This is a genomic window from Paraburkholderia phytofirmans PsJN, assembly GCF_000020125.1.
In the GTDB taxonomy this organism is placed as follows: domain Bacteria; phylum Pseudomonadota; class Gammaproteobacteria; order Burkholderiales; family Burkholderiaceae; genus Paraburkholderia; species Paraburkholderia phytofirmans.
Genome location: NC_010676.1, coordinates 1206536 through 1264206, shown reverse-complemented (window position 1 = coordinate 1264206; position 57671 = coordinate 1206536). Strand labels below are relative to the sequence as shown.

The 57671-nt window shown below is 62.4% G+C and carries 49 protein-coding genes and 1 pseudogene (2 of these 50 running past the window's edge); 24 read left to right on the top strand and 26 right to left on the bottom strand.

The genetic code is table 11. From position 1 onward, the window contains the following. A protein-coding gene (locus BPHYT_RS25350) for an AMP-binding protein (RefSeq protein WP_012426972.1) crosses the window boundary here: on the bottom strand, nt 1–1675 show its 5' portion. The gene continues 26 nt to the left of window position 1, outside the view; only the first 1675 of its 1701 coding nucleotides appear in the window; its start codon is at nt 1673–1675; the stop codon falls past the left edge of the window. Between the two features lie 374 nt (nt 1676–2049). Here BPHYT_RS25350 and BPHYT_RS25345 point away from each other — a divergent pair, with 374 nt between their 5' ends. Both BPHYT_RS25345 and BPHYT_RS25340 read left to right on the top strand, forming a co-directional pair. Further along, the gene (locus tag BPHYT_RS25345; protein ID WP_012426971.1) at nt 2050–3702 is read left to right on the top strand and encodes a sulfatase-like hydrolase/transferase; all 1653 of its coding nucleotides are present in this window, start codon (nt 2050–2052) and stop codon (nt 3700–3702) included. A gap of 56 nt (nt 3703–3758) precedes the next feature. Then, nucleotides 3759–4886, top strand: a complete 1128-nt coding sequence (locus tag BPHYT_RS25340; protein WP_012426970.1) for a formylglycine-generating enzyme family protein — start codon at nt 3759–3761, stop codon at nt 4884–4886. A gap of 124 nt (nt 4887–5010) precedes the next feature. Here BPHYT_RS25340 and BPHYT_RS25335 read toward each other — a convergent pair whose 3' ends face one another. Next, nucleotides 5011–5325: a DUF3303 domain-containing protein gene (locus tag BPHYT_RS25335; protein WP_012426969.1), complete on the bottom strand. Its 315-nt coding sequence runs from the start codon at nt 5323–5325 to the stop codon at nt 5011–5013. A gap of 284 nt (nt 5326–5609) precedes the next feature. After that, entirely contained in the window at nt 5610–6992 is a 1383-nt protein-coding gene (locus BPHYT_RS25330) for an NAD(P)/FAD-dependent oxidoreductase (protein ID WP_012426968.1), read from the bottom strand. A 118-nt stretch (nt 6993–7110) separates the two neighbouring features. On the opposite strand from BPHYT_RS25330, the gene BPHYT_RS25325 reads away from it, so the two are divergent. The 9 genes from BPHYT_RS25325 (at nt 7111) to BPHYT_RS25285 (ending at nt 14640) form a co-directional block, all read left to right on the top strand. Further along, nucleotides 7111–8661 (top strand): alpha/beta hydrolase, encoded by a 1551-nt coding sequence (locus BPHYT_RS25325; protein ID WP_012426967.1) that lies wholly within the window; start codon nt 7111–7113, stop codon nt 8659–8661. Nucleotides 8662–9084: 423 nt separating this feature from the next. Beyond that, the gene (locus BPHYT_RS25320) at nt 9085–10068 is read left to right on the top strand and encodes a CobW family GTP-binding protein (RefSeq protein WP_012426966.1); all 984 of its coding nucleotides are present in this window, start codon (nt 9085–9087) and stop codon (nt 10066–10068) included. Between the two features lie 68 nt (nt 10069–10136). Continuing rightward, nucleotides 10137–10640: a DUF1097 domain-containing protein gene (locus tag BPHYT_RS25315; protein WP_012426965.1), complete on the top strand. Its 504-nt coding sequence runs from the start codon at nt 10137–10139 to the stop codon at nt 10638–10640. 30 nt (nt 10641–10670) lie between these two features. After that, a complete protein-coding gene (gene nthB / locus BPHYT_RS25310) occupies nt 10671–11414 on the top strand; it encodes a nitrile hydratase subunit beta (RefSeq protein WP_012426964.1) in 744 nt (247 codons plus the stop codon). Nucleotides 11415–11457: 43 nt separating this feature from the next. Next, nucleotides 11458–12081, top strand: coding sequence for a nitrile hydratase subunit alpha (gene nthA / locus BPHYT_RS25305; protein ID WP_012426963.1), 624 nt, complete (start codon nt 11458–11460; stop codon nt 12079–12081). A gap of 12 nt (nt 12082–12093) precedes the next feature. Beyond that, nucleotides 12094–12474 carry a nitrile hydratase accessory protein gene (locus BPHYT_RS25300; RefSeq protein ID WP_012426962.1) on the top strand — a complete coding sequence of 127 codons (381 nt, stop codon included), beginning with the start codon at nt 12094–12096 and terminating at the stop codon, nt 12472–12474. A gap of 57 nt (nt 12475–12531) precedes the next feature. Beyond that, nucleotides 12532–12741 (top strand): CbtB domain-containing protein, encoded by a 210-nt coding sequence (locus tag BPHYT_RS25295; protein ID WP_012426961.1) that lies wholly within the window; start codon nt 12532–12534, stop codon nt 12739–12741. Between the two features lie 14 nt (nt 12742–12755). Continuing rightward, nucleotides 12756–13523, top strand: coding sequence for a CbtA family protein (locus BPHYT_RS25290; RefSeq protein WP_012426960.1), 768 nt, complete (start codon nt 12756–12758; stop codon nt 13521–13523). A gap of 40 nt (nt 13524–13563) precedes the next feature. Then, on the top strand, nt 13564–14640 hold the full coding sequence (locus tag BPHYT_RS25285) for a GlxA family transcriptional regulator (RefSeq protein WP_012426959.1): 1077 nt from the start codon (nt 13564–13566) through the stop codon (nt 14638–14640). Between the two features lie 244 nt (nt 14641–14884). Here BPHYT_RS25285 and BPHYT_RS25280 read toward each other — a convergent pair whose 3' ends face one another. Together BPHYT_RS25280 and BPHYT_RS25275 are read right to left on the bottom strand one after the other, a co-directional pair. Continuing rightward, nucleotides 14885–16396: a sensor domain-containing diguanylate cyclase gene (locus tag BPHYT_RS25280; protein ID WP_012426958.1), complete on the bottom strand. Its 1512-nt coding sequence runs from the start codon at nt 16394–16396 to the stop codon at nt 14885–14887. A 355-nt stretch (nt 16397–16751) separates the two neighbouring features. Next, nucleotides 16752–17636 carry a bifunctional helix-turn-helix transcriptional regulator/GNAT family N-acetyltransferase gene (locus BPHYT_RS25275; RefSeq protein ID WP_012426957.1) on the bottom strand — a complete coding sequence of 295 codons (885 nt, stop codon included), beginning with the start codon at nt 17634–17636 and terminating at the stop codon, nt 16752–16754. Between the two features lie 116 nt (nt 17637–17752). Here BPHYT_RS25275 and BPHYT_RS37490 point away from each other — a divergent pair. Next, nucleotides 17753–18022: pseudogene (locus BPHYT_RS37490) on the top strand (Lrp/AsnC ligand binding domain-containing protein); the annotation flags it as partial. 320 nt (nt 18023–18342) lie between these two features. After that, on the top strand, nt 18343–19698 hold the full coding sequence (locus BPHYT_RS25270) for an epoxide hydrolase family protein (protein WP_012426956.1): 1356 nt from the start codon (nt 18343–18345) through the stop codon (nt 19696–19698). A gap of 169 nt (nt 19699–19867) precedes the next feature. Here the strand turns inward: BPHYT_RS25270 and BPHYT_RS25265 are convergent, their stop codons facing one another. Beyond that, nucleotides 19868–21916: a pyridoxamine 5'-phosphate oxidase family protein gene (locus tag BPHYT_RS25265; protein WP_012426955.1), complete on the bottom strand. Its 2049-nt coding sequence runs from the start codon at nt 21914–21916 to the stop codon at nt 19868–19870. 33 nt (nt 21917–21949) lie between these two features. Further along, nucleotides 21950–22591: a glutathione S-transferase family protein gene (locus BPHYT_RS25260; protein WP_012426954.1), complete on the bottom strand. Its 642-nt coding sequence runs from the start codon at nt 22589–22591 to the stop codon at nt 21950–21952. Nucleotides 22592–22701: 110 nt separating this feature from the next. On the opposite strand from BPHYT_RS25260, the gene BPHYT_RS25255 reads away from it, so the two are divergent. Then, nucleotides 22702–23622, top strand: coding sequence for a LysR family transcriptional regulator (locus BPHYT_RS25255; protein WP_012426953.1), 921 nt, complete (start codon nt 22702–22704; stop codon nt 23620–23622). A gap of 57 nt (nt 23623–23679) precedes the next feature. Here BPHYT_RS25255 and BPHYT_RS25250 read toward each other — a convergent pair whose 3' ends face one another. The 3 genes from BPHYT_RS25250 to betC all read right to left on the bottom strand — a co-directional run bounded on the left by BPHYT_RS25250 (nt 23680) and on the right by betC (nt 27638). Continuing rightward, a complete protein-coding gene (locus tag BPHYT_RS25250; protein ID WP_012426952.1) occupies nt 23680–24828 on the bottom strand; it encodes a porin in 1149 nt (382 codons plus the stop codon). Nucleotides 24829–25097: 269 nt separating this feature from the next. Beyond that, nucleotides 25098–26048, bottom strand: a complete 951-nt coding sequence (locus BPHYT_RS25245) for a choline ABC transporter substrate-binding protein (protein WP_012426951.1) — start codon at nt 26046–26048, stop codon at nt 25098–25100. Between the two features lie 51 nt (nt 26049–26099). Further along, nucleotides 26100–27638 (bottom strand): choline-sulfatase, encoded by a 1539-nt coding sequence (gene betC / locus BPHYT_RS25240; RefSeq protein ID WP_012426950.1) that lies wholly within the window; start codon nt 27636–27638, stop codon nt 26100–26102. Between the two features lie 163 nt (nt 27639–27801). On the opposite strand from betC, the gene BPHYT_RS25235 reads away from it, so the two are divergent. Together BPHYT_RS25235 and purU are read left to right on the top strand one after the other, a co-directional pair. After that, nucleotides 27802–28716: a choline sulfate utilization transcriptional regulator gene (locus BPHYT_RS25235; protein ID WP_012426949.1), complete on the top strand. Its 915-nt coding sequence runs from the start codon at nt 27802–27804 to the stop codon at nt 28714–28716. Nucleotides 28717–28854: 138 nt separating this feature from the next. Next, nucleotides 28855–29730, top strand: coding sequence for a formyltetrahydrofolate deformylase (purU, locus tag BPHYT_RS25230; RefSeq protein WP_012426948.1), 876 nt, complete (start codon nt 28855–28857; stop codon nt 29728–29730). A gap of 96 nt (nt 29731–29826) precedes the next feature. Here purU and BPHYT_RS25225 read toward each other — a convergent pair whose 3' ends face one another. The 10 genes from BPHYT_RS25225 to BPHYT_RS25180 all read right to left on the bottom strand — a co-directional run bounded on the left by BPHYT_RS25225 (nt 29827) and on the right by BPHYT_RS25180 (nt 42331). Then, nucleotides 29827–30684 (bottom strand): glycine betaine ABC transporter substrate-binding protein, encoded by an 858-nt coding sequence (locus tag BPHYT_RS25225; protein WP_012426947.1) that lies wholly within the window; start codon nt 30682–30684, stop codon nt 29827–29829. Between the two features lie 136 nt (nt 30685–30820). Then, nucleotides 30821–32068 carry a hybrid-cluster NAD(P)-dependent oxidoreductase gene (locus BPHYT_RS25220; RefSeq protein WP_041759127.1) on the bottom strand — a complete coding sequence of 416 codons (1248 nt, stop codon included), beginning with the start codon at nt 32066–32068 and terminating at the stop codon, nt 30821–30823. A gap of 33 nt (nt 32069–32101) precedes the next feature. Further along, the gene (locus BPHYT_RS25215) at nt 32102–33415 is read right to left on the bottom strand and encodes an aromatic ring-hydroxylating oxygenase subunit alpha (protein WP_012426945.1); all 1314 of its coding nucleotides are present in this window, start codon (nt 33413–33415) and stop codon (nt 32102–32104) included. A gap of 73 nt (nt 33416–33488) precedes the next feature. Next, nucleotides 33489–34265, bottom strand: a complete 777-nt coding sequence (locus BPHYT_RS25210) for a drug:proton antiporter (protein WP_012426944.1) — start codon at nt 34263–34265, stop codon at nt 33489–33491. Beyond that, complete coding sequence (locus BPHYT_RS25205) at nt 34262–35443, bottom strand: electron transfer flavoprotein subunit alpha/FixB family protein (protein ID WP_012426943.1); 1182 nt, start codon at nt 35441–35443, stop codon at nt 34262–34264. Before BPHYT_RS25205 ends, BPHYT_RS25210 begins: the two co-directional genes overlap by 4 nt. Nucleotides 35444–35447: 4 nt before the next feature. Next, nucleotides 35448–37361, bottom strand: a complete 1914-nt coding sequence (locus BPHYT_RS25200) for a (Fe-S)-binding protein (protein WP_012426942.1) — start codon at nt 37359–37361, stop codon at nt 35448–35450. Between the two features lie 2 nt (nt 37362–37363). Next, on the bottom strand, nt 37364–39427 hold the full coding sequence (locus BPHYT_RS25195; protein WP_012426941.1) for an NADH:flavin oxidoreductase: 2064 nt from the start codon (nt 39425–39427) through the stop codon (nt 37364–37366). A gap of 49 nt (nt 39428–39476) precedes the next feature. After that, nucleotides 39477–40013 (bottom strand): DUF5943 domain-containing protein, encoded by a 537-nt coding sequence (locus tag BPHYT_RS25190; protein ID WP_012426940.1) that lies wholly within the window; start codon nt 40011–40013, stop codon nt 39477–39479. Nucleotides 40014–40066: 53 nt separating this feature from the next. Further along, complete coding sequence (locus BPHYT_RS25185) at nt 40067–41038, bottom strand: dipeptidase (RefSeq protein WP_012426939.1); 972 nt, start codon at nt 41036–41038, stop codon at nt 40067–40069. Between the two features lie 18 nt (nt 41039–41056). Continuing rightward, on the bottom strand, nt 41057–42331 hold the full coding sequence (locus tag BPHYT_RS25180; protein WP_012426938.1) for a serine hydroxymethyltransferase: 1275 nt from the start codon (nt 42329–42331) through the stop codon (nt 41057–41059). Between the two features lie 442 nt (nt 42332–42773). On the opposite strand from BPHYT_RS25180, the gene BPHYT_RS25175 reads away from it, so the two are divergent. After that, nucleotides 42774–43769, top strand: a complete 996-nt coding sequence (locus BPHYT_RS25175; protein ID WP_012426937.1) for a GlxA family transcriptional regulator — start codon at nt 42774–42776, stop codon at nt 43767–43769. Between the two features lie 133 nt (nt 43770–43902). On the opposite strand, the gene fdhA is transcribed toward BPHYT_RS25175, so the two are convergent. Then, nucleotides 43903–45102, bottom strand: a complete 1200-nt coding sequence (gene fdhA, locus BPHYT_RS25170) for a formaldehyde dehydrogenase, glutathione-independent (protein ID WP_012426936.1) — start codon at nt 45100–45102, stop codon at nt 43903–43905. A gap of 283 nt (nt 45103–45385) precedes the next feature. Between fdhA and betI the strand changes: the two genes are divergently transcribed. From betI to BPHYT_RS25135, 7 genes are all read left to right on the top strand, one after another. Next, complete coding sequence (betI, locus tag BPHYT_RS25165) at nt 45386–45973, top strand: transcriptional regulator BetI (RefSeq protein WP_012426935.1); 588 nt, start codon at nt 45386–45388, stop codon at nt 45971–45973. A 42-nt stretch (nt 45974–46015) separates the two neighbouring features. Continuing rightward, entirely contained in the window at nt 46016–47485 is a 1470-nt protein-coding gene (gene betB / locus BPHYT_RS25160) for a betaine-aldehyde dehydrogenase (RefSeq protein WP_012426934.1), read from the top strand. Between the two features lie 11 nt (nt 47486–47496). Then, nucleotides 47497–49182, top strand: a complete 1686-nt coding sequence (gene betA / locus BPHYT_RS25155) for a choline dehydrogenase (protein ID WP_012426933.1) — start codon at nt 47497–47499, stop codon at nt 49180–49182. A gap of 154 nt (nt 49183–49336) precedes the next feature. Continuing rightward, nucleotides 49337–50503: a class C beta-lactamase gene (ampC, locus tag BPHYT_RS25150; protein WP_012426932.1), complete on the top strand. Its 1167-nt coding sequence runs from the start codon at nt 49337–49339 to the stop codon at nt 50501–50503. A gap of 35 nt (nt 50504–50538) precedes the next feature. Continuing rightward, nucleotides 50539–50922, top strand: coding sequence for a cupin domain-containing protein (locus tag BPHYT_RS25145; protein ID WP_238535746.1), 384 nt, complete (start codon nt 50539–50541; stop codon nt 50920–50922). A 120-nt stretch (nt 50923–51042) separates the two neighbouring features. Then, entirely contained in the window at nt 51043–51552 is a 510-nt protein-coding gene (locus tag BPHYT_RS39705; RefSeq protein ID WP_012426930.1) for a lysozyme, read from the top strand. Beyond that, nucleotides 51549–51992, top strand: coding sequence for a hypothetical protein (locus tag BPHYT_RS25135; RefSeq protein ID WP_012426929.1), 444 nt, complete (start codon nt 51549–51551; stop codon nt 51990–51992). Before BPHYT_RS39705 ends, BPHYT_RS25135 begins: the two co-directional genes overlap by 4 nt. Nucleotides 51993–51995: 3 nt before the next feature. On the opposite strand, the gene BPHYT_RS25130 is transcribed toward BPHYT_RS25135, so the two are convergent. From BPHYT_RS25130 to BPHYT_RS25110, 5 genes are all read right to left on the bottom strand, one after another. After that, nucleotides 51996–53414: an MFS transporter gene (locus tag BPHYT_RS25130; protein WP_012426928.1), complete on the bottom strand. Its 1419-nt coding sequence runs from the start codon at nt 53412–53414 to the stop codon at nt 51996–51998. A gap of 142 nt (nt 53415–53556) precedes the next feature. Further along, nucleotides 53557–53820 (bottom strand): hypothetical protein, encoded by a 264-nt coding sequence (locus tag BPHYT_RS25125; protein WP_012426927.1) that lies wholly within the window; start codon nt 53818–53820, stop codon nt 53557–53559. A gap of 57 nt (nt 53821–53877) precedes the next feature. After that, on the bottom strand, nt 53878–54534 hold the full coding sequence (locus BPHYT_RS25120; RefSeq protein WP_012426926.1) for a sarcosine oxidase subunit gamma: 657 nt from the start codon (nt 54532–54534) through the stop codon (nt 53878–53880). After that, the gene (locus BPHYT_RS25115; protein ID WP_012426925.1) at nt 54524–57526 is read right to left on the bottom strand and encodes a sarcosine oxidase subunit alpha family protein; all 3003 of its coding nucleotides are present in this window, start codon (nt 57524–57526) and stop codon (nt 54524–54526) included. The genes BPHYT_RS25120 and BPHYT_RS25115 overlap by 11 nt, the downstream gene beginning before the upstream one ends. Then, nucleotides 57523–57671, bottom strand: partial view of a sarcosine oxidase subunit delta gene (locus tag BPHYT_RS25110; protein ID WP_012426924.1) — the end only. It continues 190 nt past the right edge of the window; 149 of the gene's 339 nt are visible here — the last part of the coding sequence; its start codon lies off the right edge, out of view; the stop codon is at nt 57523–57525. Before BPHYT_RS25110 ends, BPHYT_RS25115 begins: the two co-directional genes overlap by 4 nt.

Below are 57671 nucleotides of genomic sequence, written 5' to 3'. Positions count from 1 at the left end.
CGAATATGACGGGTTGTCCGAGTTCAGCCCACGCCTGGGCCATCGGCAGATAACGTTTCTCGATTGCGCCGCGCCTGATCTTCATGGTTGGCGTGAGCAAGCCATTGTCGGACGTCCAGGCATCCGCGACGACCACGGCGAAGGCGAGCTTCTCGTGATCTTCAAGCGTGTCGTTGACCTTGTCGAGCATGCCGCGCAGCTCGGCACGCAAGGCATCATACGCAGGCGTGCCCTGGAGTTCTCCGCGCGCGGCGGCCGACAGCATCAACAGCGCGAACGGCTGGGCGAGCCCCGGCCCCGTCGCGCACACGGCTTCAACTTTTGCATGACTCAGCTTGTTCTCGATGGGCGCGGGAGCCACATATTTTCCCTTGCTGGTCTTGAAGTTTTCTTTCACCCGCCCTGTGATTTTCAAACGGCCGAGTTCGTCGAGTTCGCCGCAATCGCCGGTTTTGAAGAAGCCGTCCTCGGTCATGCTTTGCGCGGTCAAGTCCGGCTGCCTGTAGTAGCCGAGCATCATGGTCGGCGCTTTGAGCAGAATCTCGCCATTCCCGGCAATCCGGCATTCGACGCCCGGCATGGCCTGGCCGCAATAGCCGGGCCGCACGAGCCCTGGGCGGCTGTAATGCGAGTACGAGAAGTTCTCCGTCATGCCGTACACGTCCAGTAACTCGAGGCCGAGCATGCGATACCAGTTCGTGATTTCCTCAGGCAGCGGCGCCGAGCCGGTAAAGGCGATTCTTGTCGCGTCGAGCCCGAGCATCGTGAGGATCTGCTGTTTAATGACCGCGGCTTCGGGGCTCGCCGTCTCAAGCAAGGCTTGCTGGCTCGCGGGAAGTTTCGCGCAGACGCCCTGATAGAACTTGGTCCACAGTCGCGGCATCGAAATGAATACAGTCGGTCGCGCGCGATGCAAGTCCTGAACGAAAGTAGCAAGACTATCGTTGAAGAAAACCTGGAAACCGTGGCAAAGCGAATTCGATTCGACGAAGGAGCGCTCGGCCGTGTGTGCGAGCGGCAGATAGGACAGAACGCGGTCCGCCGGAGTGAAGCCGCAGAATTCACCTGCCTGCGCCGCATAGGCAAAGATCGTCCCGAAGCTGTGCAGGACGCCCTTGGGACGGCCGGTGGTGCCCGATGTATAGATGATCGTAGCCAGTTCGCCTGGAGCCGGCAGGTGAACGTCCCGTAATGGCGCCTGGCTCGCGACGATATCGTCCCATTGGAGGGCCTCCGGCACGGGTGACATGGGCAAGCCGATCAACCGCGCATGCGGCGGCACTGCTTTGCGAATTTCATTCCAGCCGTCAGTCTTGCCGTCAAGCTTGCCGACGAACAGCAAACGAACGTCGCAGTGCTCGAAGATGTACTGCGCAGTGTCCGCGTTGATGGTTGTGTAGAGCGGTACCGAGAAGTGACCGGCCATCCAGATCGCCAGATCCGCGATGATCCAGTGGGCGCTATTTTTGCCGACGATCGAGATCGCACTGCGCGGCGGCAGTTGCAACGACTGCAAATAGCCAGCCATGCGCCGGGCCTGATCGCCGACCTCCTGCCAGGTGTACTCCACGACCTGTCCGTCCGGCATCGACTCGGTGAGGTACGGTGTATCAGGCTGCACACGCTCCCAGTGCACAAAGCGATGAACCAGTGTGTCCGAATTCGTACCGCTCATTTCAGTCTCCATATATTTTTCTGCGGTCCGGCGCCATACCGGCAGCTGCATCCGTTATGGGCCGCCGGTTGCCGCCGCCGTCTGTTCCGCCGCGAACCACCGCCGTGTACCAGCGCCTTGTCTCTATGCAACATTCAGATGCAGGGTAAGGCACGGTAAGCGATCGGGGCAACAAATTCTCCCCCCCGTAATTAGGGGTGACTGCGCGGCACGCCGACACGAATATTGCGCCCATGATGGACCGGCGCGTTCGAGGCAATGTTGGCATCTATCGTGCGAACCCGACGGCAGCTCGAGCGGTGTTCAGACCATGATTCGTCCTGCGGCCGTCAACCGTACCGTCGCCGCCCATCTCCACCATGGAAGGAGACGACATGAAACGTATCATCCCAGCCTTGCTTCTGGCGGCAGGAGCGGCGCTGGCCATCTCGCACCTGGCCGGCGCGCAGACGATCACCGAACCCACGAAGCAGCCGGGGCTGGCGGGTTATGACCAGCCCAATCAGTATCTGGCGGCCCGCACGGTCAAGCTCGCGGACAACATGGAACCGGCCATCGCGCACGGCGACCAGCAGCAGGAGGCCGTTCGCAAGCTGGAAGCCCTGCAGAAAAAAACCGGCAAACGCCCCAACGTCGTGATCTTCCTGCTCGACGACGTCGGCTATAGTGATTTCGGCTTCAACGGCGGCGGCGAGGCGGTGGGCAACGCCACGCCCGACATCGACCGCATCGCGAATCAAAGCCTTATCCTGAGTTCGGCGTATTCGCAGCCGAGCTGTTCGCCGACCCGCGCCACCATCATGACCGGCCAGAACATGGCCCACCATGGCATCCAGATCCCACCCATGTACGGCCAGCCGGGTGGTCTCGAAGGATTGACGACGTTGCCGCAGTTGCTCTCGCGCGCCGGCTACACGACGCAGGCCGTCGGCAAGTGGCACATGGGCGAAAACGCCGGCTCGCAGCCGCAGAACGTCGGCTTTGACGACTTCCGCGGCTTCCTCTCGGTGTCGGACATGTACACCGAGTGGCGCGACCCGCAATACAACCCGGAGATCGCGCTGAGCCCGCAGCGTTATCGCTACATCCTCAATCTGCCGTTCAACAAGAGCGACGTACACGCCGTCAAGGGCGGCCAGATCGAAAGCCTGTATGAGATCAACACCGACACCATCAAGGATCTCGATACCAAGTGGCTCGACTACACGGTCGGCTTCCTCGACCGGCAGAAGAACGCCACCAAGCCGTTCTTCCTGTACTACGCTCCGCGTGCCTGCCACTTCGACAACTATCCGAACGAGTACTACAGCGGGCGTTCGGCGGCGCGCACGAATTATGGCGACTGCATCGTGCAGGTCAACGACATGTTCAAAAAGCTGATCGACACGCTGCAGGCGAACGGCGAACTGGATAACACGATCGTCTTTTTCGCATCGGATAACGGCCCGGAACAGGAGGTGCAGCCGGCCGCCCGCTCGATGTTCCGCGGCGGCAAGGGCTCGACCTGGGAAGGCGCGGTGCGCTCGCCTTTCTTCGTCTACTGGAAGGGGATGATCGAACCGGGCCGCTCGGACGGCCTGTTCGACTTCGCCGACATGTTCAACACGTCGGTGGCGCTGTCCGGTACGCCGGGTGCGGGCGTCTCAAAGCTGGTCCCGGCAACGACCTATCTCGACGGCATCGACCAGACCTCGTTCCTGCTCGCCGACAAAGGCGTCTCAAACCGGCGCAGCGTTTTTTACTTCTGGAACGATGAGCTTTCGGCTGTGCGCGTCGACGAGTTCAAGCTGATGAAGAAATTCCAGCTTCCCGACGCCGTCACGCAGAAAGGCTACAACGGCGGTTTCTCGGGAATGCTCGGCAATGCATGGACCGCGCTGGTCTTCAACCTCTACACGGATCCCAAGGAAGAGGAGTCGATCGCGATCCGCCATATCCCGGTCAGCGTGCCGCTCGTGATGGAGTTCGCCCGCTATCAGCAGGTGCTCAAGAAATATCCCCCGAAAACCCAGGCCTCGCTGAAGTAGGCTTGACCGCGCCGACGTCCCGTCCGATGTCGGCGCTTCTGGCATTGGAAACTGCAATGAAGTTAGCGAACAAGCATGGGTACGGGGCGGCCGCCGTCGCGATCGCTTTTGTCATCGCCGGCACCGCCGTCGCCGCGTATGAGCACGTCAAGGGCCCCGCGCCGCTTGCCGTCGGCGACGGCGTGGCCGGACCGAAAGACATGGTGTGGATCGCGGGCGGCAATTTCATGATGGGCAGCGAGCACCCACGCGCGCTGCCCAACGAGCGGCCCGCGCACGAGGTGAAGGTCCATGGCTACTGGATCGACCGCTACGATGTCACCAACATGCAATTCGCCCGGTTCGTCGCCGCGACCGGCTATGTCACGACAGCCGAACGCAAGCCGCGCTGGGAAGATCTGGCGGTTCAGTTGCCGCCTGGCACACCGCGCCCCGCGGACGATACGCTCGTCCCCGGCGGCCTCGTCTTCACCGGCAGCGACGCGCCCATCGCGCTGAACGACTACTCGCGCTGGTGGAAATTTGTGCCCGGTGCCAATTGGCGGCATCCGGGCGGACCGGGCAGCAGCATCGCCGGCATGGACCATCATCCCGTCGTGCAGGTCTCTTACGAGGATGCGCTCGCTTATGCGCGCTGGGCACACAAGCGGCTGCCGACCGAAGCCGAATGGGAGTACGCGGCACGCGGCGGCCTTGAGCAGGCCGATTATGCGTGGGGCAACGAGTTCGCGCCGGCCGGCAAAAAGATGGCGAACACCTGGGACGATGCGGCCCGCCCGTTCCCCGTCACCGCAGACCGTGGCAGCCACGAGAAGGTTCAAGTGGGGACGAGCGTGGTGGGCAGCTTCGCGCCGAACGGCTATGGTCTCTACGACATGGCCGGCAACGTCTGGCAGTGGGTCGCCGACTGGTATCGCGCGGACGCGTTTCGCGTCGAGGCGGCGTCCGGGCATGTGGTTAGCGATCCTCACGGCCCGGTCTCGAGCTACGATCCCGGCAACGGTCCGACCGCCGCGGCCCCGGAACGCGTGACGCGCGGCGGTTCGTTCCTGTGCAGTGAAACTTACTGCATCAGCTACCGAACCAGCGCGCGCCGCGGCACGGACCCGATGAATGGCATGTCGCATCTTGGCTTCCGGCTGGCCATGGACGAAGACGAGTGGAAGCGGGAGTCGCGCCATTGAGGTGACGCTGATGCCCGGATGCTGGCCACCTCAAAAAAGAGGACGGTGTCTCGGTTTGACTTGCAGTGAAGTTCACTGGCGGTGAAGTTCACTGGCGGTGAAGCCGACAAGGTCCTCCCGGATCTCATTTACTTTTCAAACCGTCTCGCCAGGCAATCGCTTCGAGTTCGACCCGGACTGCGTCCTCGACGGCAACAACGGGGTGCGCCCGAAATTCAAATGCGGGGAATGTCGAGCAAACTTTGTGAACCGCTAACGGATCGTCGCAGTCGACCAGCATGTGCCCACCCCACTCCCCGACACGCACCACGAAAAATTCGATCTTGAAGTTCTCTGGCGCTTTCCACTGACCAAAGACGTCAAGGATTCGCTTCTGGGCATTCTCGTACTCCAGAGGCGAACCTTGTGTGCGTTCAAACCAGCTAATGATGTACTTCATGGCCATCCTCCTTCTACACATCAATGTCGCCAGAACGCTCGCCGTTTGGACGGGCTAGCGAATCAGCAAGCTACAACTGGAGCAGCGGCGACGAATGCCCACTGCTGTTGCCCGTCTTGTGCACCGCTTCGAAGCGGTCAGTGAGGGTCGCTTTACGTGTTTAAAGTAGCTTAGCTCACGGCAAGAGACATTCGATGGAGATGTCACTGCGAACGGCGGTTCATGGCAAATTGCCTGCTATTCACCCCTACTATCGATCAGGCACGCAACGCACCGGCGTCCACTCAAGACGACACGCTATTGCGCCGCGCCGCTTCGATGGCAGGCGAGGCAACCGGTAGCGCGGCCCGCCGGTTGCCCTGCCAGACCCGCCAGGCGATCGCAGGGCTGAGCAGCGACGCCGGCGGCATCATCAGATTGACGACCTTCAGAAACGCAATCGCCAGCGTGCTGTCGCGCGTAGCGGCACGGTGAAGCTTGCCGATATACCAGTTGATGAAACGCAGCATCGGCGAGCGCGCGCCTTTGACTTGTGGATGGCGGAGGTCGTTGCCCACCGCGATGTCCCACGGAATATCGACGATCTTCGCGGCCGCCCTGAAGAATCGGCGCGCAAGATCGCGCGGACCCGTGCGCAGGCAGCGCTGCAGCGTCAGTGCTTCCTCCGCCGCGACCGTCATGCCCTGCCCGTAGACAGGATTGAAGCTGCAGATGGCATCGCCGAAAACCAGATAATTTTTGGGGAAGCGCGCAAGCTTCTCGTACCGCCGACGCAGGTTGGAGACGTAGCGATAGCGTCTGTAGTCGGTGAGCGGCTCCGCTCTTGCGACCAGGTCGTGAATTTCCATGGTCGGCAGCGTCGCCAGATAGGCGAGAAAGCCCTGGTCGTCGCCGGGTGCGTCGTCGCCGAGAAAACCGCCGGCGCTGACGATCCAGCTATCGTTTTCCTGCGCAAGCACGACGCCGTTGCGCCAGTTCGGCGCACTCCCGGCGACAACGATACCGTGCTTACCGTCGAGATCAGTCGGCCGGCGTCGATAGGTACGGGTCATATAGCAAATGCCGATCTCGACCTCCTCTTTGGCGGGCGACGAGTAGCCGAGCTCCTCGAGCCACGCCGCACTGGATGAGCCGCGGCCAGTCGCATCGACGACAAGGTCCGCTTCAATGGTCTCTTCCGGGTTGCCCTCGACACAGGCGCGCACACCTGTCACGCACCTGCGAGCGGGGTCGGCGGCAAGACCTCGCACAGCGCAATTTTCCACGACGCGCACGTTCGTCAACCCCAGCAGCCGCCGGCGCAAATGACCTTCGAGCACGGGGCGGCTCGCAAGCAGACCGGTCAGGTCGCTCGCGCCGTTGGCGAGCCTGACGTTGCGGCCTATCCAGATCACGTCGTTCGCTACATCGCCGATCAACCCGTTGCTTTGCGCGACAACCTCATGGTTATATCCGGGGAAGAATTCGTCGAGTATCGCGCTGCCGCGCGCAAGAAGCCCATGGGTATGACGGCCCTGCGGCACGCCCTTGCGCGGCAGGTCAGCTGCTGCAAACGCATCGCGTTCCAGCACGGTGACGGTGGTGAAGAAATCCGCCAACACGCGGGCGGCGAGGAGCCCGCCCATGCTGGCGCCGATCACGATTGCATGTTCTCCCACGTTCTTCATGGCAATTCTCCAGTTCAATCCAAGGCGATGCGTCCGGTGACCATCGCTTGCACGGAATGGTAGGATTGCCTCGTCCCCTGGGCGTCCCCCGGACGCCATCATCGAGAGTCGACTCGCCATGGCTCTGTTCAGCGTGCGGACGCTTGGATTTCCGGAGATCCGTCAGGACGACCGGCTCTGCCAGTTGCCCTTGCGCAAAGGCCTGGCCCTGCTGGTCTATCTGGCCGAAGCGAATGGCCCGGTCGCGCGCGATGCCGTCGCTGCAATGTTGTGGCCGGATGGCGGCGAAGAGGTTGTGCGGGCGCGGCTGCGGCGTCTGTTGCATCGCCTCCAGCACACGCTCGGCGACGACGTTCTCGCGACAGACCGGTCAACCGTCCGATGGTCGGCGGCGATCGGTCTGCAAGTGGATTCCCAACTGTTCGAGCAAGCCTGCGATAGTGGCGACTTTGAGCGGGCGTGCCGCCATTATTCCGGCGACTTTCTCGACGGTTTTTCGCCCGGCGACTGCCCGCAGTTCGATGAGTGGGCTTTTTTTCGCCGCGAGGCTCTGCGAAGCCGGGCGATCCAGGCGCTCGAGCGAGTGGTGCACGACAGGAACGCAGCCGGCGACTACGCGGCCGCAGCCGCGCACGCCGGCCGTCTTGTCGAGCTCGATCCGTTCAGCGAAGTGTACGGGCGGCACCTCATCCGCAATCTTATGCTCGCCGGAGACCAGGCCACGGCCCAGCGGCACCTCGCGGCCCTGACCCAACGGCTTCGCGACGAGCTCGATGTGGCGCCCGAATCCGAGACCCTCGCCCTGCTCGATGCCGGTGCGGCGTTGCCCTTCGAGGACCCGCCGTCGACGCGCTACGTCAGCGGTAACGGCGTCCATCTCGCCTACCAGACCTACGGCGCCGGCCGCATCGATGTGCTGGTGCTGCCAGGTTTCGTGTCTCACGTCGAACGGCTGTGGGAGGAGCCTCGCTGCCGGGCGTTCCTGTCCTCCCTTGCCGGGATGGGCCGCCTCATCCTGCTCGATCGACGCGGCGTCGGGCTGTCCGACCGGGTCGGGTTCAATCCGGGCGTCGACGCGACCGCGCAGGACATCGGCACCGTGCTCGATGCCGCCGGCAGCCGGAGGGTCGTGCTGTTCGGTGCGTCAGAAGGCGGACCGGCATGCATCAGGTTTGCCGTCGATCACCCCGCTCGCGTCGCCGGCCTCATTCTGTTTGCTTCGTTGGCGAAAGGAACCGCGACGAGCGACTATCCCCACGCGCTTCACACCGGTCAGTACGACATGTGGCTGCAGCAGCTCGTCGCAGCCTGGGGCGGCCCCACGGGCATCGAGACATTCGCGCCGAGCCTGTCCGTCGACCCACAGGCGAGAGCCTGGTGGGCAGGCTTGCTGCGGGCCGCGTCGAGCCCGGGCGCCATCAAAGGTGTGCTCGAGGCTTTGCGCGACATGGATGTGCGGCATCTGCTGGGCCGAATTTCCGTGCCTACGCTGGTGCTGCATCGCCACGACGATCGCGCCGTTCGCATCGGCGCGGGCCGGCATCTCGCCAGCCACATCGCGCAGGCTCGATTCGTCGAACTTGACGGCGCCGATCACTGGGCCTTCGCGGGCGATCAGCAGCCTGTCCTCGACAACATCAGGCAATTTGTCGGCAGTCTCACTGGGTAATCGCGACCGGGAGATCGGGCACAAGGCATCCGTCGCACAGCGTGCGATCAAGAGGCAATCCGCCACATCGACCGTGCGCGAATGGTCAGACAGCCAGGTGCACCTTCGTGCAACTCAGCGGCGTTTTTGCTCCGACAAATCGCACGCTTCTGGACCGCACATGCACTGATTGAGCGCAACGGCTTCTCACCGGCACGCTTACGTTGCTAAACGCGAGACGACGAAACAAAGGCCTTCATGGCCGTTTTCTGCAAATCGGACACATCCGGCCACCGACCCCGGCAGATCATGCCAACTAAGGCGCCGACTGGGACAGCACGTCAAATGCGGCCCGGAAGTCGCTAAAGACGATCCAACTTCGTTTGTACCGGCACGCGAAATCAGCGAGCCAAGACGGTTGAACGACTCTAAAGGATGACAACGATGCGACTCGGCAAAATCCCCGTGACGGTCATTACCGGCTTTCTCGGCGCGGGCAAGACCACACTCGTCAATCACATTCTCGATGCAACCCGGCCGATGGCGATTGGCATCATTGTCAATGAATTCGGCGAGGTGGGCATCGACGGCCAGTTGATCGTGGCCGACGAGGAAGCCGTGGTCGAGATCAACAACGGCTGCGTGTGCTGCACCGTGCGTACCGATCTGGTGGCCAGCGTGCGCGAGTTACTGACACGCTACGGCGACCGGCTGGAGCGGTTAATCGTGGAAACCTCCGGACTCGCCGACCCCGCACCGGTACTGCAAACATTTCTCGCCGACCCCGACGTACGCGAGCGCGTGGAACTCGAAGCCGTCGTCGCCGTGGTCGATGCCTGTCATGCGCACGCGCAGCTTGGCGACGACATCGCACGAGAGCAGATCGTCTTCGCCGACCGCATCGTCATCAACAAGACGGATGCCGCCACACCCGCTCAACGCACAGCGCTAGCTGACACCATTGCGACGCTGAATCCGACCGCGCGGCTCGAGTTCACGTCCCACAGTGCGATCGACGTGAACGCGCTGCTCGGCGTGCGTAGCTTCTCGCTCGACAACCTGCTCTCGATCGAACCCGATCTGCTGGACGACGGCGCACACGATCACGAACACGACAACTCGATTGCATCTTGCGCGTTCGTCGTGCCGGGCGACGTGGACGCCGCGCGCTTCAACCGCTGGGCCAATCAGCTCGTGCAAACGCATGGACAGCACCTGCTGCGCATGAAGGGCGTGCTCAACATGCGTGGCGAGGCGCGGCGGCTCTATTTTCACAGCGTGCATATGTTGATGGACACGCGCTTCGGCAAAGCCTGGGCACGCGACGAAACGCGCGAAAGCCGCTTCGTCGTGATCGGCCGGGGCATCGATGCCGCCGTCATGCGCGACGGCCTGCTCGCTTGCATCGACGAACCCGTGCACAGCTGAGCCCTCGCCAACGCCACTTTCCCCCTTTCGTATCACCACACTTCCATCCTTTATCGAGGAGCAGGCAAATGAAGAAACCTGAGGCATACACAGTGAGCATCGGCGTTCTCGCCGTCGTCGACACATGGCTCACCGGCACCATTTTTCCGGTGCCGGTGTGGGTGACGTTCATCGCATGGGCGTCGTTCTTCGTGCTCGGCGGCGGCAACGCCGGCTTCGTCAAAAGCGTGGCGTCGAATCTGACAGGTCTTGTCATCAGCTCGCTCACGCTCCTCGGCATCGCGACGATGACCACCACGCCGTTCGGCATCGCGGTGGCGGTCGGAATCGGCAGCGCGCTGATGGTTCAGGCGTCGAAGATCAGGCTGCTCGACGTGCTGCCCGCAATCGTGTGGGGCTTCGCGTCGACCGTCGGCACCACTGTGGCCAGCGGCAGGCCGATCACCACGGCCGGCATCGGCAACCCGGCGCTCGTGGCCGCGGCCGCACTCGTGACCGGCGCGCTGTTCGGCTTCGCCTCCGAAAAACTCGGCGACGCGCTGTCGTTCAAGCGCACCCATCAACTCAGCTAATTCGATTCCTATCCGTCTGCGGAGCGTATCGTGAAACTACAGCATCACCTTGGCGGCATTGAAAATCTCGGACCTGTCAGCACGGAAACACGCGTGTTCGTCGAACCGTGGGAAAAACGCATCTTCGGCATTCACACGGTGATGATGGCCGAGAGCGCGCATCTCTCGGACGCCATCCATGCGTACCCGGTAAAGGAATTGCCAACGTCATTCAAAAACGACTGGACGTGGGCTTCGCTGCGAACCGGCGCAGAAGACATGCAGCCGTTCGAGTACTTCAAGTACCGCTACTACGAGAAATGGCTCGGCGGCATTTCGCAGTTCTTCATCGATCAGGGCTATATCAGCGCCGAGGAGTTGGGCGAAAAAACGGCCTTCTTCCGCGCCAATCCGGACGCCGCGCTGCCGGAAAAACCGAACGAAGCGATCGGCGCGCAGATCGGCGCCTATCTGCAGAAAGGCGATTCCGGCGCCCACGCGCTGGATGGCGCAACGCGTTTCAAGGCCGGCGATACCGTGCGTATTGCCGATCCGGATGCGGTCGACCATACGCGTCTGCCCGGTTATCTGCGCAACAAGACCGGCTTGGTCGACCTCGTCTATCCCGGCGCGTTTTCATATTTCGTGTCGACGGGGCCGGACGGAATCGGCGAGCCGATGCCCGTGTACCGGATTGCGTTCGACGCCGCCCACATCTGGGGCTCCGGAAAAAGCGAGGAGCACACGACGATTTACGCAGACCTGTACGAAGCCTACGTCTTGCCAGCACATTGAAATCTTTGCGACGAAACCCGATTGCACAACGAGAGAGAACGATATGAGCAACCTGTTCCAGTTTCCCGACGACCGGGAAGCGTCGAGCGCCGCCAAGGTGCGCGCGCTCGAAGCACTGCTGATCGAGAAAGGCGTGATCGGCAGCGATTCCGTCGATGCCGTACTCGAACACTTCGCGACCATGGCGGGACCGTTCAACGGCGCGAAGATCGTTGCACGAGCATGGATCGATCCGGAGTTCAAGAAGCGCCTCGTCGCCGATACGCCGGCTGCGATCGCCGAACTCGATTTACCCGATGGCATGGCGGGCGCGGAAGGCGAACACATGGCCGCCGTCGCCAACGACGCGGACGTGCACAACCTCATCATCTGCACATTGTGCTCGTGCTATCCGTGGCCTGTGCTCGGACTGCCGCCGTACTGGTACAAGGATCCCGTGTTTCGCGCGCGCGGCGTGCGCAAGCCGCGTGCGGTGCTGAAGGAATTCGGCGTCGAGGTGCCGCCCGGCAAAGCGGTGAAAGTGTGGGACAGCAGCGCGCAGATCCGCTGGTTCGTGGTCCCGGAACGGCCCGCGAACACCGACCATCTGAGCGAACAGGAACTCGCCGCGCTCATCACGCCGGAATCGATGATGGGTGTGGCCCTCGTCGCCCCGCCCGCCGCTTGAAGGGAGCCTGCGATGTTCACACGCTTCGAGGAATATGCCGCCACATCGATGCTCGGCGCCATCGATTCGCCGCCCCGGCTCGACGGCAAGCTGTATTTCACCAATCGCTGGGAGCGGGATGCATTTGGCCTCGCGTTGTCGCTCTCGAAAGCGGGGTATTTCGAGTGGGAAGATTTTCGCCAGTGCCTGATCGCCTCGATCGCGCGTTGGGAAAACGCTCCGGCCGATTGCGCCGCACCGCCGCACTGGGACTACTACGAGCGCTTTCTGGAAGCGCTGCTGGACGTGGTCGAAGCAAGCGGCGTGTTGTCCCGCGACGAACTCGCGAGAATCATGACCGCGCGCCGGCCCATGCAAGTCAATGCGCCGGCTTCTCACCTGCCGACCGCTTGAAACACGCCGCTTCAAACTCTTCTATCAACTGACTCTCGATTTCAAAGGATGCCTGTCATGAGCGATGCTGTCCTCCACCCAACTGCCGAACTGACGCCGATTCCGCTGCGCGAGTTGCTTCCGTGGATCGTTTTCGGCGGTTTGCTAATGCTGCTCGCGCTGTATTTCGTCGGTGCCGAACAAGGCGCCACCTCGATCGTTCCCGGCATGTACGTGCATGAATTCGTCCACGACGGCCGCCATCTGCTCGGTTTCCCCTGCCACTAATCCGCGAGGTCGTCATGGTCGGAAAACTATTGATGCGCGGCATGCTTGCCGGCGTCGTCGCTGGATTGGTGACGTTCGGCTTTGCGAAAATCGCGGGCGAGCCGCGCGTGGATCAGGCCATATCGTTCGAAGAGCACGCGGCCGCCGCGCGCGGCGAGGCGCCCGAGCCTGAGCTCGTCAGCCGCGAGACGCAGGCGGGTCTTGGGCTGTTGACCGGGGTGGTGACTTACGGCGCGGCATTCGGCGGCCTGTTTGCACTGACCTTTGCATTCGCATATGGCCGCGCCGGCCGATACGGCGCTCGGGCGCTGTCGGCGACGATCGCGCTTGCGGCTTTCGTCACGCTTTCCGTGGTGCCGAACCTGAAGTATCCGGCCAACCCGCCGTCGGTCGGCGACCCGGACACGATTGCCTATCGAACCGGACTCTACTTTCTGATGATTGCCGTGTCGATCGCCGCGCTGGTGTTGTCGTTGCAGGTGAGAAGACTGGCGAGTGCGCGACTCGGGACATGGAATGCCTCGATCGCAGCGGGAGCCGTATTCGTCGCTATCATTGCCGCAGGGCAACTCGCGTTGCCGAGCATTAACGAAGTTCCGGCGGCGTTTCCCGCCACGCTGCTCTGGCAGTTCCGGCTGGCGGCGCTCGGCATGCAGGCGATCCTTTGGACGACCATCGGCTTGCTGTTCGGCGCGCTGGCCGAACGCTGCGTGCCGGCGGGTCGCGAGCAGGACGCTCGTGCGCGCGTTTCCCGGGCTTTTATGGCGGATGGCCGGCTCTAATGTTTCTGGATAGACTGACTGCCACAACGGAGATGGGCTGATGAAACACATCAAAGTCGGCATGGTGGTCTTTCCCGGCTTCCAGCTGCTCGACATTGCCGGTCCGAAAGACGCCTTTGCCGAAGTGAAAATACTCAGCAAGGGTGAGTCGGAATACGAAATGCTGACCGTCGGCACCACGCGCGGCAGCCTGCAGTCTTCGAGCGGGCTGACCATCATGCCCGACCGCACCATTTTCGACGTGTGCCCGGAATTCGACACGATCATCGTGCCAGGCGGCCTCGGCATTTTCGAGGCCTTCGACGACCCCGCGCTGAGCGGCTGGCTCAAGGATCGGCACAAGCAATGCCGGCGCATGTCGGCGATCTGCAACGGCCTGTTCGCGCTCGGTTCGGCCGGGCTGCTCGACAACCGCGTGGTCACCACGCACTGGATGGACGTGCCGCGCCTCGCGGCCACCTTTCCGAAGGCGCGCATCGAGCCCGACCATATCTACGTGCAGGACGGCAGCATCTTCACAACGGCTGGCGTGACCGCCGGGATCGACCTGTCGCTCGCGATGATCGAAGCCGATTTCGGCCGGCAAATGGCGCTCGATGTCGCCAAATATCTCGTGGTCTATCTTCGCCGTGCGGGCGGCCAGTCGCAATTCAGTCCGCTACTCGAAGTGCAGGCTTCGCCGTCGACGCAAACGCTCTTGTTGCAGCAGTACATGCTCGACAATCTGCATGTCGATCATACGGTGACCACGCTCGCAGAACGCGCGCATATGAGCGCGCGCAATCTGTCGCGGACCTTCATGAAAGAATGCGGCGTCACGCCGATGACATTCCTCAGCCACGCGCGAATCGACGCGGCACGGCATTATCTGGAAGCCACCACTTTGCCCTTGCGTGAAATCGCGCGCCGTTGCGGATTCGACAATACGGACGGGTTTCGCCGCATCTTCCAGCGGCGTCTGCAGATCAATCCCGCGGAGTATCGCGAACGGTTCAGGTCGAGCAATGGATCGTCCAGAAACGGCGTGGGCACGGTGCTCGCTGAAACGCGTCACGCGGATAGCGCGAGCCGCGCTATCAATACGTCGATCAAGGCCCGCACTTTGGCTGAGGAATGACTCCGTTCGGGCACGCACCTGGATACGATTGACCACGCCCCCACCGCCGTCCATACACCAGGCGTCCTGTTCCGCCTGCCAGTCAACCGCGTTGATTCGAATGAGGATAGATGGGCTTTGATATGGTCATCGCGGCCGTTCAAATGCCAAACTCGATGCCTGGCTCGCCATGAATCAGGCGCCCTATGGCTTGCAGGCATGCCGCCCGAGCCCGGTTATATCGATCGCGGATGAGATCGCTTTTCTACGCCTCGCAGACCCGGTTACGTCCGGTTGATTTCGCTTCATATAGCGCCGAGTCGGCCATGTTCACCAGCGTTGCGCCATCACGAGCGACGCGCTCGTCGGAGGTCACCAGGCCGATACTCACAGTCACCCGGCCATACCGGCTTTGGACGTGCTCGAGATTCAGATCGAATACGGCGCGCCGAACGGTTTCGGCGACATTTGTAGCGCCGGTTGCGTCTGTATCAGGAAGAGTCACCACGAACTCCTCACCGCCGTATCGGGCCACCTGGTCCGCCGATCGTAGAACGCACAGGCCCACACACTGGGCAACGGCTCGCAGCACCTCGTCGCCCGCCTGGTGACCATAGTAGTCGTTGTAAGCCTTGAACTGATCAATGTCGATGAACAGCAACGAGAGCGGACGGCCCGAGCGGTTGGCTCGTTGCCACTCCTTTTGCAGCGTATCGTCGAAGGTGCCGCGATTGCTCAACCCCGTGAGCGCGTCCGTACGCGCCAGGTGCTGCAGTTTCGATTCCGCACGCTGCCGCCGCCGCAGTTCGCGCGACAACAGCAAAGATCCCGCCCCGAGAATTATGCTGAACACCGCCATCACGATCTCGAGCCGCAGGGCCCGGCGTCGCCATTCAGCGTAAACGTCGCTTTCCGCAGGCGCCACGTCGACGATGATCGGAAGCCCGTGCAAGTGCTTGTACACGTAGAGCCTGCGGATCCCATCGATCGAGGCGGTGCCCATGAAGGCACCTTCCTTCGTCGACATTGCCTGAATAAAAACCGGAGCGTTCTGGATGTCGCGTCCGACCACGTGCGGATCGTAGGGTAAGCGCGTGATCATGGCGCCGTTAGTCTCGATCACTGCCGCGGTGCCGTGCTCCCCCACGGACAAGCCGTCCAGCAAAGCGCGAAAATAGTCGATGCTTAGCGTGCCGACCACGACACCGCCGAAAGAGCCGTCCGGGTGCGAAATCCGGCGGCTCAGGGCAATCGTGAGCGCCCCGTCCCGCAGTCGTGACTCGTAGGGCTTGCTGATGTAGAGGCCAGTGTTGCCGTTATCGCGATGAAAGCGGAAGTAGTCACGATCGCCGAAACTGCCCGCTCGCGCCGGTAAGAATCCGGAGTCCAGAACGATATCCCCACGCTCATTCATCACGAAGATGGAGCCAAGGTACTTGCCTGAAGCGGCGCGGTCGAACAGCACCCCGTTGCGGATCTTCGCGGGGAGCGCCATCATCTGCGGATCCGCAACCCCTTCCACTACCGCCTGCAGCGACAGATCGTAGAGCTCGATGTTGCGAGCGATGTCCCGCTCGATAACCAGCATCAGGTTCCGCGCGTTTTCCTCAGCGCGGTTGTAGGCATCTTTACGCGACTCGAAAAGCACCCACGCGCAAAGACTGCACGTGAACAGTATCAGCAGAACGCCACAAACAATCACGCCAGATGGCGACAATACCCGCGACGCGGATGACGAAATGGATCGCCGCACAAAAGGCGGTAGTGACGAACGCATGGAGCCTCATGAAACGGATTCATACACACGGCCTGAAACTACGTCGCCGGGCACCTGGGGACAGCGAGCGCTGCCAGCGCGATTAACCGGTTATCGCTATCCCCCTCGACGCATGCAACCGCTGAAATGAACGCGATTACCGCCGCCCGGGATCTGACAAAATCATTACTTGAGTCATTCAATGGAAAGCCAGGACGTCTTCTCGACTATTCGAGGCGGCACGCGTCCAGTCACCGCCGGCTGGACGACGTCGAGCACTATGGTATCCGAGAATCACAACGTGCCGCGTTTATCGAACGGCCAGCATCTTCGCGTGGGCAACGATTGTCGCCGTGCAACCAATGAGAACGGCCGCTCAGACGAGCCGTTTTTCAAACCAATGATGCGCATACGGTTCCGCGCTGAACGCCTCGACTTCGACGTATCCACACTGCCGGTATAGCGAGATCGCCTCGTGCAGCGTTCGATTTGTTTCCAGACGAATAACGCGCGCTTTGGCTTGCCGGGCGCACTTCTCCGCCTCGACGATCGACCGGCGGCCTACACCCATCCCGCGAGCGGAAGGGCTCACCCACATTCGTTTGAGTTCGGCCGGAGACTTCTTATGAAACTTCAGCGCGACGCAGCCGACCGGGCTTCCATGGAGTCTCGCCACGATCAGCGCGCCTTCCGGTGGCGTCAGTTCGTGGGCATCTGCCGAAAGGCTGATGGACCGGTCGAATCCGGCGTCAAAGCGCTGATCGAGTTCGCTGAAATACTGTTCGAAGCACCACCGCGCGTCATCGCTATCTGGCTGTTCAACGGCAAAATGCACAAGAGATGCCTGTAGCAAACGCTCGACCTCTGACATCGCCGCGACCAGTCTGCGGCGCTGCACATCGCCGAGCGGTTCGAGCGCGCGTAGCGCGACCGCGTCGGAAAGCCGTTCGAGTTCGACCCTTTCCGCGAGGCCCTTCTGAGTCAGACGAGCCCGGCGTACCCGGCGGTCGTTTGGATGAGTGAGGATAGCGACAAGTTTTCGCCGTTCAAGAGACGCCAACGTGCGGCTGATATAGCCCGAATCGAGATTTAGCCGCGCGCGTAGGGCACGAATGTCCGCGCCTTCGACACCGATCTCCCATAGCAGGCGCGATTCGCCCATCGGGCGGCCCCGGCCGAGGAAATGATCGTCGATAGCGCCAATGCTTTCCGCGACTACGCGGTTAAAGCTACGAACCTGGAGAATGTCGGATGTGTCCATGCCTCTGACTTTAGTCAGAGATATGCGTTTGGTCAACTTGAACGCGGGAAACATCTTTCACATCGACATATCGCGTCATGCTCTAGCTCCTTGTGCGCAGGCGATAGTCAGATCGCGCCGCAACAAATCTCCGGTTCAATGTACGCTCGGACAAAACCGCGGACAACTTCGAAGCCGTTATCCGCGGTCGACCGGAGGTTCTCTCGTGCCAAAAGATCACAGATGATGCGGACTATATCCTGCAGGCGTTCACCGTTGATCTGGACGCATACGGTGAATTTGTCGAGCGGGTGCTACGGCGGCAGCCGGGCATCGCGTCGATACAGTCGGGTCTGGCGCTACGCGAGGTGAAGTTTTCGTCCCGGGTTCCGGTTCCCGACGCCTGAACAGAACTGCTGGCTGAACATCTTTACGCGGCGCTCTATGGGCCAAAACGGGAGGGACGCAATCGGGTTCAGTCCGTTACGTCCCTACCATAGGCGCGACTGAGTTTCTCCGACACGGCCCCACTTTGTATCGCAACGTATCTCCCGGATGCAGCGACACCCGCGCATACAAAACCCTCCCTTCCCGACACATGCGTGATACCTCCGCGCGCTCCAATACGTCCACCCTACGTCGAACACCGCCTCCCGACGGCGCGTGAATCGTGAAATCATGTCGTCGTTGATGGGTAAGCCTGGCTTCATCGCCGATCGGAGAATTTATGTCAGACAAGCTCCCTCCCCATTCGCCCTCGCGCCGCCGTTTTGTCAGCGCGGCAGCGGCGGCCGTCGCTGCCGGCTCATTGAGCCAGCTCGCGTTTGCCGAAACGAATCAAGCGATTACTGAAGTTGTCCCGGCGACTGGCAGCGACAAGACCGCCATTCGCGCACTTCGCGTGCATGTGCCGGAATCGCAACTCGTCGACCTGCGCCGGCGCATCAAGGCGACGAGATGGCCTGATCGGGAGACCGTCACCGACAATTCGCAAGGCGTGCCGCTCGCGATGATTCAGGAACTTGCGCGCCATTGGTCGACCGATTACGACTGGCGAAAGTGCGAAGCGAAGCTCAACTCGTTGCCGAATTTCGTGACCGAGATCGATGGACTGGATATCCATTTCATTCACGTCCGTTCGAAGCACGAAAATGCGATGCCGCTCGTCGTCACGCATGGGTGGCCAGGCTCGGTGATCGAGCAGTTCAAGATCATCGGTCCGCTGACCAATCCGACCGCCTATGGCGCAAGGGCGTCCGACGCGTTTCATCTGGTCATTCCGTCTTTGCCGGGCTATGGTTTTTCAGGCAAGCCGACCACGACCGGGTGGGGCCCGGAGCGTACCGCGCGCGCATGGGTCGTTCTGATGAAGCGCCTTGGATACGAAAAATTCGCCGCGCAAGGCGGCGATCTGGGCGGCATTGTCTGCAACGTCATGGGCAAGCAGGCGCCGCCGGAATTGTTAGGCATCCATGTCAACTTCCCCGCGACGCTTCCGCCCGAAATCGTCAAGGCACTCCAGGCTGGCGATCCACCGCCCGCCAACCTCTCCGCCGACGAAAAGCACGCTTACGAGCAACTGAGTTCAGCGGCCATGAAGCGACGCGCGTACGCACTCGAGATGGGCACACGCCCGCAAACGCTCACAGGACTGTCGGACTCTCCCGTCGGCCTCGCGAGCTGGCTTCTCGATCACGGGGACGGGTATGAGCAGCCGGCGGCGGCGTTGACCTCGGCTGTGTTCGGGCACCCGGTCAACGGGGAATCGGCTGGCGACTTGACGCGCAACGACGTACTAGACGACATCACGCTCTACTGGTTAACGAATACGGGAATTTCCGCGGCGCGCTTCTATTGGGAGTCTCACTTCAACTTCCTCGCCGCCGCCGACGTATCCGTACCCGCTGCGATCAGCGTCTTTCCTCGCGAGAACTATCAGGCGCCGCGCAGTTGGACAGAGCGGGCGTATCACAACCTGATCTACTACAACAGGCTCGACAAAGGCGGACACTTCGCGGCGTGGGAACAACCGCAACTATTTACTGAAGAGGTCCGCGCGGGCTTGAGGCCGCTGCGGACATAACTGAGAACCTGCTGGACCCGGATCACTAATCGCAACGGGCGGCAAGGGTCCGGGTTCGGCGTATGTAGCGGCCGCATCCTCACGCAACATTCACTGGCGTCGCGTTGATCCGCGGCACGCGCGACACAAATCGAAGCCCTGGATTTTCCGGAAAGCCAGAGGCCGCCGATCACAGATCCAATGTCACACCCGCGTCGCCCGCAACCGGATGCGCCATGCAAACCAGCGCCGCGCCGGGTTCGATCTGCGCCTCCACTTCGCCGTCGTATTTGACCTTGCCCGACAGCAACCGCGTCGAACACGTCCCGCACATACCCGACCTGCAACTCGACGGCGCGTCGATACCGTGCGCTTCGGCGAATTCAAGCAGGCTGCCGTCGCGCGGCAGCCATTGAATCGTGCGCTCGGAGCGCGCAAAGGTCACTTGCACAGCACCCGCGTCTCGTACCGGCGTGGCCGCCGGCACTGGCTCGCTCTTGACGGCAACCGCGCGCTTGACGCTCGCCGGACCGAACGCTTCGAAACGAATCCGTTCATCGGCGACATTCAATCCGCGCAGACCTTCGTACAGGTCGCGCATGAACTGCTCGGGGCCGCACAGATAGAAGTCGTAGTCATCGAACGGAAGCGCGCGCTTTAATGCGTCGATGCTTACACGACCGGCCGACACGCCTTCGGTCACTCCGTCAGCGGCACTATCGAAAAGATGCAGTGAAAGCGCCGGATTGCGCGCGGCAAGCTCTTTCAATTGCGCACTAAACGGACGTTCGCGATCGCTACGCGCGCCGTGAAAGAAGAACACTCGCTTCGCCAGCGCACCCTCAGTGCGAGACGCTGCCAACGCGTGTCTAAGCATTGCCATCATCGGTGTGATGCCGATGCCTGCCGAAATGAACACGGCGGGCCGCGGGCTCTCTTCATCGAAAATGAAAGCGCCACGCGGCTTCATCGCTTCAATCTGCGCTCCCGCAACCAGATGCTCATGCAGCCATTTCGACGCAACGCCTTCGCGCTTCACGCTGATTCGATACCGCTGCGGATCGTGCGCATCGGAGAGCGTATACGTCCGCGACAAAGGCGTGGTAGAGCCCTCCACAGGCACGCGAATCGGCAGAAACTGCCCCGGCTTGTACGACGGCAACGGTGCACCGTCGACCGGTTCAAAATAGAAGGAACGGATCGACGCAGTCTCCTCGACCACTGCCGCGACCTTCAGCTTGTGCCACGGCGATGCAGCCACCGGCTTTTGCACTGCCGCCGCAAACTGCGGCGCGTACCCGACGTCCGACCAGCGAAACGGCAACGCGCTCCGGCTGCGCCGTACTTCCAGCACGTGAAAACGCACGAGCCGTTGCGCGCCTTCGAAGGCCGCCACTTCCGCGCCGTCCCAGATGATTTCCGCGCGCGCCGCGATATACAGCAGATCGCCGCTCGCAAAGTCGATGAACAGCAACCCGGCACGCGGATCGTGGATCAGGTTGCCGATCGTGTTGAAGAAGTTGTTGCCGACAAAGTCGGGGGTCGTCAGCGTGTGTTCATCGTCCACACGCACAAAGCCCGGCGCGCCGCCGCGATGCGAAACGTCGACGCCGCGCGCGAGCTCGGCGTCGTCCGCAAGATTCGCGCTCGCGATGAAAAACGTATCCGCCCGCGCCAGGAATGCGCGGTCGGCATCGCTGAGTTGCGCCGCTATTTCCGGCGGCATGGGAGGCTCGGAAGCACTCGGCTCGACCCACGTCGGTGTACGGCTTTGGATGTACTTGTTGCAGTTGCCGAAACTCTGATGAACATCGAGCGTCAACGCCGCCCCGTCCGCTGACATCACCATGCCATTGATCCGGTTGCGCCGGCGAGTCTGCGGCTGCAGCCCGAGGCCGCCGATCATCGAACCCTTCTGCCAGCTATTCGCGAGCGGATCGCCGGCTAACGCGCCGCCTTCGATGCGCAAGGTCTTCGCATCCGGCGACGACACGAAGCCCGGCAGGCCGGCGCGCACCGTCGCCCACGGCTGCCCGTGCGCATCGACGCCGCCGATCACCATGAACGGCTGCTCGGCAAAAAACTTACGATGCTGGTCCGGCATGTAGCGCCGGATCCCCCGGCGTCCCGACGCTTCAGCCACGCTTCTCACGCCCACGCGCTGCTGGGCGGCGACTTCCGCGGCATGAAACGGCGAGGTGTCGACGCCCCAGCCATTCAGAGGGATAAAGGAGGACATGACCGGACTCCGGTGTCGTGAAAGATCAGCCGATTATTCGGCGAGCAGCCCCGCTTTTGTCGAGGGCATCGCGATGAACCGCGGCAACGCCTCGACGCGGCGCAGCCACGCACGAATGTTCGGATACGGGTCGAGCGACACGCCGCCTTCCGGCGCGTGCGCGATGTAGGTGTGCGCGGCGATATCGGCGATCGTCACCTGATTGCCTGCCGCGAACGGCTTGTCCGCCAGTTCGCGGTCGAGTACATCGAACAGCTTCACCGCCAACTTCTTCGCCGTCTCGTGATCGTGCGGCGCACCAAATACGGTGACGAGCCGCGCCGTGCACGGCCCATATGCGATCTGACCCGCCGCGAGCGACAGCCAGCGCTGCACCGCGGCCGCGCCGAGCGGGTCTTCCGGCAGCCAGGAGGCGTCGCCGTAGCGCTTGGCCAGATACACCAGAATCGCGTTCGAGTCGAACAACGTGATGTCGCCGTCCTGAATGGTCGGCACCTGGCCGAACGGGTTGAGCGCCAGATAGTCAGGCTTGCGGTTGTCGCCGGCTTTCACGTCCAGTTCGACCACTTCGAACGGCAGATCCAGCAGGGTCAAAAACAGCTTCACCCGATGGCCGTGGCCGGAAAGCAGGGTCGTATAGAGGCGGATCGGCTGGGCGGGTCGAGCAACGGGCATGACAGGTTCCGGAAAGCGTGAAGGGATGGGACGAGCATAATCCGCACGCCCCACCTTGCAGAAGCCTGATAATCCGGGAAACACAGTCAATCGAAGATGGACAATCCACCATGGCCGACGTACGCGACGTAAATCTGAACCGGCTGGCGATCTTCGTCGCGGTCGTCGAGGCGGGCTCGCTGACCGCCGCGGCAGCGCGCCTGGGCCTCGCCAAGACGATGGTCAGCACGCACATGCAGCGGCTCGAGGCCGAGGTCGGCGCGAGCCTGCTGGTGCGCACGACGCGGCGGCTCGGTTTGACCGAGCCCGGCCGCGCGTTCTACGAAGCCAGCGTGAAAATCCTCCGCGCCACCGAAGACGCGCTCGCGGCGATCGGCGGCGAAACGGCGCCCGTGCGCGGCACGTTGCGCGTGAGCTCGCCGATCGATTACGGTTCGCTTGCAGTCGCACCGGTGCTGGTCGAACTGCGCCGCACGCATCCGCAACTCAATGTCGAGTTGTTGTGCACCGATCGCTATGTGGATCTGATCGCGGACGGTATCGACGTCGCGATTCGCCTGGGCCGGCTTGCCGATTCCAATTTCCGCGCGGTGAAACTCGGCAGCTTCGTCAAATGGATCGTGGCGAGCCCAGATTTCGTCGAGACATGGGGGCAGCCGCAGACACCCGCCGAATTGTCGGCGATGCCCTTTTGCGCGTTGACGGTGTTGCCGCGTCCGCTGACGCTCGACCTGCAACGCAACGGCGGCACGGGCGATGGCGACGTGGAAAGCGTGCGTTGTGAAAACGCGTTGCTGGTGAATACCGCCGACGCCTGCCGTGCAGCAACACTCGCCGGCGGCGGCTTCGGGCTGTTGACGGATTTCTCGATTGGCGGCGACATTGCGGCCGGCCGGTTGATTCGCCTGCTGCCGGAATGGGCGACGGAGCCCGCGAGTATTCAGGCTATCTTTCCGCCCACCAGTCATCCTCCGCGCAAAGTGCGGGCGCTAATCGAGACGTTCAAGAAGCAGCTCGAACGCGCCGCGTGACGGCGTTTGCTGGTGTCCCGTGAACCGGGCCACCAGCAAGCCTTGCGTATCAACGTGTCAGAACGAGTGCCGCATGCCGATCCGCACATCGGTCTGCGTGTTCGACGTGGACGGCGTGAAGCTGTAGCCGATCACTGCATTCACGCCGTCCGACGCGCGCAGATAGTCGCCGGAGATATAGACGTCCGTACGCTTGGAGAGCAGATAATGCAACCCGAGCGAGCCCTGGTTCCAGTGATTGCCTTCGAACCGCGTGTGCTGATAGCCGCCGTACAGCATCAACGCGGGCGTGAAGGTGTACGAGGCGCCCGCTTCATACACCTGCATATGCGAGGTCTCGCCGAGTCCCTTGATCGTCGTGTAGGTGAAATCGCCGCTCAACATGACCTTGCCGATCGTATAGGCCGCGCCGACTGCGAACGCCCCTTGCTTGTCGACCGGAAACGCCGACGAGCTATACAGATCCGTCACCGCGCCGGTCGCCGGATCGACGGACACGGTCGGCTTGCCGAGGAACGTCCGTGTGCCGATCATCGCGTACGGGTCGAATGCATAGATGCCGTTCGGATTGTTCAACTGCGTATAGGCCGCGCCCATGTTGAACGCGCTGTGCTCGTAACGCGCGCCCACGCTCCACGCGCTCTTGTTGTGGAAGTCACCGGCCGTATTGCCGAACGAGTACATGCCGCCGAACGAGAAGCCTGCATAGTCGTTGGAGAGGAACTTGACCGAGTTCGGCAGCCGGTCGCCGTTCATCCGGTCGAAGTCGCCTTGATGGATCGCGTAACCGCTCGCCCACGCCGAGATGTTATACAGGTAGACGAACTCCTCGGTCATGTCCAGTTGATTACCAAACGAGAGTTGCCCCCAGTTGTTCTTCAGGCCCACATAAGCCTGGCGTCCGAACTCGGCACCGCCGAATGCATATTGCCCATTGCCCACGTGAAAACCCGATTCGAGCGCGAACACTGCCTGCAAGCCGCCGCCGAGATCCTCGACGCCCTTGAAGCCGATCCGGTTGCCGTATGAAATACCGTCATCGAACTTGAACTGGTGAGCCCCGCCGGCATTGTTCACGTAGGTAATGCCGGCATCCAGAATGCCGTAAAGGGTGACGCTGCTTTGTGCATGAGCAGCAGTCGGCGCGCATACAGCGCTTGCCGCGATAGCGAGTCCCGAAAGGCTGACGGCATTTTTCTTCTTCATCTAATTCTCCCCTGCTCTTTGCCTGCGTATTTCGTTGGATAAAGCGATCCCTGCTGCGTGCTGTTGACCAACGCGCGGCGCTTCTCGCATGACGGGCAGTTCAGAAACCGGCTGAGACCGAGTAAAACGAATTGAAGCTATCTACGATGCATGCAATAAGCACTGTGTCCGCATCGCTGCATCAAGAATACGGGTCCAGATTTACGAGGATTCGACCGGATGCGACATAAATCTGTCGCACCGCGACCTCATTGTTAGGAATGCGGCGGTTATTTCACGCCGAGCGCGGTTTGCACGGCTTGCAGGCCATTGGCGCCGCTCGCGGTATTCACGCCGTCGAGCCACGACTTCAACAATTCGGGGTGACGCTTGAGCGCTTCCGCGGCGGCGACATCCACGCCGGTTTTCTTTTCGAGTACTTCGGTAATCACGCCATTCTCCAGATCGACGTTGAAAGTGAGTTGCTTAAACAGACGCCCGACATTCGGGCACTGCGCGGCATAGCCGCTGCGCGCCACCGTATTGACCGTGGCGCCGCCGTAGTTGGGCCCGAAGTACTTGTCGCCGCCATCGAGATAGGTGAGCTTGAACTTCGTGTTCATCAAATGCGGCTCCCACGCAAGAAAGACAATCCACTTCTTGTCGCGCACCGCGCGTTCCACTTGCGTGAGCATGCCTGTCTCGCTCGATTCGACGAGCTTCCAGTTGCCGAGGCCGAACGCCTTGTCATCGACCATTTTCTTGATGTTCTGATTGGCCGGCGCGCCAGGTTCGATGCCGTAAATCTTGCTATCGAACTTGTCGGCATTCTTCGCCAGGTCGTCGAAAGAATGAATGCCGGCGGCGGCCACATAGTCGGGCACGGCCAGCGTGAACTTGGCGTTGCTCAGATTCGGATGCACGACTTCGATCGACTTTTCTTCTTCGAACGGTTTGACGACCGGGGCCTGCGCGGGCATCCAGTTGCCGAGGAACACGTCGATCTGTCCTTTCTTCAGGCCTTGATAAGTGATCGGCACCGACAGGTTCGCGACATTCTGCTTATAGCCGAGCGCCTTCAACAGTACTCCGGTCATTGCATTGGTCGCGTCGATGTCGGTCCATCCCGGCCCCGCCATGTTGACCTGCGTGCATGACTGCGGCTCGGCGGCCGACGCGAAAGTGGCTGCCGCGCACAGTAGCGCTACGCCGGTTACCGCCTGTTTGAAGAGCTTTTTCATTATGTCGGCTTCCTGTTGGTGGGGTGGATTGGATCGTGAGCAGCGTGAGGATTAACGGGCAACGGCGGGAAAGCGCGCCATCGCTTCGAGCGTATCGAGATCGATGTGGTTGCGCATATAACGCTGGCTCGCATCGACGAGCGGTTGCCAATCCCACGATGCGACCGTGCCTTGTGTCGTTGACGCGAAGTGAAAATGGCGGCGCCGCTGGCTTTGCAGCACTTCATTGTGCAGCGCGGCGAGATTCCAGCGTTGCGCGACTTCCTCCCGAAATGCCGCGACCTGTGATGCATATTCGCTGCGCGCGGCAAGGTTTTCTCGTTCAAGCGGATCGGCTGCGACGTCGTAGAGTTGATCGGGATCGGCAGGTGTGTGAATAAACTTGAAGCGCCCACGCCGCAGCATCACAATCGGCGCAATCGCACCCTCGGCCAGATATTCGCCGATCGCTTCGTCATGACCACCTTGCTTACCGAACAGATGCGGCACGAGGCTTTGTCCATCCAGCGAATCGGGCCACACGGCCGGCTGTTCGCCGCGCGCCAGTTCGACCAGCGTCGGCACGAGATCGAGATGCGAGACCGAGTCCTTCACGCGATGCGCGTCGAATTGCTGCGGCGCGTGCACGATCAAGGGCACGCGGCAACCGCCTTCGAAGAAAGTCATCTTGTACCAGAGTCCACGTTCGCCGAGCATCTCGCCGTGATCGGACGTCACCACGATCACCGTGTCTTGCGCGAGGCCGGCCTGATCGAGCGCTTCGAGGATCGCGCCGAACTGGTCGTCGACGTAGGAGATCGCGCCGTAATAAGCGCGCCGCGCGTTGCGGATCTGCTGATCGGTAGGCGGCGTGCGATCGGTTTCGCAGACATGGCGCAGGCGCTTTGAGTGCGGGTCAGCGTCTTCGAATGAATCGCGAAACGCGGGCATGTCGATGTCTTCGTCGCGATACATGTCCCAGTACTTTTGCGGAATCGCGTACGGGTCGTGTGGGTGCGTCAGCGAGGCGACCATGCAAAACGGCCGCGCATCTTTACCCGCATGACGTTCGCGCGCAATGTCGAAGAGTTTCTGGCGAGCGGTGAACGTGACCTCGTCGTCGAAGTCGAGTTGATTGGTGCGCACGCACGGACCCGCGTCGATTACCGAACTCATGTTGTGATACCACGTGGGACGTGCTTCGAAATTGTCCCAGTCGGGTGTCCAGCCGAAGTCGGCGGGATAGATGTCGGTGGTGAGCCGCTCTTCGAAGCCATGCAACTGATCGGCGCCGCAGAAATGCATCTTGCCGGACAGAATGGTTCGATAACCTTCAGCGCGGAGATAATGCGCGAAGGTCAGCGTTTGCGACGGAAATTCCGCTGCATTGTCATAGGCACCGATTGCGGACGGCAGCTTGCCCGATAAAAAAGAGAATCGCGACGGCGCACACAGCGGACTCGCGCAATAGGCCGATTCGAACACCACGCCCTGTTTCGCGAGGCGATCGAGATTGGGCGTCTTCGTCAGAGGGTGCCCGTATGCGGCCAGCGCGAACGGCGTCATCTGGTCGGCCATCAGGATGAGAATATTCTTTTTGCTGTCAAGCATGAGTGCGTGCCTCGAATAGAATCGCAAGTGTCGATGCAGATGCCGCGATGGATGCAACGGCCAACGGGCTGCCGGTCCGCCGGGCCCGCCATGAGCACCACTATTGCCGTCCAATTCGCCGCTGTGAAGACGGCAATTCGTTATGTGCCTATAAGGGGGTGTTATGTCGAGACAGGACCGCTTGCCGCCTATGCAAGCGTTGACGATGTTCGAGTCCGCCGCGCGTCTGGCCAGCTTCACGGCGGCCGCGCGCGAACTGGGTTCGACCCAGCCCGCGGTGAGTCAACGCGTCGTGCAACTGGAGGAAGCGCTGGGCGCCCCGCTGTTCGAGCGCGGCCATCGCGGCGTCACCCTCACCGAAGACGGCGAACGGCTCTTTGAAGCGGTACGCCACGCGCTGGACACGATTCGTTTAGCCACCAGCGAAATCCGCGCGCGGCGCACGCCGCAAACGCTCACCCTCTCCACCGACTTCGGCTTCGCCACCTATTGGCTAATGCCGCGTCTATCGCAGTTCAAGGCGCTGATGCCGGATGTCGACGTGAAGATCATCACGTCGCAAAGCGTATTCGATCCGTCGCACGATCAGGCGGACATCGCCATTGCATTCGGCGATGAACATGCGGACTGGACCGCGCGCGGCGTGGTCAAGCTGTTTCCCGAGCGCGTCACGCCGGTGTGCAGCCCGGCGTTTCTCGCGGCGCACCCGTCACTGCGCGCGCCCGCTGATCTGATGAATCTGCCGTTGCTGCATCTCGAGCCGACCCAGCCGGCGCGCTGGCTCTCATGGGCCGACTGGTTCGCCGCCCATGAACTCGATGCGCCCGCCGCGCATCGCGGTATCACGTTCAACAGTTTTACGCTGGTGGCCCACGCGGCGATCATGGGCCAGGGCGTCGCGCTGGGCTGGGCGCCGCTGGTCGACGAACTGCTTGCCACCGGGCAACTCATCGAACTGTTCGAGCCGCCGGTCATCACGGAGCGCGGCTATCTGCTCGTCACGCAGCGCACGGCGACACCCGTGGTCAGCGCCTTTCGCCACTGGCTGCTCGGCGAATGCGGGCTCGATGCGGAATAAGCGCGCGCAGGCCGGCCTGACGCTCCCGTTCCAGCGCGACGGCGGTTAGCTTCTATCCGCGTGCCCGCCTGATTTGCTCTACTGCGAAGATGCATGCCGCGCCCCGCGGCAGCGTCCTATCTTCCAGGTGGAGTGCGCATGTCCGTCGATTCCCGTCCCGATCAGCTGGTTCTCACCGTCGCCTGTCCGAGCGCGGCCGGCCAGGTTGCCGCCGTCGTCGGTTTTCTCGACCGGCATCATTGCTATATCGACGAACTGACCGTTTTCGACGACGACCTCAGCGAGCGCTTTTTCGTGCGCTGCGTATTTCATGGCGCCGACAGTCAGGAGACGCTGCGGGTCGCCGCGCTCAAGCGCGAATTCGAGCCGATCGCCGAGCGTTTCCGCATGACATGGGCGATGCACGACGTCGGCACGCGGCCGAAGGTTTTGATCATGGTGTCGAAACTCGAACACTGTCTCGCCGATCTGCTGTTCCGCTGGCGCATGGGCGAGTTGAAGATGGACATTGTCGGCATCGGCTCGAATCACCGCGATCTCGAACCGTTGGCTCAGCAGCACGGTCTGCCCTTCCAACATCTGCCGATCACCGCCGACACGAAACCGCAACAGGAAGCGCGTTTGCTCGATCTGTTCGAAACTTCGGGCGCCGAGTTGATGATTCTCGCGCGCTATATGCAGATTCTCTCCGGCGAGACGAGCCGTGCGCTGGCCGCGCGAGCGATCAATATCCACCATTCGTTTCTGCCCGGCTTCAAGGGCGCCAAGCCGTATCACCAGGCGCATACACGCGGCGTCAAACTGATCGGCGCGACCGCGCATTTCGTCACCGACGATCTGGACGAAGGTCCGATCATCGAACAGGTGGTGGAGCGCGTGGATCACTCGTATAGCCCGGAGCGTCTGCTTGCTACGGGGCGCGACGTCGAGTGCATTACGCTTGCGCGGGCCGTCAAGGCGTTTATCGAGCGGCGCGTGTTTATCAACGGCGATCGGACTGTCGTGCTGCAGTAAACAAGAAAACGCCGCTAGAAAGCGGCGTTTTCGTTTATTCGAGCGTTGCCGCTTCATCAAAGCGGCAACGCTTTCGCACAAGCACCTTCAGCAGAATCACTTCACCCAGCTATCCACCCGGTCACCATGCGCACTGATCCACGCATCGGCCGCGGCGGTCGGCTTCTCGCCGTTCTGCGTCGCCAGCATCACGCTGTCGATCTCGCCCGGCTTCCATTGGAACTTCTTGAGGAACGCGACGACCGGCGGCGCCTTCTTCTCGAGTTCAGGATTCACGACGCTGTCCACGTGCTCCGCTTCGCCGAATACCTTCTTCGGATCGTCGAGGAATTTCAGCTTGTACTTCGCGAACATCCAGTGCGGCTTCCAACCGGTCACGATAATCGGCTTGCTCGCCGCCTCCGAACGCGCCAGCTCAGCAGTCATCGCGCTGCCTGAACTCGGCATCAACTGATAGTCGAGCCCATAGGCCTTGATCGCCTCGCTGGTTTTCTGCATCACGCCCGCGCCGGCGTCGATACCGACGATGCGCGAGCCGAACTCCGCCTTCTTCGCTTCCAGATCGCCGAGGCTCTTCACGTCGACATTCTCCGGCACGATCAGCCCGATCTTCGCATCGTTGAAGTTCGGCCCGAGGTCGACCACCTTATCCTTGAAGTTGTTCCAGTACGCACCGTGCGTGACGGGCAGCCACGCCGACAGCGTCGCGTCGAGGTCGCCGCGCGCCACGCCCTGCCACATCACGCCGGCCGCGACCGGCACGAGTGTGACCTGATAGCCGAGGCGCTTTTCGATCACGCGCGCGGCCACGTTCGAGGTCGCGACGCTATCGTCCCAGCCTTCCACGTAGCCGATCTTGATGGTCGGCTTGCTATCGGCCGACACGCTCACGCTGCTTGCCGCCAGCGCCGCGCCCAAGGCGCTCAACACGAATATCTTTTTGATCAGTCTCATCGCCGTTCTCCCTTTGCCGTCAAAACAACCCAATGAGCATTTAGAATCGCCAGCCAGAATTACCGGGTAGCGTTGTTTTCCGACATCCAGTTGTCCCCACGCGACTTCGCGCCACTGGACCCACCTTCTTCTCGTCTTACTTATCCACGACGAGGTCGCTCAACGGCTTGCTGCAGCACAGCAGCACCATGCCCTGATCGATCTCGCGCTGGCGAATCCCGCCGGCGTGTTTCATCGCGACCTCACCCGACACCAGCTTGACCTTGCAGGTGCCGCACATGCCCTGTGTACACGACGCCGGCAACCGCACGCCCGCTTTCTTCGCCGCGTCGAGCACGTGCTGGCCGCTGCCGCATTCGATCTCGCGATTGCTTTTGGCGAAACTCACCTTGAAGCGGATTTCTGTTTCGATGGAAACGGGTGCGGGCGCGAATCCCGGCGCTTCCTCGCGCGCCTCGACGAAGCTGTCCGCAGTGACCGGCGCGCCAACGCTCTGCAATGCATCCGCGACATGCGCGGTGGTCAATTGCGCGGCCACTTCGCTGACCGTCTCGAAGGAAAAACTTTCTTCGTGATAGTGGCGCCGGTCGAAACCGCCTTCGTCCAACAGGTTGCGCACGGCTTGCATATACGGCGCGGGTCCGCAGGTGAAAATCTCACGCTCCAGATAATCCGGCGCGATGAGCTTGAGCAACGGCAAGGTCAGAAAGCCGGTCACGCCAGGCCAGTTCGTGCGCGCGCCCACTCGCTCGCAAACGAACGCCGTGCGGAAATGGGCCTGATTCGATGCGATCAGATCGAGCTCGCGCGCGAAGATGATGTCGTCCGGCGTGCGGGCACTGTGCACGAACACAATATCGCTGTCTTCACCGAGTTCGTGATGCGCGCGGCTCATCGACATCAGCGGCGTGATCCCCGAACCGGCCGACAGGAACAGGAACTTGCGCGCCGGATGCCGCGCGCACGTGAATTCGCCCGACGGTCCCAGCACACGAACCTCCGCGCCCGCATGCAGATTGTCGTGCAGCCAGTTCGACACTTTGCCGCCCGGCACGCGCTTCACCGTGATCGAGATCGTATGCGGACGCGTGGGCGGCGACGAAATCGTATAGCAACGATTGATCGATTCACCGTCGATCTCCAGTTCCAGCGTGATGAACTGCCCCGGCTCGAACACGAACGCCCGCCCGGAAGGCGCGCGAAAGAAAAAGCTCTTCACGTCGTGCGTTTCCTGGCGAACCTGGCAGCACACCAGCGTGTCGTCGGTATCGCTATTCCAGCGTGGCGGCAACGTCTCCCAGAACCGCGGCTGCGTGACGCGGCTCGCAGCGTGATCTGGAGCCGGTTCGGGGCTCAGTTGAAACGTCGCCTGATCGCGCATCATTGTTTTCTCCGACTCCTGGTTACAGCGTCGCGCTCAGCGCATGAAGGACACGACTTTTTCGCCATGCGAAGCCTGCGCGGTATCGCCGGCGTCGTGGGTTTGGGGCGCATTGCTGTAATCCGCCATGCGCGCGATGTACCACTCGCAGAACTTTTCGACGAGACCTTCCGTGAACGGCGAGTACGGACCCGGCTCATACGCGCTGCTGGTCGCGCCGCGCTGCGAGTACTCGACGAGCGCGCGATCCTGGTCGTTGGTGGCGCGCCACACGGCCGTGAGGTTGTTCACGTCGTAATCGATACCTTCGCGCGCGTCCTTGTGCACGAGCCACTTGGTGCGCACCAGCGTCTTACCCGCCGAGAGCGGAATCACCGAGAAGCTGACGATGTGATCGCTCATGAAGTGATGCCAAGAATTCGGCTGCGTCCAGAACGACAGTCCGCCGAGGTCGGCCTGCTCGAATCCGCCGAGCAGTTTCTTCGACGCCACTTTCGCGTCGAGCGTTTGCGATTCGCCGTCGCGATCGAGCGGCAGGCGTTGCGTGCGGAAACCCGTGACCAGATCGGCCAGCCGTTCGATTTCCGCCGACGGCAGTTTCATCGCTTCCCATTGCGCGGTACGGCGCGCCACGGTCTCTTCGAACGCGGCCATGCCCTCTTCGTTGGCCGGCGTGCGTTGATAACCGAAGCCGTATTCGTAGAGCGAAATGGTCAGCTCGGGATGGTTCGCCACGCAGTGATAGCACTCGCGATTGTTCTCCATCGTGAGCTTCCAGTTGCCGTCTTCGATAATGTCGATCGAGGCCGCGATCTTGCAGCTCGCCAGATCGTGCGGCTGCAGATACGGTTCCATCGCGGCGCGCATCACGCCAAAGTCGGCCGGCGGATTGTCGGCGAGACAAATGAAAATGAGGCCCGCCAGATTCTCGACATGCACGGCCTTCAGGCTATGCTTGCAGCGGTCGAACTGATCGCCCATGTGTTCGGCGAACATCAGATCGCCGTTCAGGTTGTACGTCCAGCTGTGATACGGGCACACGATATTGCCGAGCGAGCCTTTGTCGGTATTGCACAAGCGGGCGCCGCGATGGCGGCACACGTTGTGAAATGCCCTCACCTGCATGTCGTCGTCGCGTACGATCAGGATCGAATCGTTGCCGATCTCCACGGTGATGTAATCGCCGGGTTCCGGCACGTCCGGTTCCACCGCGACCTGGATCCAGTGCTGCCGGAAGATCGCCTCCATATCGAGCGCGAAAATCGCCTCGCTCGTGTAGAACGGCGCTTCCAGTGTGTAATCCTTTTTGCGGCGTTCGATCATTGCACGAACGTCTGCCGAAACTTTCATTGTGTGCTCCGTTGCATGTCACGTCTGGCGCCGCGCCAGGCCCTCCTGGTCGCGTGCTGGCCCGAACCGGAAATCAGTAATCCACGAGTTGATGCTCGCGCAAATACGCCAGAATCACTTGTGCTTTTTCGACAGAACTTCCTTCAATTACGACGCTGCCGCCCCGGCTCTCGGTCGTCGTGGCCGAAAGCATGCGGGCGTGGCCGGAACGCTTTTCAGCCGCGGCGAGCCGCACCGGTTTGGCGGCTGCCGGGCGCAAGGTCCAGGCGGGGTTGTCGGAGTTGGCGGTAGCGGGCGTCGCAACCGGGCGAATCGTGCCTTCGCGCAGGCGCGCATAGGCGTACGTCGGTGCGGCGTTGGCGAGCGGATGCACGGCGATCAGCGCGGGCAGCCGCACTTCCACGCGACGGCGCAAACCCTTCGGCATGAATTGACGGACCTCCGCGCAACCGTCGCGCAGCGCGATGTCGACGGCTGCGCCGACCAGCGGCATTTCCAGCGCGCTGGCGATGCGATACGGCAGCATGCCGCTGTCGAATGCGCCTTCGGCACGCGTGCCGGTCAGCACGAGGTCGTAGCCGCGCAGACGGGCGGCCAGAGGTGCCGCTACGTCGGCTTGCAAGTCAGGCGTCGTGGCGATTTCAAGCACTTCGACTGAGCGTGCTCCGAGCGCAAGATATTCCTTCAACGCAGGGTTAGACGGATCGCCCGCATGCAGCACGTCGAGCGTCGCGTTGTGCGTTCGGGCCAGCGAGAGCGCGAGAGTCAGCGCGGCGGCGTCGTTGCGGCTGTAGCGAGCGGTGCCGCTCACCGGATGACGGCCCACCGAAACGAGGACGGCGATCTTCATGCGAGCGCTCCTTCGGCGACAGCCGTTGAATTCAGCAGCGCCGCACCGGTCCCGCCTGCTGAGCGTGCCGCGGCCGCCGCTTCGTTGAGCGCCGCGATGGTTTCCTGTGCGTCCGCGATCACCGTGAGATTCGCGCGTTTGGCGATCGGCGCGCTGGCGTCGAGGTTCACCGCGATCACATGCCGGCAATCCTTGATGCCTTGCAGATGCTGCACCGCGCCGGAAATGCCGAAGGCGATATACACGCTCGCCTCGACGGTCTTGCCGGTCGCGCCAATCTGCTTGTCGCGCGTGAACTTGCCGTCGTCCACGGCCACGCGGCTCGCGCCGATCGCCGCGCCCAGCGTGGCCGCGAGGCGCTCGAATGCCGGCACGTCGCTCACGCCATTGCCGGCGGAGACGATGAAGTCGGCTTCTTCGAGCGCGAGTTGCGCGGCGTCGATTTCCTCGATGCTGAGATCGCGTACGGCGCTTTGTTCTTGCTGCGAAGCGGGATCTCCGTCGAAACGCCACATCACCCGTTCGCCCGCGCCAAAGAACGGCAACTTCGGATCCACCGCGTTGGCCGCGAGCAATACCACTTCAGGCAATGCGCGCGCCGCGAACGCCGTATTCGCCTTAACATAGGTGGCAACATGCGCGGCATCGATCTCGACGACATGCGCCGCGACGCTTGCATTCGCCGCAGCGGCGTAACGGCGGCCGAGATCGCCGTCGCCGGTTGCGTTATCAGGCAGCAATATATGCACCGGCGCGTAAGCCGCGACGCACGCAGCCAGCGCGTTCAATTCGTCCTGCGGCGCAAACTTGCGGCGATCGAACATCGGCAGTTCGATAAGTTTGTCGGCGCCGAGCGTAGCGGCATCGCCGCTGAACTCGCCGAATACGAGCAGCACGACTTCGGTCGCGGCGTCGGCTATCAAGGCCGCTGCGGCCAACGTCTGGCGTGCGTGGTCGTCCAATGCGCCGCGGTCCGCATGCGCGGCCACGAGTATCACGCGCTGCGGCGCCGCCGTGGTGCGGCGCGCTTTGGCCTGTTCGCGGTGCAAGGCGACGCCGCCGTGCGTGGCCGTTTCCATTAAACCCGCAGCACCCATTACGCCGAGCGTGATGCGTTTGAGTCCGTCTGCCGTGATCGTGAACGGACGGCGCGGATCGATTCGTTTGAGAGTGTTCATCGCGTTACTCCAGCGCCGCTGCAACCAGTTCGGCGACGTCCAGCACTTCCGGACGCGGGCCGACCACGCCTTCGAGCATCGCCGTGCAATTCGGACAGCCCACCGCGACGATCTCCGCGCCGACGGTTTTCGCGTCGTCGATACGGATATCCGGAATACGCCGCTTGCCCGGAATATCGGTCAAGGGCGCGCCGCCGCCACCGCCGCAACAGCGTCCGCGCATACCGTTACGCTCCATCTCCACGACCTTGATGCCAATGGTCTTCAACAGCTTGCGCGGCGCTTCGGTCTCACCGTTATAGCGGCCCAGATAGCAAGGGTCGTGATACGTGATCTTGCGGTCCGCGAAGGCGGCGACCGCGCGCGGCGTCAGCTTGCCGCTCGCGACCAGCTGCTCGATCAGCGCCGTGTGATGCTGCACTTCGTAGAAACCGCCGAGCGCGCGATACTCGTTGCGCAGACTATGCAGCACGTGCGGATCGGCGGTGACGATCTTGCGGAACGAGTACTGCGAGAGCGTGCCGATCAGCTTCAGCGCGAGTTGCTGGAAAGTGGCTTCGTCGCCGAGACGCCGGGCCGTGTCGCCAGTATCGGTTTCCACGCCGCCCAGCACCGCGTAGTCGATGCCCGCGCGATTCAGTACTTTGACCAGAGCGCGCAGCGTGCGTTGATAGCGCATGTCGAACGCGCCTTCGCCGGCAATCAGCAGCACGTCCACCGGACGTCCCGGCTGCGCGACCTGCACCTGCAGATCGACGGCCCAGTCGTAGCGCGCGCCGATGTCGTAGCCGTTCGAGCTGCCCGTCTCGCGCAGATTCGCAAGCGTGATCGGGCCTTTGCCCGGCACGCTGCCTTCCACGAGCGTCTGATTGCGGCGCATGTCCACAATCGCGTCGACGTGTTCGATCAGCATCGGGCACTCCTGCACGCACGCGCGGCAGGTCGTGCAGGACCACAGCGTGTCCGCTTCGATCATCGTCGAGATGAGCGGTTTGTCGGGCGCGCCGGCATGCTTGCCGACCGGAATGCCCGGCGTGGGACTGCCCGCGTATTGCGCGTCCGTGCCGCCCACCATGCCGGTGACCAGATCCTGAATCAGCTTCTTCGGATTGAGCGGCTGACCGGCGGCAAACGCGGGACAGGCTGCTTCGCACTTCCCGCACTGCACGCACGCATCGAAACTGAGCAACTGATTCCAGCGGAACTCGACCGGCTTGCCGACGCCATATTCTTTCGCGTCGAGCAGCGGCGCTTTCAATGCGGTCGGCGGCACCACGTCGTTGTCATTGCGCTCGGCAAAGCGCTCCTGGCGCGGATGAAACGCGAGGTGCAGCAGACCCGCGAGCGCATGCTTCATCGGCCCGCCGCGCGCCGCGCCGAACGTCATCGCGAACGCGCCGGCCGCGATCAGCAGCGCGACGATGATCGCCAGCGCGCCGGACATCGCACCGGCAGGCAACGCAACGAAGAGCACGAGACCGAGCGCGAACGAGCCGAGCAACAACGGCAAATGATCCCACGGTCCGCGCGAGAGCCTGGCCGGTACCGCTTTCGCGCCATGACGGCGACGCCAGACGAATACCGCGCCGACCAGCATCACGAGCGCCGCGAGGAAGATCAGCTTGTCGAGCCACGGCGAGTAGATCGCCAGCCCGTAGTTGACGAACACCAGCGCCATCGCGAGAATCGCGCCGCCCGCGGTCGCCACGTGCGTTTTGGCGATGTACGGGTCGCGTGCCACCACGTGATGCAGATCCACGAAGTAGCGCTTGGGAATCGACAGCAGATTGGTCCAGCCGTACGCGCCCGCCGCCGTCGCACGGCCTTCGCGCCAGTACGCGGCGCGTTTGACGAGCGCGAACGCCAGACCAGCCACCGACAACCACAGCAGGACGGTGATGACAAACACGGGGCTCATCGTCAGAAATCCTTGCAAAGGCGCAGCGCGTCGTAAATCGCGCCGTGAATGTTGTGCATCGAAATGCAGTCACCGACACGGAACAGCAGGAAGCGGCCATTGCCGAGTTCTTCGCTCAAAGACGGCTGCGGCTCGGAGGCGAACAGTTTGTGCACGTCCACCTGACCGCGATTGATCGACTCCGGCTTGAGCTTCCAGTACAACTCGTCGTTCGGCGTGCTGCCGTTCTCGATCACCACCTGATCGACCGCGCGCTCTTCCTGCTCCTCGGTGTACTCGTTGCGGATCACGGCGATCTTCTTGCCCTCTTCCTCGTAAACCTTGTCGAGCCAGTAGTTCGGCGTGTGGATCACGCCTTGCGCGTAGAGCCGGCGATAGAAAATCGGGAACGTGGTGCCGCCGACGTCGTCGGCGACCTTCACGTCAGGCGTCACGATCTCGACGTTCGAACCCCGGCTCGACATGAAATCGGCCACGCCCGCGCCGGCATGCGTGCTGACGCCGTCGTACACCAGCACGTTCTTGCCCGGCTCGACCTTGCCCGAGAGCACATCCCACGAACTCACGGCGAGGCCTTCGTCGACGCCCCACGCCGCCACTTGCGACGTGAACGACGAGCCGCCCGTGGCGAGCACGACGATGTCCGGCTTCTCGGCCATGATGGTTTTCTCGTCGGCGGCGACACCGAGGCGCCGGTCCACGCCGAGGCGCTTCGTTTCCATGTCGAACCAGCGCACGATACCCGCCATCTGTTCGCGTTGCGGCGCTTTCGCGGCCAGCATGATCTGACCGCCCACGTAGTCGTTCTTCTCGAACAGCACCACATCGTGACCGCGCGACTTCGCCACGCGTGCCGCTTCGAGTCCTGCCGGACCCGCGCCGACTACGACGACCTTGCGCTTCGGCCCGCGCGTTTTGGCGATCACGTGCGGCATCGTTTCTTCACGCGAGGTCGCGGCGTTCTGCACGCACAACACGTCGAGCCCGTTGTACTGGCGGTCGATGCAATAATTCGCGCCCACGCACTGCTTGATTTCGTCCTCGCGGCCATCGCGGATCTTGATGACCATATGCGGATCCGCAATTTGCGCGCGCGTCATGCCGACCAGATCGACCATGCCGCTGGCGAGCAGGCGTTCGGCCTGGCCCGCGTCGCGAATGCTTTGTGCGTGCATGACGGGCAGCTTCACCACCGACTTGATGCCGGCCGCGAGATGCACGAACGGTTCGGGCGGCAGCGCCATCGGCGGCATGCAGTTGGCCAGCGTGTTATGCGTGTCCGCACCCGAGCCGATCACACCGAGGTAATCGATCAGGCCTGTCTCACTCATCGCCTGGGCGATTTCCTTCAGTTGTTCGTGATCGAGTCCGTCTTCATGGAACTCGTCGCCGCACATGCGCAAGCCAACGCAGAAGTCCGCGCCGACTGCTTCGCGCACGGCCTTCAATACTTCCGTGCCGAAACGCAGGCGGTTTTCGAGCGAGCCGCCCCATTCGTCGGTGCGGAAGTTGGTGCGCGGGCTCCAGAACTGGTCGATCAGATGCTGGTGCGCCGCCGAGATTTCCACGCCATCCATGCCCGCGTCTTTCACGCGCTTCGCCGCCGCCGCGAAATCGCTGATGATGCGGCGGATTTCCTCGACTTCGATGATCTTCGCGTTGCCGCGATGCACCGGCTCACGCACGCCGGACGGCGACATCAGATGCGGCCAATGCTCGCCGTGAAACGCCGAGCGGCGTCCCATGTGCGTGGCCTGAATCATGATTTTCGCGCCGTGCGTGTGCATCGCTTCGGCGAGCCGCGCAAGCGGGTCGATGATCTTGTCGGTCGACAGATTCACCGACTTCCACCAGCCTTGCGGGCTGTCGATCGACACCGGACTCGAGCCGCCGCACACCGCGAGGCCGACGCCGCCCTTGGCCTTCTCTTCGTAGTAACGGATATAACGGTCACCGGGCAAGCCGCCCGGTTCCGCATAGACCTCCGCGTGCGCGGTACTGACGATGCGGTTGCGCAAGGTCAGCTTGTTCAACGTGAGAGGCTTGAAAAGGTTCGGGTAACGCATCGCGATCGACCTCGGAATGGAATGCTTTTTTGCGCTGTGTCGTGCGCGGTCAGGAAGCCAGCGGCGATACTTCGAACACGCAGTGGTCGTGATGCTCGGCCGCGCATTGCGCTTCTCTCGAATGCGACGGCGGACCTTTGCGCGACGCGTCCGGCGCGGTGTCGTTGACCCAGTCCATCGCGCCCGCGAACCAGCCGGCGAACATGTAGCACAGCTTGCCGACCTTGCCCGGCTGCGCGAGCACGAACGACGAGTGATGCAGTTCGATGCGCGCATGCGAGCTCGACGGATCGGCTTCGGTGATCGTGAAGATGCCCCAGCCGCGCTGCGAAAGACGTTTCAGGTAGTGCTCGAATACCGCCATGCCGGCAAGGCCGTGCTGCTTCGCTTCCTTGTCGCACCAGAAATACGCCGACTTGTAGCCGGCTTTGTAGAGAATCTCGGCATACGTATCGAGGCCGAGCGCTTCTTCCACGGCGGTATGGTTGTTGGTGAAGAAATGGCGCGGCACGTACAGCATCGGCAGCGCGTCGGTGGTCCAGACGCCGGTGTTCGCATCGACGTCGATAGGCAGTTGGGGTTGCATGTGGAGGCTCCGTTTCTTATGTGTGCGAGTGTGGTTTCATCAGCGCTGGAAGATCAAACCTTCCAGACTTCGCCGAACACCCGCACCCAGTTTTCACCCATGATCTTCTTGATGCGCGTCTCGCTCCAGCCGGCGCGCTCCATGGCGGCCGTCAGATTCGGAAACTCGCCGATCGTGCGAATGCCTTCGGGATTCACCACCTTGCCGAAGTTCGTCAATTGACGATAACGGCCCTTGTCGTGCGTGATCCAGTCGAAGAACTCGGTGCTGTAGCCTTGCGTGAAATCGGTGCCGATGCCGACCTGATCTTCACCGATCAGATTGACCACGTACTCGATCGCTTCGATATAGTCTTCGACGGTCGCGTCCGCGCCGCGCTTGAGGAACGGCGCGAACATCGTCACGCCGACGAAACCGCCTGCGTCCGCGATCTCTTTCAGTTGCTCGTCGCTCTTGTTGCGCGGATGCTCTTTCAGTCCCGACGGGCAGCAGTGCGAGTAGCACACCGGCTTGTTCGACGCCGCGATCGCCTCAGAAGACGTCTTGCCGCCCACGTGCGAGAGATCGACCATGATGCCGACGCGGTTCATCTCCTGGATTACTTCGCGGCCATAGCCCGACAGACCGCCGTCGCGTTCATAGCAACCGGTGCCCACGAGGTTCTGCGTGTTGTAGCAAAGCTGCACCACGTTCACGCCGAGGTCCTTGAACGCCTCGATATAGCCGAGGTTGTCCTCGAAAGCGTGCGCGTTCTGGAAACCGAAAATGATGCCTGTCTTGTTCTCTTTCTTCGCACGGAAGATGTCGTCCGTGGTCCGCACCAACGTGAGAATCTCACCGTACTCGCGAATCTGCTGCTTCATTTCGGCGATGTTATCGACGGTCTTCTGGAAGCTTTCCCAGACCGAGACCGTGCAATTCACGGCGGTCACGCCGCCCTTGCGCATGTCCTCGAACACCGAGCGCTCGAACTTCGAAATGTTCAGACCGTCGATGATGATGCTGTTGTCGTGCAATGTGCTCATCGTTTGCTCCAGGCGTACTCAGTAGATGGGAAAGCGCTCGCACAGCGCGAAAATCTCGCGGCGCACGCGTTGTTCGGTGGCGGCATGGCCTTCGGGGTGATCGCGCAGCGCGTCGAGCACCTCGACGATCAGCCGGCCGATTTCGCGGAACTCGCTGACGCCGAAGCCGCGCGTGGTGCCCGCGGGCGTGCCCAGGCGAATGCCGGACGTGACCGTCGGCTTTTCGGTATCGAAGGGAATACCGTTCTTGTTGCAGGTGATGCCCGCGCGTTCCAGGGCCTGCTCGACCTGATTGCCTTTGAGGCCCTTCGGCCGCAGATCGACCAGCAGCAGATGGTTGTCCGTGCCGCCCGTGACCAGATCGACGCCGCCTGCCTTGAGCACTTCGCCGAGCGCCTGGGCATTGGCGAGCACGCTGTCGATATACGTCTTGAAGCCCGGTTCCAGCGCCTCGCCGAACGCGACCGCCTTGCCGGCGATCACATGCATCAGCGGGCCGCCCTGCAAGCCGGGAAATACGGCGGAGTTGATCTTCTTCGCGATGTCTTCGTCATTCGTCAACACAAAGCCGCCGCGCGGGCCGCGCAGTGTCTTGTGCGTGGTCGACGTCACCACGTGTGCGTATTCCACCGGGTTCTGATGGCGACCCGCCGCGATAATCCCGGCGATGTGCGCCATATCCACCATCAACTTTGCGCCGACGCTGTCGACGATCGCGCGCAACCGTGCAAAATCCAGCGCTCGCGGATAAGCCGAGAAGCCCGCGATCAGCAGCGCGGGTTGATGCTGCTGCGCGAGTACCTCGATCTGTTCGTAATCGATCAGCATCGTGTCGCGATTCACACCGTACTGCACCGCGTTGAACCACTTGCCGGACATGGCCGGCTTGGCGCCGTGCGTGAGGTGGCCGCCCGCGTCGAGCGACATGCCGAGCACCGTGTCGCCCGGCTTCACCAGCGCGAGCATCACTGCGCCGTTCGCCTGCGCGCCGGAATGCGGCTGCACGTTGGCGAATTTTGCGTTGAAGAGTTGCTTGATGCGATCGAGCGCCAGCGTTTCGACCACGTCGGCGTATTCGCAACCGCCGTAGTAACGCTTTCCCGGATAGCCTTCCGCATACTTGTTGGTCAGCACCGAGCCCTGCGCTTCGAGGACCGCGCGCGACACGATGTTTTCCGACGCGATCAGTTCGACTTGCGACTGCTGGCGCTCGAGCTCTTTCAGAATAGCGCCGCGCACCGCCGTATCGCGCGTGGCGAGCGTTGCTTCGAAGAAAGGATTCGGGTTCGACATGGAAGGTCCGTGGAGACGTTGACGGAAGGCCGGAAGCCGCGTCTGGGCTTTGCTTCGCCCCTGCTACTACCGGTGTGCATTGCGTCTATTCTTGACGCTCGCCTCGCTTGTCAATTTATGAATTCAGACGCGTTCTTTGCCTTTTCCGCCATACACGTCCTTTTTTCACAAGTCGGCGCTGACGCGCACTCTCCACTTGCCGAACGAGCGTGCTGAAATCGCGATCATGTTGCACTGCACGCGTACGTCGTGCGCGCTTCAGGTGCGCTGGCAGACCGCTACGGCTCCGTTGTGGTGCTACTTGTTTAGCTATCCACGTCGAAGGCGCGCCAACCGAGGGTTTAGCCTGATGGCACGGGAGTTGCCCTAGTCCTCAAAATTGAAGAAGTCGCTGCTCCCCACGGCGACGTGACATTACAGATTCGAAGGAATCATTCCTCTCATGTCCACCGATCGCACGGCGTCGTTGTCGCATTTCGCATTCATGCCGGTCCCCAACTTCACCATGATTGCGTTCACCAACGCGATCGAAGTCCTGCGCATGGCGAATTACCTCACGGGCCAAACGCTTTACCGCTGGTCGATCGTGAGTCCCGACGGCGGCCCGGTCATGGCCAGCAATGGTCTGTCGGTCGACACGGGGCCGGTTGAATGCGTCGGCCAGCCGGATATCGTGTTCGTGGTCGGCGGCATCGACGTGCAGCGCGCCACCACGCCGGCCCATCTCTCCGCCTTGCGCCGCTTCGCCCGCCTGGGCTGCGTGCTCGGCAGCCTGTGCACCGGCACGTATGCGCTGGCGCGCGCCGGTTTGCTGGCCGGTTATGCGTGCGCGATTCACTGGGAGAACATGTCGGCGCTCAAGGAAGAGTTTCCCGACACGCGTTTTCTGAAGGAACTGTTCGTGGTGGACCGCGATCGGGTGACGTGCACGGGCGGCGTCGCGCCGCTCGACATGATGCTGAACCTGATTGCGCCGCGCGTCGGCACGGCACGCGTCACGCAGATCGCCGAGCAGTTCATCGTCGAACATGTGCGCGATACCAGCGCGCAACAGAAAATGCCGCTGGTGGCGCGGCTCGGCTCGGCCAACAAGTCGCTCTTCGAAGTGATCTCGCTGATGGAGAACAATATCGAAGAGCCGCTCTCGCGCGAAGAACTCGCGCGGCTCGCGGGCATGTCGCAACGCCAATTGCAGCGTTTGTTCCGCGAGCATCTGGGCATGACGCCGACGCATTACTACCTGACGCTGCGCTTGCGGCGCGCACGCGAGTTGCTGCTGCAAACGGATATGTCGATCATGCACATCACGATGGCATGCGGCTTCCAGTCGGCTTGCCACTTCTCGAAGAGCTATCGCGACGCGTTCGGCACGGCGCCGACGCGCGAACGACGCAAGCAGGCGCCGTCGCTCGCTGCGGTGCCGGTGCTGGCGGCCTGAGGCGGCTGATTGCTTGATAGGTTGACTGCGCGGCCACAAAAACAAACGCGTTGAGCGGTTTTCCGTTCAACGCGTTTTTTTGTAGCGCTGCGCGAGACCGCGCATGCAGCCCCGCCGCCACCTCATGCCGCGATCAAGCCGCCTTCAACAACCCGTGCGGATCGATCACAAACTTCTTCGGCGCGCCGCCATCGAACCGGCGATAACCATCGGGCGCCTGGTCGAGCGACACCACGGTCACGTTGACGATATCCGCAATCGGCAAGCGATCCCACAAGATCGCCTGCATGAGATTGTGGTTGTATTTCATCACCGGCGTCTGTCCGGTATGGAAAGAGTGCGACTTGGCCCAGCCCAGACCGAAGCGGATGCTCAGGCTGCCTTTGCGCGCGGCGGCATCGGCGGCACCCGGATCGTCCGTGACGTACAGGCCCGGAATGCCGATCGCGCCCGCGGCCCGCGTGATTTCCATCAGCGAGTTGAGCACGGTGGCCGGCGCTTCCTCGTGAGATCCGCTGCTGCCGTGGCCGTGCGCTTCGAAGCCAACGCAGTCGACCGCGCAATCCACTTCGGGCTTGCCGAGAATCTGCTCGATCTGCTCGCCGAGCGTGGCATCCTTCGACAGATCGATGGTCTGGAAGCCCATCTTGCGCGCATGCGCGAGACGCTCCTCGTTCATGTCGCCGACGATCGTACAGGCCGCGCCCAGCAAGCGCGCCGAAGCGGCAGCCGCCATGCCCACCGGACCCGCGCCCGCGATATACACGGTAGCGCCGGGCTTCACGCCTGCCATCACCGCGCCGTGATAGCCGGTCGGCAGAATGTCGGACAGACACGTGAGGTCGCGGATTTTCGCCATCGCCTGCGCATGGTCGGGGAATTTCAGCAGATTGAAGTCGGCGTACGGCACCAGTACGTATTCGGCTTGGCCGCCGATCCAGCCGCCCATGTCCACGTAACCATAAGCGCCACCCGCGCGCGACGGATTCACGTTCAGACACACGCCGGTATGTTGTGCCTTGCAGGTCGGACAACGTCCGCAGGCCACGTTGAACGGTACCGAAACGAGATCGCCGACCTTCAGCGTTTCCACGTCCCGGCCCACCTCGATCACCTCGCCGGTAATCTCATGGCCGAGCACGAGGCCGACTTCGGCGGTCGTGCGGCCGCGCACCATGTGCTGATCCGAGCCGCAAATATTGGTGCTCACCACCTTCAGGATCACGCCGTGACCGATCGACCGGCCACGTGGATCGACCATCTTCGGAAAGTCGATCGACTGCACTTCCACCTTGCCCTGCCCCAGATACACAACGCCGCGATTGCTGCTCATTGTCTGTCTCCATGTCTTGTGAGCGGCGCGCCCGGTTCATTAAAGAGCACGCCGTTCAACGAGCGTAGCGCCCAGTGAACCAGGCGCATGTGCCGAACGCGACATGGGTTTGGCCGGAACCGACACGACGGGCGCAGCCCTTGCCTACCCTGATGCATTCAACTTTTTATTGATTGACCGTTCAATATAAAAAACCTACCATGGCCGTTCGAATCCAGTTGAGCGGGCCGCATTCGTCGTCGGCAGCCCGCCTGCAGCCAACGCCAGCTATAGCGCCCGCACCATGCCCAAACTCGGAATGCGCGAAATCCGCCGCGCGCAGTTGATCGACGCCACGCTCCACACGATCGACCAGACCGGGCTCGCGGGCGCCACGCTGGCTTCGGTGGCGCAACGCGCGAGCATTTCCACCGGGATCGTCAGCCACTATTTCGGCGACAAGGACGGCTTGCTCGAAGCCACCATGCGCCACGTGCTGCGCGATTTATGGCAGGCCACGTCGCGCCGGCGCCGCGCGGCGAAAGCGGACCCGCGCTCGAAGTTACGCGCGGTGGTTGCCGCGAATTTCGACGCCGAGCAGACCAGCGGCCCGGTCATGAAAACCTGGCTCGCGTTCTGGTCCGAGAGCATGCACAAGCCGCCATTGCGCCGGCTGCAGTACGTGAACACGCGCCGCCTGAACTCGAATCTGTGCGCGGATTTTTCCAAGGCCATGCCGCGTGCCGCGGCGCGCCGTGCGGCGAGCGGCCTCGCCGCGCTGATCGACGGCTTGTGGCTGCGCGGCGCGCTCTCGGGCGAACCCTTCGACACCAAAGCCGCGCTGCGCGTGGCCAACGACTATATCGATCTGGTCCTCGCATCGCGCGAGTAAGCACACGGCCAGAGCGGCGACATCTTCAGAAAGGAGCAAGTCATGGCGGTATTCGCAACGCAACGTCTCTATATCGGCGGAGGCTATGTCGACGCCACCAGCGGCGAAACCTTCGACACGCTCGACCCCGCCACCGGCGAAACGCTCGCGAGCGTGCAGCAGGCCTCGGCGGCCGACGTCGATCGCGCCGTTCGGTCCGCGAAACAAGGCCAACGCGAATGGGCCGCGCTCACCGCCATGCAGCGTTCGCGCATTTTGCGCCGCGCCGTTGACCTTCTGCGCGAGCGCAACGACGAACTCGCCGCGCTCGAAACGCGCGACACCGGCAAGCCGATTGCCGAAACCCTCGCGGTGGATATCGTCACCGGCGCGGACGTGATCGAGTACTACGCGGGGCTCGCCACTGCAATCGAGGGACAGCAGATTCCGCTGCGGCCCACGTCGTTCGTCTATACGCGGCGCGAACCGCTCGGCGTCTGCGCGGGCATCGGCGCATGGAACTACCCGATCCAGATCGCGTGCTGGAAATCGGCGCCCGCGCTCGCGGCCGGCAACGCAATGATCTTCAAGCCGAGCGAGATCACGCCACTGTCGGCGCTGAAACTCGCCGAGATCTTTACCGAAGCCGGCGTGCCCGCAGGCGTGTTCAATGTCGTGCAAGGCGACGGACGCGTCGGCGCGATGCTCGCCGCGCATCCGGACATCGAGAAAATTTCGTTCACCGGCGGCGTGGAAACGGGTAAGAAGGTGATGTCGATGGCGGGCGCGTCGTCGCTGAAAGAGGTGACGATGGAACTCGGCGGCAAGTCGCCCCTGCTCGTGTTCGACGATGCCAACCTGGAACGCGCCGCCGACATCGCCACGAGCGCCAACTTCTTCAGCTCCGGCCAGGTGTGCACCAACGGCACGCGCGTGTTCGTGCAACGCGGCGTGCTCGACCGTTTCGAGGCTCTGGTGCTGGAACGCGTCAAGCGCATTCGCGTGGGCAAGCCCACCGATGCCGCCACCAACTTCGGCCCGCTGGTGAGCGCCGCGCAATTGCATAAAGTGTTGGGCTACATTGAAAGTGGCAAGCAGGAAGGCGCGCGGCTCGTGGCAGGCGGCAAGCGTCTCACCGAGGGCCATTTCGCTGGTGGCCAGTACGTCGAGCCGACCGTGTTCGCCGACTGCCGTGACGACATGCGCATCGTCCGCGAAGAAATCTTCGGGCCGGTGATGAGCATTCTCGTTTTCGACGACGAAGACGAAGCCATCGCGCGCGCGAACCACACCGCTTATGGTCTTGCCGCAGGCGTCGTCACGGAGAACCTGGCGCGCGCGCATCGCGTGATTCATCGGCTGGAAGCGGGTATCTGCTGGATCAATACGTGGGGCGAGTCGCCCGCGGAAATGCCGGTGGGCGGGTACAAGCAGTCAGGCGTGGGCCGCGAAAACGGCATCACCACGCTCGAACACTACACGCGCATCAAGTCCGTGCAGGTCGAACTCGGCCCGTATCAACCGGTGTTCTAAGGAGAGGCGCGATGGCTGCGAACGAATACGACTACATCATCGTGGGCGCGGGTTCGGCGGGCAACGTGCTCGCTTCGCGCCTGACCGAAGACGCGGACGTGACCGTGCTGCTGCTCGAAGCGGGAGGCCCCGACTACCGCTTCGATTTCCGCACGCAAATGCCGGCCGCGCTCGCCTTTCCGCTGCAAGGACGCCGCTACAACTGGGCGTACGAAACGGACCCCGAGCCGCATATGAACAACCGGCGCATGGAATGCGGGCGCGGCAAGGGGCTCGGCGGATCGTCACTGATCAACGGCATGTGCTATATCCGCGGCAATGCGCTCGATTACGACGGCTGGGCCGCGCACGCCGGCCTAGAAAACTGGACCTATCTGGATTGCCTGCCGTATTTCCGCAAGGCCGAAACGCGCGATGCCGGGGCGAACGCTTACCACGGCGGCGACGGTCCGGTGCACGTGACTACCAGCAAGCCCGGCAACAATCCGCTCTTCGCGGCGATGGTCGAAGCCGGTGTGCAGGCCGGCTTTCCGCGCACCGACGATCTGAACGGCTATCAGCAGGAAGGCTTCGGCCCGATGGATCGCACGGTCACGGCGAACGGCCGGCGCGCCAGCACGGCGCGCGGCTATCTGGATCGTGCGAAGACACGGCCGAATCTCACCATCGTCACGCATGCCGTGACGGATCGCGTGCTGTTCTCGGGCAAGCGCGCGGTCGGCGTCGCGTATCTGCATCATGGCAATGCGGTGAATGCGCAGGCGCGCCGCGAGGTGCTGGTGTGCAGCGGCGCGATTGCGTCGCCGCAGTTGTTGCAGCGCTCGGGCGTGGGCCGCTCCACATGGCTGCGCGAACTCGACGTACCGCTCGTTCACGATCTGCCTGGTGTCGGCGAGAACTTGCAGGACCATCTGGAGATGTACATCCAGTACGAGTGCAAGGAACCCATTTCGCTTTACCCGGCGTTACAGTGGTGGAATCAACCGGCTATCGGACTCGAATGGATGCTCAAGGGCACGGGCATCGGCGCGAGTAATCAGTTCGAAGCCGGCGGCTTCATCCGCACACGCGACGACGATCTGTGGCCGAACATTCAGTATCACTTCCTGCCGGTCGCGATCAATTACAACGGTTCGAATGCCATCAAGATGCACGGCTTTCAGGCCCACGTCGGCTCGATGCGCTCGCCGAGCCGCGGCCGCGTGAAGCTCACGTCGCGCGATCCGAACGCGCATCCGAGCATCCTGTTCAATTACATGGCCGATCCGCTCGACTGGCGCGAGTTCCGCGACGGCATTCGCATCACGCGCGAGATCATGCGGCAACCGGCGCTCGACCGGTATCGCGGCCGCGAACTGAACCCCGGCGCCGAACTGACCACCGACGAACAGCTCGACACGTTCGTGCGCATGCGGGCGGAGACGGCGTTTCATCCGTCGTGCTCGTGCAAGATGGGCTATGACGACATGGCCGTGGTCGATAACGAGGGGCGCGTGCACGGCATGGAAGCGCTGCGCGTGGTGGATGCGTCGATCATGCCGCGCATCACGACTGGCAATCTCAACGCGCCGACCATCATGCTGGCCGAAAAGATCGCCGACCGGATTCATGGACGCGAACCGCTGGCGCGAGTGGACACGCCCTACTTCGTGGCGAATGGCGTGGCGTCGAGAAAACAGGAGAGCGCGACGGTTTGACCTGACGCCCTTGTTCGCGCATAAGATTTTCTTTACCCTCGCGCAACTTATCGTCGATTGTCAGTGTCTGGCAAAAGCCGGATAGTGCGGCCTCAAGGCGTTTCAAGGAAGCTTTTGGAGCGCCCGCCGACAGACATTCAAGGAAACGCGAGAGATGAAGTTCAAAGCCCTCTGCCTCACGGCAACCGTGGCCTTTGCGTTGGCCCCTCCCATGAGCCACGCAGCCGATGCCACACAAGACAGCATCAAACGTACGGTCGACGCGGCGATTCAGCCGCTCATGGCGAAAGACGGCATTCATGGCATGGCGGTCGGTGTCATCGTCGAGGGCAAGCCTTATGTGTACAACTACGGCGTGGCGTCGACGGAAACCGGCAAGCCCGTGACGCGCGACACGCTGTTCGAACTCGGCTCGATCAGCAAGACCTTCACGGCGACGCTGGCTTCGTATGCGCAGGTGAGCGGCGATCTTGCCCTGTCGGATACGACGAGCAAATATTTGCCCGTGCTTCAGGGCAGCCGGTTCGGCAACGTGAAGCTGGTCAACCTGGGCACGCATACGCCCGGTGGGCTGCCCTTGCAGGTGCCGGACGAAATCCATAACACCGACGAACTCATGCAGTATTTCAAGGCATGGCAGCCCAGTTGCGCGCCGGGCACGTGCCGGACTTACGCCAATCCGGGCATCGGCACGCTCGGATTGATTACCGCAAAGAGCATGGGGCGGGATTTCACGGCGTTGATGGAACAGCGCATGTTTCCTGCACTGGGGTTGAAGAACAGTTATATCGACGTTCCGACAGCACGCATCCCAGACTACGCGCAAGGCTACAAGAAAGACGGTGCGCCGATCCGCATGGCGCCCGGCGTGCTGTCGGCCGAAGCCTATGGCGTCAAATCCACCGCCGCCGACATGACGCGCTTCATGCAGGCCAACATGAATCTGCTCCCACTCGACGCGAAGCTGCAGCGCGCGATCACGGACACGCACACCGGCTACTTCAAGGCAGGTGTGCTGACCCAGGATCTGATCTGGGAACAATACGCGTGTCCGGTCGCGCTGAAGACATTGCTGACGGGCAATTCATCGGCGATGGTCTTGAACGCGACGTCCGCGGTCGAAATCAAGCCGCCGCTCGCGCCTCGTTCAAACGTGTGGATCAACAAGACCGGTTCGACCAACGGCTTCGGCGCGTATGTGGCTTTCGTGCCCGAGAAGCAGTTGGGCATTGTGATGCTGGCCAACAAGAACTTCCCGAACGAGGATCGGGTGGCTGCTGCTTATAAGATTCTGACGGCGCTTGCCGGGTCCGCGCATTGAACAGGGGCGACTCGATCATGAACAGCTTGCGTTGCGTGCCGCTGATCGCTGCGGTCCTCATCAATCTGCCTTCTGCCAATGCCGGCGAAAAGCCGCCCGACGCCAAAGAGACCGTGGTGCTGCAACGCGTCCCCGTTCCGGGAACCGATCGCGAAATGGGCATGGGCATCGCCGAATTTCCGCCTAATGCCGCCAAGCCGAAGCACAAAGCGACCGGGCCGGAACTCGCCTATGTACTCGAAGGTGAAGTCACGGTGCAGATCGAGGGCAGACCGGCGCAAGTCGTTCACGCCGGCGAGAGTTACCGTATGCCGGCAAATGTTGTTCACGTAACGAGCGCGGGACCGGCGGGCGCGAAAGTGCTGGCGACATGGGCTCGGGTGCCTGGGAAGCCCTTTAATATGCGTGTTCAGAATTGAATTAGCAAATGAGGATCGGCGTGGCTACCGTTCCCGTATCAGGTTACCTATCCGTTTTGATAGGTGTTATCGCACGCGCATCGCCTTTTATACTCTCCCCCGTTTTTGAGGAGGTGGAAAATGCCCGGTGCTAATGACAGCATGCGGATGAGTGCAGCCGGATATGCAGCCTTACGATTCAACGAGGGCGTTGTGATGCGGTACTACAATGATGCCCCGGCAAACGGCAATTGCACGTGGGGCATCGGTACGCTAGCTCACCTGGGGCCCTGCACGCAGGAGGAATTGACGCGAACTGTTCTTCCGGAGCAGGTTAACGCCGTCCTTCAATCTCGAGTACGAGATGCGGAGCGCCGCGTTAAGGCTATTGTCACGGAGCGTCAGTTGACGCAGGCGCAATTTGACGCCGCCGTATCGTTCGCGTACAACTCGAGCAACGTCAATACTAGGCAGACGCTTTCACCTGCAAATGACGGCAATATGAGGGGCGTGGTTTCACAAATGATGAGTAACATAATGATTACCCCACGCAGGCCGGATGGTAGCGCATTGGGGCCTGCGCAGCGCAGTCAGGGACTTGTGAATCGGCGCATGCGCGAGTCCGCTCCATTTCGGCAGCCTGCGCAATGAAAGCCCGTCAGCTGGGCGCAGCCGTTACGCTGATTCTCACGACCGGACTCGCTGGCGCGCAACAGGGCGCGTCGGACACAACACCGTCTGCGGTGGGATTCGTGGGCAAATGGGTGGTGACTGATGTCGTGTCCTATTCCCCTGTCTCGGCGGGTATCCCTGAGGCGAGGCGAATCCTCGGGAAGGTTCTGACGATCTCGCCGACGCGTATCGAATTCAATAACCAGCACTGCACGCCGCATAACGGCTTCGTGGTCAGTGAGGTGGACAGCGCCGCGAAGTTGAAAGAACTTTACGACGTCTACCCGCCAGATGTCGGCCTGCCTGCGCGCACCGCCTTGCTGGACAGCGCGAACTGTACAACTGTTTTCCGCATGGCCGACAACCGTGTCGCATTCGGTTGGAACGGTGTCATGGTGCGCGCTATCCGCAAGCAATAATCTTCACTCCCGCGCCGGACTCAACACCCCTCGCGCATCCGTCTCAACCGCCTCCGACACCAGCGTCTCGAGCGCCAACCCGCGCGTCTCGATGCCCAAGATCCACACCGCCGCCGCTGCGATCACAAAACACATCGCGCCGAGCGAGAACACGCCGCCCTGGCCGAACATCGGCAACACCACGCCCACCACGTAAGGTCCGATCAGCGAACCCACGCGGCCAATCGCCGACGCGAAGCCCGAACCCGTCGCGCGCGCGCCGGTCCCGTATAGCTCCGGCGTGTAGGTGTACAGCACCGCCCACATCGCGAACAGGAAGAACTGCATGGCCAGCCCGGCACAGATCAACAAGGTCGGCGTCTGAGCATGCAGCGCGGTTTGTCCATATACGTAAGCCATCACCGCACTGCCCGCGAGCGACGCGATGCAAGTCGGTTTACGGCCCCAACGTTCGACCAGCCACGCCGCGCAAATAAACCCCGGAATCCCACCGAGAGAAATCAGCACCGTGTACAGCACCGACTTCGTCACCGCAAAGCCTGCTTGCTGCATCAACGCGCCGAGCCAGGACGTCAGCCCATAGAAACCGAGCAGCGCGAAGAACCACAGCGTCCACACCATGATCGTGCGCCGCCGGTAAGCCATGCTCCAGATCTCGCGGAACGCTCCCGTGCTCTTGGCGGCCGGCGGTTCCGCGAGCACGACAGGTGCGCGCAACTGGCTCAGCCCGGCCGCTTTCATCACCTTCACTTCGACCTCGGCGAGAATCTTGTCCGCTTCACTGAGACGTCCGCGATGTTCCAGCCAACGCGGCGATTCCGGCACGACGCGGCGCACGATCAACACGAATACAGCGGGAATCGCGAGCAGCGCAAACTCGGTGCGCCAGCCGAAGGTCGGCAAGACGAAGTACGACACCACGCCCGCAGTAATGAAGCCGAGCGGCCAGAAGCCGTCCATCAGCGCGATCAGACGGCCGCGCGACGCAGCCGGCACGAACTCCGACAACAACGTCTGCGCAATCGGAAATTCCATGCCCATGCCGAAGCCGAGCAGCACGCGATAAAAGATCAACGCTTCCACGCTCTGCGCCGTCGAGCACAGATACGACGCGAGCCCCCACAACACCATGCTCCACTGAAAGACAGGCCGGCGGCCGAAGCGATCCGCCAGCAAGCCGGCAATTGCCGCGCCGATCACCATGCCGAAGAAACTCGCGCTGGCCACCAACCCCGCCGTCGCGGTCGATAAGCCGAATTCCGTCTTGATCGAACCGAGCACGAAAGTCATCGTGCCCAGATCGACGGAATCGAAAAAGAACGCGATGGCAATGATGATGAAAATGGTCCGGTGATAACCGGAGAATGGCAGCCGTTCGAGTCGGGCGGCTGCGCTCGCGCGCGGCGGATAGGCGGTGGACATGTCATCCCCTGGTGGATGCGGCGCGTGCCGCGTGGTTACTCCTGAGTGTTTTCAGTAGAAGCCGACATAAATCGGCGACATAGAAGAAATACGTCATCGGGATGGAACGGGTGCGCCGTTCCATGCGCGCGAATCGCGAGACTCAGGCCCGCAGACGCGCCCGCGCGGCGCCTGCAATGCGCGCGAGCGCCTCCGCGCTCAAGCGTGCGGCGATCCGTTCGACATATTCGTGATGACGCGCCTGCAACGGCGCGCCGAGTTGCTGCGCGAGGAGATAACGGATCAGCGCAATGCGCCGATGCCGCAGCACGATGCTCTGATCGAGCAGCGCGAGCGCGGCATGGGCATCGCCTTCGTGGCACGCGCGCTCGGTGAGGCGCGCGGTGGCTAGACGTGTCGACGTCATGGCGAATATCGAGGGATGAAACGCTCGAGCGGTTCGAACGCGACCGCTCGCCGCGCTTTACGACATCAGCGGCTCGGCCGCGTCGAGCATCATCTTCACGAAGTAGTCCGCGAAGCTGCGGCGCACGACGATATCGAAACTGCTCGCGCCGGTGGGCAGCAGCGTCATCGATGCCTTGAAATAATGGCTCTGCGCGCACTGCCCTTCGCCGAACAGTTTGGGATGCAGATCGAGCGGGCAACCGCGCGACAGCACTTCACGCGTGCGCGTGCCGCTGATTTCGAGCACCGTATAGCCGCTGCCGATATCCACCGCCGAAGCAAACACGCCCGCAAACGCCGCGCCGAGTTTCGCCTGCAACGGCGCGGTGCGCGTCGCGTCGTGCGCCGTGGCCGAGCGCACCAGCCACTCGTCCGGGCCGAGCCACATCACGTCGTAGCCGTTGCCGCGCGCCACGGTGTTCGCCTTCTCAGGCGGACGGCAGCCGAGCACCCTTTCAAAGGCGCGCACGAACGCGGCGTCACGCGTATCGCCGCGCACGTTCACGAGTTCCAGAAACGGCCGCTCGTTCAATCTGAACGCGGCGTTGGCCGTTGCCTGATGCTTCTTCAGCAGCGCGTCCGTGCCTACCAGCGGCGACTCCTGCCACACGCCGGTCTGTTTGCCGACAGCACGATCCACGACCGACGCCGTCCCTCTCGTTTCATTCCACATGTTGACGTGCTCCTTCGCTGTCGTAGAACACCGAACTGGTGACCTTCGCTGCAATCTGTTTGCCGCTCGAAAGCGGAATCGTGACCGTTTCGCCGATCTTGTCGAGGCCGCCCTTGACGACCGCCATCGCGATCGAACGCTTCAGGATCGGGCTGTAGTAGCTCGACGTGACGTGGCCGAGCATCGCCGCCGTCTCGCCCTGGAACGGACCCGCGACGATCTGCGAGCCTTCCGGTATCACGAACGACGGATCGTCCGAGAGCAGGCCGACCAGTTGCTTACGCCCGGCCTTCGCGGTGTCCGAGCGCGTCAGCGAACGCTTGCCGAGAAAGTCCTTCGACTTCGCGACGAGCCCGCCCATGCCGAGGTCGTACGGCGTCATCGAGCCGTCCGTATCCTGGCCGACGATGATGTAGCCCTTCTCCGCGCGCAGCACGTGCATGGTTTCGGTGCCGTACGGCGTGATGTCGAACTCGGCACCCGCGGCCATCAGCGCTTCCCACACCGCGCGTCCAACGTTCGCCGGCACGTTCACTTCATAAGCCAGTTCGCCCGAGAAGCTGATGCGCATCACCCGTGAGGCCGCGCCCGCCACCGTGCCTTCGCGATAGCTCATGAACGGGAACGCCGCGTTCGCGAAGTCGATGTCCTGGCAGACCTTCTGCAGCACCTTGCGGCTGTTCGGACCGACCACGGCAAAAGTCGCCCAATGATCCGTCACCGACGCGAGCCGCACGCGCATATCTGGCCATTCGGTTTGCAGCCAGCGTTCGAGCCACGTCAGCACGCGCGCCGCGCCGCCGGTGGTGGTCGTCATCATGTAGTGCTGATCGGCGAGGCGCACGGTCACGCCGTCGTCGAAGATCATGCCGTTTTCGTCGAGCATGAGACCGTAGCGGCACTTGCCGACTTCCAGCTTGCTCCACGGATTCGTGTAGACCCAGTTCAGGAGCTTCGCCGAATCGGGGCCCTGAATGTCGATCTTGCCGAGCGTGGAAGCATCGAGAATGCCGACGCTCGTGCGCACCGCGAGCGATTCGCGCGCCACCGCCGCGTGCAAGTCTTCGCCCGCTTTCGGGTAGTACCACGGACGCTTCCAGTTGCCGACGTCCTCGAAAGCCGCGCCGTTTTCCACATGCCACTCGTGTACCGCCGTCTTGCGCACCGGATCGAGAAACTCGCCCAGCTCGCGGCCGGCGAACGTGCCGAAGGTGACGGGCGTGTAGTTCGGACGGAAGGTCGTGGTGCCGGTCTCCGGAATCGTCTTGCCGAGCGCCTGCGCGAGAATCGCCATGCCATTGATGTTGCCGAGCTTGCCCTGGTCGGTGCCGAAACCCATTGCCGTATAGCGCTTTACGTGCTCGACCGATTCGAAGCCCTCGCGTGCCGCGAGGAAAATATCCGCGGCCGACACGTCGTTCTGGAAATCGATGAACTGCTTCGGCCCGCGCGTAGCCATCTCGCGGCCGCCGACCAGCCACAGCGGCAGCATCTTCGCTTCCGTGATCTCGGCGACCTGAACCGGATTGGGCCGAGCCACGATATGACCGGCCGCGCGCGCGGCTTCGGCGCCCGCGTCCATCGCGAAACGGATGCCCTGGCCGAGCTTGAAGTCGCCCGCGCATGCGCCGACGCTGGTTTCCGGCTGCATCGCCTTGCCCGGCACGAAGCACGCCTTCTCGTCATGCCAGTGCGCCTTGCCGCCCGATTGCGCGAACAGATGCAACACCGGGCTCCAACCGCCGGACATCGCGAGCAGATCGCAGGCAAGCTCGCTCTGCTTCGCACCGACCTGTCCGTTCGAATACGGCGCGAGATCCACGGACGCCACGCGCAGTTTGCCGTGCGCCGCCGTGATCACGACACCGTTCAACACCTTGACGCCGTAGCGGCGTGCCAGAGCGGGCAGCGTGCCTTTCGATTCGCTCGCGCGCGGATCGACCACCGTCACCTGAGCGCCGGCTGCTTTCAGATCGAGCGCGCATTGATAACCGTCGTCGTTATTGGTGAACACCACCGCGTTGCGGCCCGGCAGCACCGCATAGCGATGCAGATAGGTCGACACGGCCGACGCCAGCATCACGCCCGGCAGATCGTTATTGCCGAACACGATGGGACGCTCGTGCGCGCCGGTCGCGAGAATCACGCGTTTCGCGCGGATCTTCCACATCAGTTCGCGCGTGCCCTTGCGTTGCGACACCGGCAGATGTTCGGTGAGCCGCTGCGTTAACGTCACGAGATTGTGGTCCTGATAGCCGAATGCCGTGCTGCGGCACAGGATCTTCACTTCGGGCATCTGCCGCAGTTCGTCCTCGATCTTCTGCACCCAGTGGAGCGCGGGCTTGCCGTCGATCTCCGCGCGGCACGACAGCAGCGAGCCGCCGAGTTCCGGCTGATCGTCGACCAGCGTCACGCGCGCGCCGGACAACGCGGCGGCATGCGCCGCCGCGAGGCCGGTCGGGCCACCGCCCACCACCAGCACGTCGCAATGCGCAAAGCACTTGTCATAACGGTCCGCGTCAGTATGTTCCGGCGCCTTGCCGAGGCCGGCCGCGTCGCGGATCACTTCTTCATACTTCGGCCAGAATTTGCGCGGCCACATGAAGGTCTTGTAGTAGAAGCCCGCCGGAATGAAGCGGGCGAACTTCTGGTTGACCGCCATGCGGTCTTTCTCGATGCTCGGCTTCGCGTTCACGCTGGTGGCGACGAGCCCCTGATACAACTCGACTTCGGTCGCGCGCGCATTCGGCACCGTGTACGCACCGGTTTCGAGTTGCACGACGGCATTCGGCTCTTCCACACCCGCTGTCACGATGCCGCGCGGCCGGTGATATTTCCAGCTGCGCGCGACGAAATGCTCGCCGTTCGCGAGCAGCGCCGAAGCCAGCGTGTCGCCCTGATAGCCCTGGTACTGGCGGCCGTTGAAGGTGAAGGTCAGCGGCATTGCGCGATTGATGCGGCCGCCGTTGGGGAGTCGGTCTTTCTGGCTCATGATGCCTTGCCCTCTTGTGCCGTGTTTTGTGCCTTGTTTTGCGTGTTAGCTTCAGCGCTGTCCATGGCGAGCAACGGACGCTCGAACGTCTCGTAGCCCTGGATCTCATAGCTCACCGTGTCGCGTTGCGCCTTGAACCAGCGGC

Excerpts from the sequence above, each read along its gene's own strand:
- BPHYT_RS25345 (WP_012426971.1), top strand. The coding sequence starts at position 2,050 with ATGAAACGTATCATCCCAGCCTTGCTTCTGGCGGCAGGAGCGGCGCTG.
- BPHYT_RS25340 (WP_012426970.1), top strand. The coding sequence starts at position 3,759 with ATGAAGTTAGCGAACAAGCATGGGTACGGGGCGGCCGCCGTCGCGATC.
- BPHYT_RS25335 (WP_012426969.1), bottom strand. The coding sequence starts at position 5,325 with ATGAAGTACATCATTAGCTGGTTTGAACGCACACAAGGTTCGCCTCTG.
- BPHYT_RS25330 (WP_012426968.1), bottom strand. The coding sequence starts at position 6,992 with ATGAAGAACGTGGGAGAACATGCAATCGTGATCGGCGCCAGCATGGGC.
- BPHYT_RS25325 (WP_012426967.1), top strand. The coding sequence starts at position 7,111 with ATGGCTCTGTTCAGCGTGCGGACGCTTGGATTTCCGGAGATCCGTCAG.
- BPHYT_RS25320 (WP_012426966.1), top strand. The coding sequence starts at position 9,085 with ATGCGACTCGGCAAAATCCCCGTGACGGTCATTACCGGCTTTCTCGGC.
- BPHYT_RS25315 (WP_012426965.1), top strand. The coding sequence starts at position 10,137 with ATGAAGAAACCTGAGGCATACACAGTGAGCATCGGCGTTCTCGCCGTC.
- nthA (WP_012426963.1), top strand. The coding sequence starts at position 11,458 with ATGAGCAACCTGTTCCAGTTTCCCGACGACCGGGAAGCGTCGAGCGCC.
- BPHYT_RS25300 (WP_012426962.1), top strand. The coding sequence starts at position 12,094 with ATGTTCACACGCTTCGAGGAATATGCCGCCACATCGATGCTCGGCGCC.
- BPHYT_RS25295 (WP_012426961.1), top strand. The coding sequence starts at position 12,532 with ATGAGCGATGCTGTCCTCCACCCAACTGCCGAACTGACGCCGATTCCG.
- BPHYT_RS25290 (WP_012426960.1), top strand. The coding sequence starts at position 12,756 with ATGGTCGGAAAACTATTGATGCGCGGCATGCTTGCCGGCGTCGTCGCT.
- BPHYT_RS25285 (WP_012426959.1), top strand. The coding sequence starts at position 13,564 with ATGAAACACATCAAAGTCGGCATGGTGGTCTTTCCCGGCTTCCAGCTG.
- BPHYT_RS25280 (WP_012426958.1), bottom strand. The coding sequence starts at position 16,396 with ATGCGTTCGTCACTACCGCCTTTTGTGCGGCGATCCATTTCGTCATCC.
- BPHYT_RS25275 (WP_012426957.1), bottom strand. The coding sequence starts at position 17,636 with ATGGACACATCCGACATTCTCCAGGTTCGTAGCTTTAACCGCGTAGTC.
- BPHYT_RS25270 (WP_012426956.1), top strand. The coding sequence starts at position 18,343 with ATGTCAGACAAGCTCCCTCCCCATTCGCCCTCGCGCCGCCGTTTTGTC.
- BPHYT_RS25265 (WP_012426955.1), bottom strand. The coding sequence starts at position 21,916 with ATGTCCTCCTTTATCCCTCTGAATGGCTGGGGCGTCGACACCTCGCCG.
- BPHYT_RS25260 (WP_012426954.1), bottom strand. The coding sequence starts at position 22,591 with ATGCCCGTTGCTCGACCCGCCCAGCCGATCCGCCTCTATACGACCCTG.
- BPHYT_RS25255 (WP_012426953.1), top strand. The coding sequence starts at position 22,702 with ATGGCCGACGTACGCGACGTAAATCTGAACCGGCTGGCGATCTTCGTC.
- BPHYT_RS25250 (WP_012426952.1), bottom strand. The coding sequence starts at position 24,828 with ATGAAGAAGAAAAATGCCGTCAGCCTTTCGGGACTCGCTATCGCGGCA.
- BPHYT_RS25245 (WP_012426951.1), bottom strand. The coding sequence starts at position 26,048 with ATGAAAAAGCTCTTCAAACAGGCGGTAACCGGCGTAGCGCTACTGTGC.
- betC (WP_012426950.1), bottom strand. The coding sequence starts at position 27,638 with ATGCTTGACAGCAAAAAGAATATTCTCATCCTGATGGCCGACCAGATG.
- BPHYT_RS25235 (WP_012426949.1), top strand. The coding sequence starts at position 27,802 with ATGTCGAGACAGGACCGCTTGCCGCCTATGCAAGCGTTGACGATGTTC.
- purU (WP_012426948.1), top strand. The coding sequence starts at position 28,855 with ATGTCCGTCGATTCCCGTCCCGATCAGCTGGTTCTCACCGTCGCCTGT.
- BPHYT_RS25225 (WP_012426947.1), bottom strand. The coding sequence starts at position 30,684 with ATGAGACTGATCAAAAAGATATTCGTGTTGAGCGCCTTGGGCGCGGCG.
- BPHYT_RS25220 (WP_041759127.1), bottom strand. The coding sequence starts at position 32,068 with ATGATGCGCGATCAGGCGACGTTTCAACTGAGCCCCGAACCGGCTCCA.
- BPHYT_RS25215 (WP_012426945.1), bottom strand. The coding sequence starts at position 33,415 with ATGAAAGTTTCGGCAGACGTTCGTGCAATGATCGAACGCCGCAAAAAG.
- BPHYT_RS25210 (WP_012426944.1), bottom strand. The coding sequence starts at position 34,265 with ATGAAGATCGCCGTCCTCGTTTCGGTGGGCCGTCATCCGGTGAGCGGC.
- BPHYT_RS25205 (WP_012426943.1), bottom strand. The coding sequence starts at position 35,443 with ATGAACACTCTCAAACGAATCGATCCGCGCCGTCCGTTCACGATCACG.
- BPHYT_RS25200 (WP_012426942.1), bottom strand. The coding sequence starts at position 37,361 with ATGAGCCCCGTGTTTGTCATCACCGTCCTGCTGTGGTTGTCGGTGGCT.
- BPHYT_RS25195 (WP_012426941.1), bottom strand. The coding sequence starts at position 39,427 with ATGCGTTACCCGAACCTTTTCAAGCCTCTCACGTTGAACAAGCTGACC.
- BPHYT_RS25190 (WP_012426940.1), bottom strand. The coding sequence starts at position 40,013 with ATGCAACCCCAACTGCCTATCGACGTCGATGCGAACACCGGCGTCTGG.
- BPHYT_RS25185 (WP_012426939.1), bottom strand. The coding sequence starts at position 41,038 with ATGAGCACATTGCACGACAACAGCATCATCATCGACGGTCTGAACATT.
- BPHYT_RS25180 (WP_012426938.1), bottom strand. The coding sequence starts at position 42,331 with ATGTCGAACCCGAATCCTTTCTTCGAAGCAACGCTCGCCACGCGCGAT.
- BPHYT_RS25175 (WP_012426937.1), top strand. The coding sequence starts at position 42,774 with ATGTCCACCGATCGCACGGCGTCGTTGTCGCATTTCGCATTCATGCCG.
- fdhA (WP_012426936.1), bottom strand. The coding sequence starts at position 45,102 with ATGAGCAGCAATCGCGGCGTTGTGTATCTGGGGCAGGGCAAGGTGGAA.
- betI (WP_012426935.1), top strand. The coding sequence starts at position 45,386 with ATGCCCAAACTCGGAATGCGCGAAATCCGCCGCGCGCAGTTGATCGAC.
- betB (WP_012426934.1), top strand. The coding sequence starts at position 46,016 with ATGGCGGTATTCGCAACGCAACGTCTCTATATCGGCGGAGGCTATGTC.
- betA (WP_012426933.1), top strand. The coding sequence starts at position 47,497 with ATGGCTGCGAACGAATACGACTACATCATCGTGGGCGCGGGTTCGGCG.
- ampC (WP_012426932.1), top strand. The coding sequence starts at position 49,337 with ATGAAGTTCAAAGCCCTCTGCCTCACGGCAACCGTGGCCTTTGCGTTG.
- BPHYT_RS39705 (WP_012426930.1), top strand. The coding sequence starts at position 51,043 with ATGCCCGGTGCTAATGACAGCATGCGGATGAGTGCAGCCGGATATGCA.
- BPHYT_RS25135 (WP_012426929.1), top strand. The coding sequence starts at position 51,549 with ATGAAAGCCCGTCAGCTGGGCGCAGCCGTTACGCTGATTCTCACGACC.
- BPHYT_RS25130 (WP_012426928.1), bottom strand. The coding sequence starts at position 53,414 with ATGTCCACCGCCTATCCGCCGCGCGCGAGCGCAGCCGCCCGACTCGAA.
- BPHYT_RS25125 (WP_012426927.1), bottom strand. The coding sequence starts at position 53,820 with ATGACGTCGACACGTCTAGCCACCGCGCGCCTCACCGAGCGCGCGTGC.
- BPHYT_RS25120 (WP_012426926.1), bottom strand. The coding sequence starts at position 54,534 with ATGTGGAATGAAACGAGAGGGACGGCGTCGGTCGTGGATCGTGCTGTC.
- BPHYT_RS25115 (WP_012426925.1), bottom strand. The coding sequence starts at position 57,526 with ATGAGCCAGAAAGACCGACTCCCCAACGGCGGCCGCATCAATCGCGCA.